Here is a 47,164-nt window from a genome sequence, read left to right as displayed (position 1 = left end):
TTCACCCTTCACGCCTCTAACACCCGCACCCGCAGTTGTGGCAGACCTTGCGGTTCTCGCTGTCGGGCGGGACGGTCTCCGGTGCGAAGGCGATCCGGTTCACCGCACGCTTGATATCCTCCAGCGGATCGAGGCGCGGGCTCTGTCCGATGACATGCCCGACGCAGATGTTGGTGATGCCATCGGACGGCGATGCTATCCTGACCGAATTCAATACATCGACGTAGCTGTTGATCTCGATTACCTGACCGGTATCATCCAGACGCTCCAGGTTGATTCCGAACCTTTCCAGTTCCTGAGCCAGTTCCGCAAAAAACAGGTCGAAAGTAATTCCGGAGAGAGCATCCTTCCAGTCGGGTCTCTTGTGAATCTGGCCGTAGCAGATCAACCGCATATTCTTTCCCATCTCAACTCCTTAACTGCAGGGGCTAGGGGCTAGGGACTAGGGGCTGGTAAAGGCCTCATCATGCCCTGCGACCTGGCGATACTACCTACATTCCTTTTAGTTTTTCCTACACGTACACGTATATCCAATTTTTATCAGTGCATTGCCGGTGAATGCTCCAAGAATCGCAGCCGCAGTTCCCTAGTCCCTAGTCCCTAGTCCCTAGTCCCTAGTCCCTAGTCCCTAGTCCCTAGTCCCTAGTCCCTAGCCCTAGGCCTCCGCCGCCTTCCTCTGCATGGAGCTGAAGATCATGTCCAGCACGGCCTTTTGCTTCGCCTCGTACTTGTTAAGAACGGCAAGGCAGGTTCCCATGGGGAATTGCTCGTGCAGGTAGTCCGAATCCCGCGCGGAGAGGATCACGATCCGGTTCTTGTCCATGCCTATCGAGATGGCAAAGTTGAAGATCTTGGTGCCGTCCATCACCGGCATCTCCAGGTCAACCAGCAGCAGGTCCACCGGCTCCGCCTTGAGGATGGCCAGGGCCTGGAAGGGATCCGGGCAGGTCTTCACCTCGAGCAGCGGATAGAGCGACTGGATCTTCTCCTGCAGCGCCTGGAGGAAAATTGTGTCATCGTCTACGATCAGGATCTTTCTCATCGACACCTCAAGGTATCACTTAACCACCCGGGTCGCAGCAGAGAGCACCGGGAAAGGTACGTGTAGGTCCAGGGTCTTGGCCATCTTCAGATTTATAACCAGGTCGACCCGTTTGGGGCTGGCCACCGGCAGCTGCGAGGCCTTCTTCCCCCCGAGGATGCGGGCGGCGTAGTCGGCAGCGATCTGCCCCTGCTCGACCGGGTCCGCCTCCAGGGAGACCACCGCCCCCTTGTGGGCAGCCCCCGGCATCTGGGAGATTACCGGGATCTTCAACTCGGCCGAGCGATGCACGATCTTTTCAAACGTGCGGCAGCCTGCCGTGCACTCGGTGACGTAGATGCAGTCGACTTTGGCCGCAAAAAGGGAAGCCAGGGCGGCGTCCAGCCCGCCGGTGCCGGCCAGGTTGATCTCGGTGAGGGAGAAACCGCTCAGCGCCGCTACCCTGCGGGCCTCCTTGAGCTGCACCAGCGACCCCTCCTCGCGGGCGGTGTAGATCACACCGAGCGACCTGATCCGCTTCACCTCCATCGCCGTGCGCACCAGGGTCACCAGCGGAACCTTGGAGCTCACCCCCGCCATGTTGTGCCCGGTGGAGGACATGCTCTTGGCAATGCCGGTCTCGACCGGCCCGTACACATCGGCAAAAACGATGGGGATATCGCTGGCCTCACGAAGTGCCGCCAGGGTCGCCGACGCTCCGTAGGAGACGATCAGGTCGGCGCCGATGGCGTTGAACTTGCGGATGCTGTTAGCCCAGGAGATAGGATCCGGGTTGGGGGTCTGGGTTATGACCTCGACATTGCTCTGGTCGTAGCCCTTGAGGACCAGCGCCTTGGTGAAGGCCCGGTGGGCCTCCCGGTAGCGGGGGAGATCGCAGGTGAGGATGGCCGCGATCAGTTTTCCGGCCGCAAGGGTCTCCGACGCAGGGACAACTGCGGCTATCAAGAGCATCAGGAGTATAGTACGGATCGCTCTCAGGATCTACCTCTTACTCACCACTTGGCCGCCACAGTCGCGTAAACGATGTGCACGGTGCCGTTATAAGCGCTGTAGGCGGAATTCTTCTCATCGTAATCACTGACGGTATATTCGAGGGAACTGGAGACCACCGGGGTGAAGCGGTACTCCCCCCTGGCGGATAGATAGCTGATGACACTGTTTTGCCTGGTGATGTCGGTGATCCCGCTGGTGTCGCTGGAGCTGGAGAACACCGTATCCTGCGGCCTGAAGGCCGAATCCGACCTCACCTGCTGCAGCATGAGCGAGAGGTCGAACTTGTCGGTGAAGGCATAAGCGGCATTAACGCCGTAAACATGGGAGCGGTCAGTAAAGCTGGAGGCGGCCTCACTGCCGGAGACGACCGTGGTGAAGAGAACCGCCTGGTCCACCTGGCTCTGCAGGTAGGCATAGTTGGCCCCCAGCGTCAGCCTCTCGACAGGGACCACCCATCCCGACAGGTTTCCGTTGATCACCCGCCTATCCCGCGAGGTCACGGGGTAAGGAAGGTAGATAAGCGGGTCGAGCGGGAATTTGATCAGGAAATGCTGGACGTGATCGTTGTTTTCCCGGCGCACGATCAGGTTCGCGCTCCCCCCCCAGCCGCTGCTGCGGGTGTAGGTCGCCAGCAGCCTCCCCTCGTGCTTCTGCTCGAAGGAGGCACCGTAGGAAGGATGGTCGACCGTGGCGTAGTTGTAGTTGGCGCTAAGCCGGACACCGGTGACGGGACGGTAATTGGCCGTGAGGGCCCCGGTATGGGTAGCGGAATTTTCCGGCAACGCCCACGTCGTCGGAGACGGAGTTGCGGAGACCTCGTTTCGGGTGAGGAACTCCCCCCGGTACTCCCCATTGACGGAGAAATCGCGGCGGGGCTTGTAGGAAAGGGTGGCGGTGATGACATCCTTGGTGTAGTCGATGTGGGCCTTGGCCAGCGAAATATCGACGAAATTATTGCTGGAGATCGAGGTGCGGTTGTCGTAATCGACCTCCTGGCGCCGGTACTTCAAGGCCAGCGAGTACTCCTGGCTCGGCGTATAGATGACGTCTCCGGCCGCGTTCTGGACATTGCCGGTGGTGTGCTTGGCCCCGGTGGTGTCGGAAAGGCGCGACAGGTTCTCACGCTGCTCGAAGCTGTAGGAGCCGCTGGTGACGAGACCGCCCGAAAGCGAGCTGTGAAGCTTGATGGTATTGGAAATGAAGCGGCTGTCGGGATCCTCGTTGTGCTGATGCAGCCCCCCCACCCTTTCAAGCTGGGGATCGAGGCCGTTCCTCGAGATACCGTTTCTCGAGACATAGTCCGCAACCGGCGTCGACAGGCGGTCTTCGAAGACCCTGATCTTGAAGTCGTAGATCACGTCCACCGGTCCCAGGTGGGCGTCCACACCCAGCCGCCCCTCCTGGGTCTGCTGGTCGACGTCGCGGCGCTGTGCAAAAACGGTGTTCAAAGTAACCGGCGTATCAGTGGCAGCCTCGAACGAGACGTCGGCGAAGCGCTGTTGCTTGCTCCCTTCCCTGACCAGTCTCCAGTAACCGAGGTTCACGTGCAGGGGATAGTTGTGCAGCCGGTAGCGGAAATCGGCGGTGTCCTGCACCACGCTCATCCCGTAATCCTGGGGAGCGTCCTGGCTGGAGCCGTAGTTGGCCGCGGTGCCGGCCGTGGTCGCGGACGGAAAGCTGGTGGGAAAGAGGAGCTCCCGGTCGAGGTTGTGAAAGAGCGATTCCGTCCTCAGGTGCAGACGATAGTCGCCCAGGTAGTCCACCAGCAGGTCGCCGTGGTAGTCGTGCTCGTTTAGGAAGGCCCCCTCGATCTCCAGGTTGGTGTCCTTTTGCAGGTTGCGGTAGAAGAGCCCGCCGCTTCGGCTGGAGCGCAGGAAGCCGTAAGGCTGGGCCCGGCCGCCGTAACCGTCGGTGGCGACGAAGTTGTACCCGATGAATCCCCCCTTCTGCTCCAGGGTCTCCACCTGCCGCTCTCCGTCCAGGCGGGAAGCCGCCCCCTCCGAGGTCAGCCCTTCGTCCGGCTCCAGGGCCACCTCCACCATCTCGTCCGCGGCGGCACCGACAGGGCCGCCAGGGGCCGCGCTGCCGTCAGCCGTGGCCGCGGATGCCTCACCCGCAGCTAAGGTTGGGTCAGCAGCAGCCACCGTTGCGGCTGTCAGCAGCACGAGCAGCAGGGAATAGCATATCGTTGAGACACGATCCAGCTCTCTGGTCACCTTCCGGCTCCTTTGGCGGTTCATTGACGCAACGTGCCCCGACCGGTCACTGCCTGGGAAGGGGTATCGGTGCCGTGAATCTGCGAGTGGCAGTCCGTGCAGCGGTTGGTAAAGAGTTGCTTCAGGCCCGGGGTATTGCCGGCCAGGTGCCCGGCGTGGCATTGCAGACAGAGAAAGGGCATGGCCGCGCTTAGCAGATGGTTGTTGACCGAGCCGTGCGGCGAATGGCAGTTCAGGCAGTTCTCGGTCACATCACCATGTTCGAAGGCGAAGGGCCCCTGCTTCTCCATGTGGCAGCGGGTGCAGGTATCCTTGAGCGAGTTGCCCTTGAGGAGATGGTCCTGGGTCGAGCCGTGCACCTCGTGGCAATCCACGCAGACCATCTTCTTTTCCCGCAACGGATGATGTGAGTAGAGGGCGTTTTCCGCCCGCACCTGCGGATGGCAGCCGAAGCACATCTCAGCCATCTGCTCGCGGCTCACCTTCTGCTGCGGTCCCTTGTGGAGTTTATGGCAGTCGAAGCAGCTCACGTCGTTCATGGCATGGACGCTGGCGTTCCAGAAGGCGAGAGCGGGGATCGAGGCTGCGGAGTGGCATTTGAGGCAGATCAGGGACTGGGCCTGGGGGGGGAGGTGCATCAGGTCCAGGAACTTGGTGGTGTCGCACTTCTTGTGGAGCTCGGTGTTTCGCTCGCGGTCGTCGTCCAGGTGGACGATGGCCAGGCTTCCGGGGCCGTGGCACGATTCGCAGTTCACCAGGGGCAGCCCCGTCTCCGGCTTGATCTGCTCGCCGTGGACGCTGTGGCTGAAGTCGTCGGCGATCTTGTCGTGGCTGTGGCACTTGGAGACGCAGTTGTTGGTGCCTACGTACTCGGCGTCCAGCCTCCCCACGATCATCTTCTCGTACTCGCGCACCGGCAAAAGCGGCTTGCTCTGCTTGAGCTCGGCGCAGGACCAAAAGACCAGCGGGAAAAATCCCAGCAGGCCCCACGAAGCGATGCGGCAGACCACTTTCCCCAATGCCATCAGTCTCCCCTTATCCCCTTGGTGGTGGTGTAGATGAAGCCTCTCACGATCGGATTATCGCTGCGTTTGATCTCACGCGGCGTCCCTACCTCCACGATGCTCCCGCCATGCATCATGGCGATGCGGTCGGAGATGTAGAGCGCGAAGTTGAGGTCGTGGGTGACGATCACCGTGGTGTTCTTGGTGGTTTCCTTGAGCTTGAGGATGGTGTTGGCAAGCTCGTCGGTGGTGACCGGGTCGAGTTCCGCGGTCGGCTCGTCGTAAAGGATCAGGTCCGGGTTCATGGCCAGGGAGCGGGCGATGGCGACGCGCTTCTTCATGCCGCCGGAAAGCTCCGAGGTCCTTAGCCCCTCCTTCCCGGAAAGACCGACCATCTCCAGCTTTTCCAGTATGATCTCCCTGATCAGCTGCTCCTTGCAGACCCTCTTCTCCCGCAGCCAAAGCCCGACGTTCTCGCCGACCGTCAGCGAGTTGAAGAGTGCCGAGGACTGGAAGACCATGCTGTAGCGGTAGTCGCGGGCCGAGGGGTCGCGCTTCCCGGAGAAGATGGGGATGTCGTCGATGAAGATCTCCCCGCTGTCCGGGGTTTCCAGCTTCACGATATGCTTCAGGAGCACGCTCTTCCCCGTTCCGGAGGGGCCGATGATGCAGAAGGTCTCTCCGGCAAAGATCTCGAGGTTTATATCCTTCAGCACGTGGTTTCCGCCGAAGTATTTATTGAGACCCTCAACCCGTATCCCTACCCCTCTGGTTTCGTGAAGATCGACCGGACGGTTGTTGTCGGAATGGAAGAAAGAGCCAGCGAGACCATGCTTCAGTTTTGCGAACAAGGTGATTCCTTTAGGACTGAAATTGAATGCCGCCCCCCTACTGTCAGGCAGCGCGTTATCCCTGTGGGATAATTTACTTTTTCTTAAAATAAAATGACGTCATAGTAACAACATCGCAGCTGTCTTGCAAGAGGAGAATGTTTGTGATTGTTAACATTTATTGATTCAGTAGCTGATCAGTGGAGGCTGGGCTGGAAACAGCCATGATTGTCAGGAGCGAAGTATGGACCGTAAGGGCGCTTGATCATTCGCCCGGAAAGTTCCACTTGATCCTCGTGAAGAGACCGGCCTTTGACTGTAGGGGACAGGGGATGCCGACGTCCGTGGCAGCAGCGGGGCGAACTACCTCTTCACCGCGACGGTTTATTGCTGCCTGACAGAGTCAGAAGAGATACGGCGAGGTGTTATTGAAGTGCCGCCTGTTGCCGAAGACATAGGCGGCCATGACGATGAGAAATACCGCGGCTGCGATCGTGCTGGAGCGGATCTCGTCGACCGGGATCGCCCCCCCGGCCAGCCGCGCGTACTCCTCGGCGGGAATCAGCGCGAGATTGACGAGGGCGTTGCAGGTATCGAACAGGTTGTAGATGATCAACACCCAGACCGTCAGGCGCTGTCTCTTCAGGACGCCGATCACCAGGTAGAGCGAGATCATGGTGTCGGCGAAGACCAGCCACTCCCCCGCCTTGCCGGGATAGAACCTCCCCATCAAGGGAAAGGGGTTGCCGTAGCTGGAGAGGGCGAGCATCAGGGAGAAGAGGTAGACTGCGGCGATCATCAGGAGCGCGAAGGGGCGCCTTTCTTCCTCCATCACCGATTCCTCCGCGGCGCCCGGCGAGTTGACCTGCGGACGACCGTCACCGGGACCTCTGCTTGGCATGCTCCTTCAGCAGGCAGCGATCCATCACCACGGCAAGCCCCGCTGCCTCGGCCTTGGCGGCGGCAGCCTCGTTGACGATCCCTTCCTGCATCCACACCACCTTGGCACCCTTGGCAATCGCCTGGTCCACGATCTCGGGAGCGAACTCGGGGCGGCGGAAGATATCGACGATCTCCACCTGGTCCGGGACCTCGGCAAGGGTCGGGTAGCAGCGCTCACCTAATATTTCCTGGCAGGCGGGGTTCACCGGGATGATGCGGTATCCCACCCTCTTGAGGTAGGCCGCCACCTCGTGGCTCGGCTTCCCCCGGTCCGGTGAGAGGCCGACCACCGCAATAGTCTTGTAGCTCGAGAGTATTTGCTTGATGTCAGGCTTTTCCATAACTCCTCCGCGTGATCCCGCTATCGTGTCTTGCCCCTCTGACCAACCAACCCAGAGAGCCCTCTCTCGGGCCAAGCGACTTGAAGGGTCCCCAATGGCAAAGCGTCTCAAAGCGTCTCAAAGCGTCTCAAAAGCGTCTCAAAGCGTCTCAAAACGTCCCCCCCTTGTCAAAGGGGGGACAGGGGGGATTCCCCCCGCAGCTCACCTGTTTCTCATGCCGCTGATGGCGACGCAAAAGAAGATGACCACCATCACCCCCGCTATGAAAATCCAGTCCGCCGGGCTGTATCCCGCCATCACATCCTCCTATTTTTCCAGTTCTTCCAACAGGGTTTTGGCCTCGGTGAAATCCGGGTTCATCCTGAGCGCTTGGCGCAGATAGTTCCGGGCGTCCGCCACTCCACCCATATCCTTGCAGCAGAGGGCAAGAAGGTACGGGATCTCCGGCATGGGGAATTCACAGGCAAAGAAGGCATCGGACATGACCTCGTTCAGGATGGTGACGGCTTCCGGATAGTCCCCTTCATCCTTGAGGGACATGGCGCCGGCGATAGCCTCCAGGTAGTCGACTGCCGGGACCCGCGGGAGTTCCCGCTTCTCGACCCTCTCCAGCCGGCCCTTGACTTCCGCGGCAGCCGCCTCGGACAACGTGGGCAGCAGCTGCCGCCAGAGCGAGGTTGCCTTCTCGTATTTCCCCAGCAGGAAGCAGACCTCGGCCTGGGTGGAGAGGGCCTTAGGCTCCCCCGGTGCCAGCTTCAGGGCGTGATCCAGGAAGGCTTCGGCCTTGTAGAGGGTCACGGTGGAGAGATGCAGGGCCGAGAAGCGGCAGGCCTTGTCCAGAAGCGTCACCCCGATCTCCAGCGGGAAGTGCGCATCGTCCGGCTCCATCAGGGAGAAGACCTTCAGCAGGTTCACGCGACGGTCCAGATACGGGATCTCGACGTCCTTTTCCCCCAGCATCAGGATGTGACTCGCCAGCTCCGAGACGTAGTGAGGGTACCCTTCCTTCAGAAGGGCGGCGTAGCGCTCGCAGTACCGGCATCCCGGATCGGTGCGCAGCGCCTGGTAGATCCCGCGCCCGACGACGTCGTAGCTGGGAAGTTCCCCTTCCAGCACCGCGAAATCCGCCTCCAGCAGGGGTAAAGGCTCTGGCCCCAGGGCCAGCTGGACTTTGTCGTCGAGTCCGCTGACCACCGTTCCTGCAGGAGGGTTATAGTAGACGACCCCCGCTATGGGAGTCGTTTCAGTAGTTTTCTCTGCCATGCTGCCTCCTTATCCTTCCCGCTGCGGGAAGGTATTGACGCCCGCGTGGACGCCGACTGTCTTGTAGATCCGGACCCCATCCCAGGGGTCGTCCATGATGCCGTCATGGATCGCCCAGCTGCGCCCCAGTACGCTCTTCTCCATCCCCGGCCGCCTGAAAGGGGTCGAGCCGTCGAGCCGCCGGAAGAGTTCGCCGCCGGGGGCAAACCCGGCATCGATCTCCCGCATCAGCCTTTTACCCACGATGTAGTCGAAGCCGTACTTCTCGTAGCGGATGGCGTTGTCGTAGCTCAGCGGCTCGGCCACGATCAGCTCCATCCCCAGGGCATCGGTGAAGCGCTCCAGCAGCGGCAGGAATTCACCAAACATCTTCAATCCACGGCGGGTCTGGTTGGGAAAGAGCCCCGCCTCCATGGCCCTTTGCTCCTCCGGAAGATTTCGTCCCAGGGTGGTGAAGACGTTGTTGCGCCCCTGATGGTCGAGATCCACGTCGAAGCGCGGCGCGCGCGGGTCGGAGATGTGGCAGAAGGCCAGCTCCATCTGCCGGTGATGGGTGTCGCAGAGTTCCAGGAAGAATACGGCATCCCGGTCTCCCTGCGGCAGGCGCGCCTCCAGCCTGACCAGTCCCAGCCCCTGCGGCGCGATGGTCTCGACCTCTCCACCTTCGCTCTTCAGCAGCTCGCGCAGACGCTCGGGGAGGAGCGAGCTGTAGAGCTCCTCCTTCTCCACGGGTTCCAGCCGGTTGATATCGTGCAGCGAGAAGAGCTCCCGCCCCCGGTCGTCCCTTAAAGCCTCATTTCCGGCGAGTCTTGTCATGGCCACCGATCAGTACCGGGAAGATGTGGGCGCGCACGTAGGCGATGCTCTTTTCCACCGCGTCCAGTGCCGCGTTTCGGTCGTCCTCCTGGGCCCAGTGCATGGCGTCCAGGAGCATGCGGTGCGGAAAGCCCAACTGCGAGATCAGCTTTACGAAAGGGGCGGGGAGTCTCGGTGAGAGTTCCCGGTCGTTCATTATCGCCCAGGCGATGGTCCAGGCCCGGGCCACGTTCATCATGTCATAGCCGCCGCCCCCCACGGCCACCCACGGTATCTGCAGTGCCCGCACTTTCCTCATTATATAGGAGTAGGCGTGGGTGGTCACCTCCAGGCGGGTGAGCGGGTCGGTCCTGAAGGTGTCCGCCCCCAGCTGGGTGAAGAGGACGTCCGGGTCGAAGGCCGCGATCAGCGGGAAGGCGATCTCGTCGAAAGCCTTCATGAAGAGGGCGTCGTCTGTGTGGGCTATCAGCGGCAGGTTTACCGAATAGCCCCGCCCCCTCCCCTCGCCGGTTTCGGACTCGAAGCCGGTCCCCGGAAAAAAGTAGACGCCGCTTTCGTGGAGCGAGATGGTGAGGACCCGGTCGGTGTCGTAGAAGGCGTTCTGGACGCCGTCACCGTGGTGGGCGTCGATGTCCAGGTAGACCACCCGCTTCCCCTTGGCCAGCAGGTGATTGATGGCCACCGCCGCGTCATTGAGATACGAGAAGCCGGAGGCGCGGCTTTTCTGGGCATGGTGCCAGCCGCCAAGGGGGTTGAAGGCTGCGGCGAAACCTTCCTCGGTCACCAGCCGCGCCGCTTCCAGGGTTCCGGAGACTCCCAGGCAGGCCCAGTCGTAGACGCCGGGGAAAATCGGGTTTTCCAGGTCACCCAGCCCGTAGCGAAAATCCGCCCGGGGCTCGCTGTCGGCGCTGAACTCGCACAGCCGGTCCAGGTATTCCGGCGTGTGGGCGCTCAGGAGCTCCTCCCGGGAAACCGGCCTCGGGGCCCGCTGTTCGATCCCCGGGAGCCGCAGCAGCCCGTAGGCCTCCATCAGGTCTCGGGCCAACCGGTAACGCTGCACCTTGAAGGGGTGGTTTTCCCCGTAGCAGTAGCCCCCGAGATCGGTGCAGGCGATGAGTGCTGTTTTGCGAAACAAGAAACGATCCCCCAGCAGCCGCCTGGGCGGCGGTGCTTCTATTTTGGCGAGTGAAATTTAACCTGTGAGGACCGGCAGGTCAACCACTATTCCTGCCAATTCATTAGGCAGTGAAGCACACTTTTTAGGCAGTCGCAAGGGTAATTTCCCGTCAACCGAAGGGTCCGTTGTTGTGATTACAACTTGATACCGGCCTTGGCAGAAAGATTGCTTGTACATGACGCCCCGTCACAAAGAGGTGACGGCTGCATCATTCATGAGCAAAGAGACCTTTTCAAAGACGAAAGGTCATTTACCAACGGAGGTAATTAAATGAACGGGATGTCAACGACGACTCCACTGGGCAACAGCAGCGACGTGCTCTTCCTCATGCTCGGCGCGGTCATGGTCTTCGCCATGCACGCCGGCTTCGCCTTTCTCGAGGTGGGCACGGTAAGGAAGAAAAATCAGGTCAACGCCTTCGTCAAGATCCTGACCGACTGGTCGGTGTCAACCATGATGTACTTCCTGATCGGCTTCCCCATCGCCTACGGGATCAACTTCATCAAGCCGGTGAAGGAGCTTTTGGGGAACAACCAGGGCTATGACATCACCCACTTCTTCTTCCTCCTCTGCTTCGCGGCCTGCATCCCGGCCATCATCTCCGGCGGCATCGCCGAGCGCGCCAAGTTTTGGCCACAGGTAGTCGCGGGCGCCGTCTTCGCCGGCCTCACCTACCCGATCTTCGAGTCCCTCATCTGGGGCAAAAACATGTCGCTGCTGCAGGACGTGTTCAAGTCGATCGGCGGGGCGGAATTTCATGACTACGCCGGATCGGTGGTAGTCCACTCCATCGGCGGCTGGCTGGCGCTTCCCGCCGTGCTGATCCTCGGCCCCCGCGCCGGGCGCTACATCAAGGGCAAGTCCCACCCCATCCCGATCAGCAACATCCCCTTCCTGGCGCTCGGCTCCTGGATCCTCGCCGTAGGCTGGTTCGGCTTCAACGTGATGAGCGCGGGTCACCTGGAGAAGATCTCCGGCATCGTGGCGGTCAACTCCCTGATGGCCATGGTAGGCGGGGTGCTGGCGGCACTGGTGGCCAGCAAGAACGACCCCGGTTTCGTCCACAACGGTGCGCTGGCAGGGCTGATCGCGGTCTGTGCCGGCTCCGACATCATGCACCCGCTGGCAGCCTTCGTGACCGGGGCCATCGCCTCCGTCATCTTCGTCTACGGCTTCCACATCGAGCAGGAGAAGCTCAAGATCGACGACGTGCTGGGCGTCTGGCCGCTGCACGGCGTAATCGGCTCCTGGGGCGGCATCGCCGCCGGCCTCTTCGGCCAGGAGTGGCTCGGCGGCCTGGGCGGCATCACCCTGGCTTCGCAGCTCCTCGGTACGGGCTCGGCCATCGTCTTCGCCCTGGCCAACGGCTTCCTGATCTACGGCATTCTCTCCAAGACCGTGGGGATCAGGCTCGATGCCGAGGCCGAATTCCAGGGTGCCGACCTCTCCATTCACCAGATCGGAGCCTACCCTGAGGATCACATCAGGTAGCCCGAACCACATTTTTCTCATTATTTTTAAAAAAAGGCCCTGAAACGGGCCTTTTTTTATTTTGCTATTTGACTTGGAGTGGGTATTATTTTTAAAATAGTTAAAATATACTAATTACAATCAAAGGTCGGTTCGATCATGAAAACACCGCTAGGAGAGTTGCTGGTCGAGTCAGGCATCATCACCATGAAGACCCTTGAGCGCGCCCTCGGCAGGCAGCAGGGAAGCGGCAAGCGGTTGGGCATCATCCTCGACGAGATGGGGGTGATCACCCAGGAGGAACTGATCGAGGCCCTTGCACAGCAGTACGGCTTCGAGACGGTGAAGGATATCGCCTCCCAGGAAGTTTCGGAGGGTCTCCTGGAGCTGATACCGGAGGAGATCGCCCTCCATAAACTGGTCTTCCCGCTCAAGCGGCAGGAAGCGGGTTTGTCACTGGCGGTCACCGATCCCTTCGACACCGACACCTTCGACTTTCTCGAGAAGAAGAACTCGACCAAGATTGTGCCGGTGCTGGCGACCAGGGACGACATCCTCGAAGCGGTCAAGCAGCACTACCTCAGGGGGCAGGCGCTCAGCGACGCTCCGCTGAAGATCCTGGTGGTGGACGACTCCACCGAGATCACCTCGGATATAGCCGAAGCGCTCAGCAAGGAAGGGTACCAGGTGCTGACGGCGAACGATGGGGTGGAGGGGCTCGGCATCGCCTTCTCGCAGAGGCCGGACCTGATCCTGTGCGACTCCGTCATGCCCAGGATGGATGGGTACGCGCTGATGCGGGCCATCAAGGCCAACCCTTCCACCGCGAGGATCCCGATGATCCTCCTGACCTCGAAGGCCTCTCCCGAGGAGGAGCACCGGGCGCTCAAGTCAGGCTTCCACGACTTCATCGCCAAGCCTATGATGACCATCAGGGTGGTCTCAAGGGTAAAGCGGGCCTTCGACATCATGCACCAGGGAAAGGAGCAGCCTGCTCCCGCCGCCTGACCCGCGGGCCTCCAGACACGCCATCCCCACCTTACCTGCCGGGAAGGGCTCTACCCTTCCCGGCCTCTTATTTCCCCTTTCCGAACCTCAGGTGACCTCTGCCAGGGCACTGGCGAAGATCTCCAGCGCCTCCGCCATCTCTTCCCGGGTGATGTTGAGCGGCGGTATGAAGCGGATCACGTTGCGCTTCAAGGCGCAGCCGATCAGGATCAGCCCCTTGGCCAGGCACTGCTCGATCAGTGCCGCGCAGAGCCGGCCGTCGGCCGCGCCGGAGGTATCGACCATCTCGATGCCGATCATGCACCCCTTCCCCCTCACCTCCCCTATGCACGGGTTCCGGGAGGCGAGATCCTGGAGAAACGACAGGGCCCGGGCCCCGGTCGAGAGTGCGTCATCGAGCAGCCCCTCCTCCTTGATCACCTGCAGGGTGGCGCGGGCCGCCGCACAGGAAACCGGGTTCCCGCCAAAGGTGGTGCCGTGGGCCCCCACCTCCCACTTCCGCATCACCTCACGGGAAGAGACCACTGCCGAGAGGGGAAAGCCCGAGGCCAGGGCCTTGGCCACGGTCATGATGTCGGGGACCACACCGGCGTGGTCGCAGCAGAACCACTTCCCGGTCCTGCCGATCCCCGACTGCACCTCGTCGAAGATCAACATGATCCCATACTCGTCGCAGATGGTGCGCAGCCCCTGCAGGTAGCTCCTAGGGGCCGGATAGTACCCCCCTTCGCCCAGGAAGGGCTCGACGATAATGGCGCAGACCTCCTGGGGGGGGATCTGCCGCTCGAAGAGCCGGCTGATCTCGTCCAGGCAGCGGGTGCCGCAGGAGTCGGGTGTCAGACCTACGGGGCAGATGAAGCAGGCGGGATAACAGACCTGGTAGACGGAGGGAAGGAGCGGGTGGTATCTCCTGCGGTAGGCGGAGGAGCTGGTGGTGACCGAGAGGGCGCCTAGGGTGCGGCCGTGGAAGGCCCCGGTACAGGAGATGATCCCCTGGCGGCCGCTGCTGTAGCGGGCCAGTTTCAGGGCTCCCTCGACCGCCTCGGCACCGGAGTTGCCGAAGAAGAGCATGTCGAGACCGGGCGGGGTGACCGAGAGGAGCTCCTCGGCCGCGGCCACCGTGGTCTCGCTGTAGTAGATGGCCCCGGTGTGCACGTAGCTCTCCAGCTGTTTCCGGACGGCGGCGATCACGCGGGGATGATTGTGGCCGATGTTGAGCACGGCAAGGGCCGAGGAGAAGTCCAGGAAACGCAGACCTTCCTGCGAGTAGACCACGCTTCCCTCACCTCGGGAGATGGAAAAGGGGTAGTAATAGTGGCAGGCGGGTGCAAAGACCGACATCCCCCTCCTCACTACCATTTCATCGTCGCTCATGTCACACCTCAGGCGGGGATGTACATTAAACGATCATAGCATAGGGAGGTGCCGCCGCAACTTTATCGGGACCGGCTTTCGCTGCAGGTTTTTTCTCGGCAGGCTTGCATTCGGGAAAGATTAGACTAGACTAGCATTTGAAATTTGGAACCCGGAAATCCCATTAAAACGCGGCAAGGGAGGGGCGGATGTATAAGGAAAAAAGGAACTTCGCCAGGCTGGCCTTACACGCAAAAGCCAACATACACTTGAACGACCAGTTGGTCGAGGGCGAGGTTGAGAACCTCAGCATGAAAGGGGTCTTTGTGACGGCGGAACGCAGGATGGAAATCAACGACACCGTGGCCATCACCATCTACCACACCCTCACCCCCCAGGTCCTGTGCGACCTGAAGGCCAAGGTGGTAAGGGTGACCGACAAGGGGATGGGGCTGCAATTCGAGAAGACCCTTCTGGATTAACAACTCTTCGCAGGAAGCACTTCAGCAAGGCATCACATCTTTACCCCTCCGGTTTCAGAAAGATAAAGCGGGGTGACAACTGAGTCACCCCGCAGCCCCGCCGCCGGACCTTCATCGAGACCGTCAGATAATGCACGATTTCAGGGTGAAGTAGAAGGTCGCCCCCTTGTCAATCTCCCCTTCGGCCCAGATGCGCCCTCCGTGGCGATTGATGATCCTCTGCACCGTGGTGAGCCCGATGCCGTGGCCGGGATATTCGGCGCTGTTGTGCAGGCGCTGGAAGGCCTGGAACATGCGCTCGGCGTTGCACATGTCGAAGCCGATGCCGTTGTCCCGCACGAAGCAGGCCGTGTCGGCAGCGACCTCGCGTGCGCCGAACTCTATGCAGGTGGTCTCCCTCATGCGGGTGAACTTCCAGGCGTTTCTAAGCAGGTTCTTCATCGCTATCTCGAGGAGTCTGGCATCGCCGAAGGTGCGGATATGGGGCTGGATGAGGAACTCCGCCCGGCGATCAGGCATCCCCTGCCGGAGCTCACCGGCCGTGTCGCTGGCAATCTCGGAGAGATCGACTATCTCACGCTTGAGGTTCTGGTAGGAGAGCTGGGACAGCTCGAGCAGGGCCTCGATCAGCTCGTTCATGTGCCGGGACGACTTGAAGATCCGCTCCAGGTAATCCATGGTCTCCAGGTCAAGTCTCCCCGCGTAACGCTCCTGCAGCGTCCTGGTATGGCCGCAGATCCTGGATAGGGGGGCGCAAAGATCATGGGCTACCGAGTTGTTGAAGGCCTCGAGGTCCCTGTTGATCGCTTCCAGCCGCCCGGCCTGCTCGGCCAGCAGCCGCTCCACCTGCTGGGTCAGCAGGGTGATCTCCTCGTTGTCGGGCCTGTCCAGCAGCATGTTCCTGATGCTTTGCAGGGAATCCTGAACCGCGCTCTTCAGATCGAGCGGTTGGGTCTCCTCGAGCGTGTCGGATGCTATTTCCTTGTCTGCGTTCAAGTACCTGGCCTCCAATTGCCCTTCGCTGCCGAGGCGTAGCCCCGGGCAACGATCCGGCGCCCCCAAGCTAGACGGTGAAATAGAGGGTCCCCCCCTTGCCGGCCTCGTCAGCCGCCCAGATCCTGCCACGATGCAAGGTGATGATCCTTTGGACGGTGGCGAGTCCGATGCCGCAGCAGATATGCTCCGGTTTGTCCAGCGGGCGATGGAGGGGCTGTCCGCTGAGCGCCGCCTGGGCCCTGGGGCCGTTGTCGCTGACGTAGAAACTGCGCGCCCCCTCCACCTCGGCAGTGCCGAAGCGGATCACCGGGTGCTGGACCCCGACCGTGTAGTTCCAGGCGTTTTCAAGGAGCTGCTCCATGGCCAGGCGCAGCAGCTTGCGGTCTCCCTTGGCAGTGACGCCGTCCTCGATGCGGAAGGTCACCGTGCGCTCACCTGTCTCCTTGAGCTGGGCCGCGATCTCCGAGGCCATGGCGCTCAAATCGACCTCTTCAGGTTCGAGCCTCCCAGAGGATAGGGCGGCGAAACGCTGCAGGGCGTTGATGCGTCCCACCATTTCCACGGTGGTCTCGTGGATACTCCGCAGCAGCTCCCGGCACTGGGGGGAAAGGGCCACCCCGTAAAGCTCCTGCATGATCGAGCAGTGGTTGCTGATCTTGGAGAGCTGGCCGCTTAAATCATGGGAGACTGCATAGCCGAAAGCCTCCAGTTCGCCAGTCCGGGCATCGAGTTGATCGCTCAGGGACCTCAGGCCGATCTCCGCGTGCACCCTCGAAGTGACGTCGAGCCCCATGATCCAGTTGGCCCACCCGGGGATAGGGACGTAGCGCGAGATGTTGGACCAGGAGACGCTTTTCGCCGAGCCATCCTTGCAGTGCAGCTCCCACTCCATTGCGCGGTAGCTACCACCCTCCTCCGGATGGGCCGCGACCACCACATCCCGCAGGTCGTCGGAAAGCTGGAAGAGGTCAAGCATCTTTCTCCCCATGACATCCTCGGCCTTGTAGCCGGTCATCCGCTCGAACTCGTGGTTGCAGGCGGTGAGGGCGCCGCCCCCGTCGAAGGCGAGGAGCACGGCGGGGAGATGCTGCAGGATGGTCTGCAGGCGCCTTCGGTGCTGAAGGAGCGCCTCATCCTTCTCGTGGAGCTCCTTTTCACTGGCCTTGAGCGAGTCCTCCTCCTGCCAGTTCTCGTAGATCTTCCGCGCCAGGGCGGCATAGGCCTGTTCCAGCTCCTGCTTGACCTTGGTCCGCTCGGCCGCAGCCGTGGTGGCGGTCTGAGCCGCCGCGAGAAAGAGGTCAAGCTCGTGGCCCGCGCGAGTGGTGCGGACATCACGATCAAGCGGGATGTATAGGGGATTGCTGCAGACCTTGGCGTCGATCACGAGGTGAGGATGAATCTTGGCCAGCTCCAGCATCCGCTCCGGCAAGAAGGCCTCCCGGTCGTAGAGACAGAGGATGGTGGTTTCGTTTTCCTCGGCGAAGTTGTTCAGCCCCACCTCGAACTGGAGGAGCCGCTCGACCAGGTTGACGTCCTGCCCGGCCCACCCCATGTCGCAGATGATGCGGGTGCCCTTGAAGCCGTCACCGAGGGCGCCGGCGGTAAGGGTGCGCAGCAGCTCCATGACCCCTGCCGGGTTGAAGGTCCCCCCTTTCAGCCAGCATTCCTGCACCGGCAGGAGCTTGAGGGCGCCTATATCGTGCTTTTGCCCCAGGACGGCGTTCTTCAGCACCCGCTCCAGGGTCTCCTCGCCGGCATTGAGGTAGATGCAGCGCTCTCCCAGGGACAGTCCCTTCTGGATGAAGGGGACCACGGGAGTCAGGATCTCTCCCTCGCCCTGGTAAAGCAGGCAGAGGTGGTCGTGGCGGCTTACCTCTTCCAGCCCGGGGATCTGAATGGACTCTTTGCTTTCTTGCATCGCCCCTCGCCTTAAGCACATTAATTTTTATTTAATATACTGGAATTCAAGAGCTATGCAATGCAGGAGGATCTTTTGGGCGGGTAGAGCGGTCGATCGGATGGTAAAGGCGGCTATGACGGGTATTGGCAACGGCTCCATCTATGGTACAGCAGGGGTTCCGGAACTGCGCGGAGGGAATTTTAGAAAGATGCGACAGAACAGTGGTGTAAAATTTGTTTATTCAAATTAGAATTGCGTCCACTTCGCCCTCTCGCTATAGCGGATGGCAAACAACGCAACTACGGCTACTTTACCAAACTACGCGAGGCATCGCGGGGGCGCAAAAACGTGGGAAGGGTCGCGCCCGTCAGCGGTTTCCTCTAATGATTCTTCGCTGGACGGCCGCTCTCATTAGTGGTATACAAACACCGTTTGACAAAGACGGAGGGAACATGTCGAAACACATTGTTGTCATCGACGATTGCAAAGTGGTACTGGCCATGGCCAGCGATTTCCTGGGGGCCGCGGGCTTCAAGGTTTCAACTGCCGACAGCAGCATCTATTCCAACCACCTGATCTATTCCAAGACACCACCCGACCTGATTCTTCTGGACGTAGTCATGCCCTACATGTCCGGGGACAAGAAGCTGCAACTCCTCAAATCCCGCGACAAGAGCCGTAACATCCCGGTGCTGCTGATCTCCTCCAAGGATGAAGAGGAGCTCAGCGCCCTGGTGGCCAGCCATGGCGCCGACGGCTACCTGCCGAAACCATTCACCGCCCACCAGCTGGTCCAATCGGTGCAGAGCCTGACCGCAGCTTCCCGTTAGCGCCGCTTTCTCCTCCCGTCACGTGCGGATTCCTGGCGCTGCTGCATCCGGGCCAGATAGACCACGTGCCGCAGCCCCCCCCTCCCCGGGCGGTCGATGAAGACAGAAAAGCCGGCCGAGGAGAGACGCTTCTCGAAGCCGGCATCATAGTTCTCACCCCAAACGGCGAAGACGCCGCCCGGCTTGAGGGCGCAGCGCGTCAGCTCAATGGCGACGCTACCATAAAGGGGATCACCGATCTTGTCGGACTTGGCATGCGGGCCGGTATAGAGGTCGAGCACGATGGCGTCGAACTTTGCCGCACCACCGGCGCTGCCCCTGATGACATCGGCGACATCGGCAATCTCCACCTTTACCCGCGGGTCACTGGCGGCCGCGCCGGTCAGAAAGGCCAGTGGTCCCCGGCACCACTGCAGGACCACCGGGTTCAACTCCGCCACCACCACCGACCCCGACGGAGGCAGGCTGTCGAGGACCGCCTTCAGAGTGAAGGCCATTCCCAGCCCCCCCACCAGCACCCGGGGAGCCGGCTGCTCTTTCAGGTGGCCGCAAGCCATCTCACCCAGCGCGATTTCGGAGCGGTGCAGCGAGCTGTTCATCAGAACCAGCGAGTTGACGGTGATCAGGAAATCACGCTCGCCACGCTGCCGCAACTCCAGCATCCCCTCGTTCGTTTGTATGCTGTCCAGGACTTTCCACGGTTGTGCCATATCTACATAACCTCACAGGTATTTTGTAATCTATCCACTAAAGCAACGGGAGCACCACAGCTTTCCCCCTATAGCGGACTTCTTCTTGGAAAGTCCATTCGGGAAAGAAAGGGACCAAAGAAAAGGGGGGAATCGTGACGGCGGAGACCACCCCGCCGCCGGGGGAAGAAAGGGCTACTTCTTCTTAGGGCGGCGAAGGTCTGCCTCCTCGGCCGCCTCGGCCTCGGCCAGCATCGCCAGGTAGGTCTGATAACGCTCCGGCGAAAGGGCTCCACCCTCGACCAGCTCGGCTACCGCACACCCCGGCTCGCGCCTGTGGCGGCAGTTGTGGAACCGGCAGCCATGCGACTCAAGGGTCTCGAAGCCGGGGAAGTACTCGGCCACCTCCGAAGAGGAGATGTCCACCACCCCGAAATCGCGGAACCCCGGGGTATCGACGAGTTCCCCTCCTTCGGGGAGGGCATGAAGCGACGATACCGTGGTGGTATGCCTCCCCTGCCAGGTGTGCTCGCTCACCTCGCCCACCTTGAGATTCAGCTCCGGACAGAGCGCGTTCAGCAGGGAACTCTTCCCCACCCCGGTGGTCCCGACGAAGGCTCCGCGATGCCCCTCATGAAAAAAACCCCGCAGCCCTTCCAGACCCTCGCCGGTGACGGCGCTGAGGATGAAGAAGGGAACGATCGGAGCGTATACCTCCTGAAGCTCATCGGCCAAGGCCCTGGCCTCCGGGATATCGCACTTGTTGAAGAGCACGAAGGGGCTGAGGCCGGCGGCACGCGCGGCGACTATGGCGCGGTCCACGAAGCCGGCGGGGGGTATGGGTGCCGTGACGACCCCCAGGACGTCGAGGTTGGCCGCCACCAGGTGAATCCCGCCGCGAGCGTCCCTGCGCCGCAGTTCCGTCTTTCTCGGCAGACGCTCCAGCACTTCGCCCCTCACCAGGACATGGTCCCCCACCACGTGCCCCGAGTTCCTCTTCACCCGCACCATTCGGCGCTCACCGCTTGGAAAAAGGACCTCGACAGCGATACCGAAATGGGATACTATGAGCCCGTCCTCAGGTTCGACAGGGCCATGCTGATGGCTGATGTTTTCGTGGTCTGATTTTCCCAACCGTTGTCACCTTTCCCAAAGCCGTCCCCGAGGCACCCAGAGTACGGCACCAGCCGGAACCATTTCCCGCAATGTTCCGGCTCCCGATATAAGCCCGATGAGCCGCGGGGCCTTCCTGTCCCGCTGTTGACATAGAAAGCTTTCTCACCGATAGTTTAAGCACATACAGCTATTTTCACAGTCCCGACAACCGTACCTCGCCACTTCCCATGGTGAAGCCCGGTTCAGCAAGCTGTAGAGACTTCTCTCCATCGAATCCAAGCGAGCCGCAGCCGAGCGGCCCGGAAGGTGGGCAGCCATGAGCAAAGAGACGGCGGATGAGGCTATAGACATTTACGTATCGGAACGGATGTCGAAGGGGAAAGAAACCGCCAGCACCCATTTCCTCGCCAAGATCTACCTGAGGCACCAGGGCTGGGAGATAGCGGACTCGATGCGCAGGGTCCGCGGCCTGACCCGCTACTACATCGACCTGACCAAGGTCATGCTGAACCCCTTCAAGGGACCCGAGATTGCCTGGCTCGCTTCGATGATCAACATCGCCATCTATGCGGCCATCCTCATCTCCCTGGAAGACCAGCGGCTTTTGGGGATCGCCCTGCTGTCGGGCACCCTGGTCAACGCCGGGTACCTGGTGCGAAGCGGCATCAAGAAGTGGTGTGAGCTGAACGTGATGCTGGCTATCTACGACGAGATCGTGCAGATTGCCGACCACGAGTTGGAGCACCTAGCCAGCTACTGACCCAGCGCCAGTTCCAGCTCCGCGAGACTACCCACCGCGAGGTCGGTAAGCTCGGGCCAGCGAAAGGTGCGGCTGGGATCGACGTGGATGGTGGCGGTTCCGGCGGCGCGGCCCGTTTCCAGGTCGAAGCGGAAATCGCCCACCATGACCATCGCCGAGGGATGAGCCCCCCAGCGGTGGGCCAGCTTGAAGATTCCCTCCGGATCCGGCTTTGCCGGGGCCTCATCACGCCCCAGCACATCATCGGGAGCGATGTAGTCGGCAAGACCGATGCGCCCCAGCGACCTGAGGGCGTTTTTTCTTGTATTGCGGGTCAGAATCCCAACCATCACCCCGCGGCTGTTCAGGAGTTGCACCAGTTCCAAAGCCCCCACTGCAGGTTCCGTCCTCTCCGCCAGCTCATCCTCTATATCGGAAAGCTTCCCTTTAGCCACCAGCGCCTCCGCTAGCGGCAGCGAATCGAGGTGTCCCAGGATGTCGCCACCCTCCGGGACTCCCAGGATGGTCCTGATGTGGGCGAAATCGTGGATGCCTACGGTGAGGGTGCCGTCAAGGTCGAAAACCCAGTGCTTCCTGCACAGTATGTCCGATGCCGCCAGAGATTTGTCCATGCCCCCTTTTAGCAGATCAGAGATAAAAGATAAATATTAAAGGAACCGGCTGTCCGAAATAGGAACCGCCTCCTGCGCAGCGAATGCACACATCCCGGTGTCCACAGCACCAATGCCACGAAAAATCGGCGACTTCCTCTTGGCACGCTCCCCGCAGCAGAAACAGAACCAGCCCACGGTTCGGGCGAGACGGGATCTTTCCCGCCCGCTCTTCAGTTTGGCTGGGAGCGTAACCACAAGCTGGTTCTCTGCAGCCGGCAGCCACAAGGGGGTGAAACATGCTCGCTACCATTATCGCCGCGTTCACACTGATGTCGCTGGTCGCTGTCTCCTCGCAGGCTGTAGCCTACGCGCGCAGGAAAGACAAGTGATCTAACAGCCCTTCCGCCATGCCCCTAACCGGGCTCCCGGGTGTCGCTGATCCGGGAGCCCTAAAAGACCCTCCACGAATGATGTTATCGCGGCATGAACCTCCTCTGATCCAGGCCCGGCAAGTATGCCATGGCGCCCGAGGGGGAACTTCAGATACTCCTTCTCCTTGCTCCCCAGCAGCTCGAACAACCGCTCTGCCCCCCGCGGGTCCACCACCGGATCGCCATCCGCCTGCACCACCAGCACCGGCGCCTCGATGCGTGACAGCTTGGACTCCAGCTCCCTCATGAACCGCCCCAGCTCGCGCACTCCGCTCACCGGGAGGCGCGAATAGTTGATCTGCGGACGCTCCGGCACCGTCACCACGAACTCCATCTTGGCCCACTGGTAGCGAAGCACGTCCATGAGCCGGTTCCAGACGTGCACCGCCGGTGCGAAGCGGGAGGAGATATCGACCAGGCGCAGCGGCGGGCAGACGGCGAACACCCCAGCCACCCTGGGAATCCTGCTGGCGCAGTCCAGCGCCACCCCCGCTCCGAAGGAAAATCCGCCCACTACCACCCGCTGGCAGGCCGCGCTCATCAGGGCGTACCCCAGATCGACCGATTCCACCCAGTCGGCACCTACTCTCGAAGCCAGGTCGGGGGGCGCCGTGCCGTGCCCCTTGAGGCGCACCTGGTAGACCCACACCCCCCGCGCGTTGAGATGCTGGGCCAGTTCGGCCATCTCTCTCGGAGCCGAAAGGAAACCGTGCACCAGGACCACGCCCAGCCTGCGGGAAGCCCCCCTCGACAGCACCGGTGATCCGACCCCCCTCTCCTTGCTCTCGTCCTGGCTGTAAAAGTGGCGGTAGTCCCCCTCGAATTCTTCCAGCGCCCGGCGCTCCAGGAGACGGGCCACGCGGCTCCTCACCAGCCGCGCCGGAAGCCAGGCCATCAGGAAAACCTCTCGCCGCAGGGGAGGGAACCCCGCAGCCTCTCTGGCACGGGTGGCGAGGGGATTCTCCCCCGAGGCCGTGGATAAGCTTCCCCTCTCTTTCACCAGCCGTCCCTCCCGCCGCGTCACCACCCCCGTTTCCAGGGCCAGCTGCAGGAAATCCCGATAACGACGATCCCTGTCATCAGTGAGGAGGGTGACGCCGGTCTGCAGGCTTTCGTGACCATTGACGGCAGGGAGTTCACGGCACCGGGAAGCGAGCAGGAAGACCCTGCGCCGGAAGTCGTCTTCGGTACAGGAACCAAAGGGGAGAGCCTTCAACTGAGAGGCGAAGATGTGGTCGAGGTTGACGGTGGCGAGACGGGAGAGGGAGGCCAGGTAGCGGCGGCTCAGGCGTCGTTCTTCCCGCCTGAGGTTCGGCTGCGCGGGGATGGAGGCGATCGTCGAGTCCGCCGCCGGCAGTAGTATCGCGGCAGCCGGGTCGAGCGCTTCGCCGAAACGGATACCGACTTCGACAGCAGCCGCCGCCTTGTGCAACCGGACCCACAGCGATTTCCGCACCTGCAGCAGGTCCGTTTCCGGCGTGATTTCCGACAGCAGCCGCAGCACCTGGTGGATTGCGCCCAGGGGGTAGCAGGTAATATTGACCGGCACCACCCAACTGGTCCCCTTCAGCACGGCATCGAGGTCCGATAACGGGAAAGGGGCCTGAAGCCGCTCCGTCCCCGGCGCCTCGGAAGGGAGACTCGACAGGTGCTGCCGGCACCATTCCGTCCGGAGCGCCACCGATGCAGCGCTGGAAAGGGGATCGTGACGCGCCTCCTCGAAGAGGACCAGGTCCGCCTCCCCCGTAAGGAGCGTCTTCACCAGGCGGTGATCGGGGTCAGTGTCGCGGCTGATCCCGGCGCCCACAAGGTGAAGGAGGGCGCCTGAGGCGGCATCGAAGAAGGAGGCATCGACTACGGACTTGACCGCTTTACCGGTGAGAGCACAGAGGTTAAGGGGCAGCAGCAGCCTCTCAATGGCGGTGGACCCGCGGGCCACGAAGACCAGCCCTCCCTCCTTGGGTAGGTTGTCGCTGCCGTACAGGCGCACGGCGAGCCTGGAAAAGCGCTGGAGGGTGACGGCCATCGCCGGGGTGGCGAGAAAGGCTACACGCCCCATTTTCCACCTCGCTCCCCGGCAGCGTCCACCGTCCGTCCCCGTGCGGGCTCCACCAGCCGCTGCCGCAACCACCCGGGCCGGTTGGTCATGATCGAGTCCACGCCCAGGGCGAGAAGCCTCCTCGCGGCGGGAAGGGCATCGACTGTCCAGACATGGAGTTCAAGGGATTCCTCCCGCAAGGCGTCGACCAGTGCCGCGTCCAGAACGGAACGGTCGCGGCTGGCCAGGCCATCGGCGCCGGTCTCCTTCAAGGTGGCCAGGACCTCAGCGCGGGACGGGCGCCAGAGACCGCGGAAACGGTAGTCGGTAAGCCAGCAGGCCAGGTAGCCGGGAAGGCGGTTCTTCAAGATCCTGACCATCTCCGCGCTGAAGCACAATAGACGCAGATCGCCCGGCTCCACGGTCGAAGCGGCCAGCGCCGCCGCCAGGGGGGGGACGATTTCCGGACCGCACTTGATCTCGATGAAGAGGCGCTTGCCCGGGGGGAGGACGCCGAGGACTTCCCTCAGGGTCGGCAGCCGGGACCCCGCCCATCTCTCCCCCTTCCAGGCCCCCACGTCGAGCCGGCGCAGCTCGGGGAGGGTCGCCTCGGCCACCGCGATTTCGGTGCCGGCCGTGCGGGCCGTGGTGTCATCATGGAGGCAGACGATCTCCCCGTCGCGGGTCAGGCGGAAGTCGGCCTCGATGCCGTCGGCTCCCTGCTCGAAGGCCAGCCTGAAAGAGGCCAGGGTATTCTCGGGCGCATCGCGGGAAGCGCCGCGGTGGCCTATGATGACCGTTTTGCCCAGCTGTGGTGTACCGTCCATTGGAGTACCTGATTGCCAGGGGTCGACACCCCCCACGCCTTCGATGCTCAACCTCGTTCCTGTGCGAAGGCGCTCTCCCCGCTGCGCCGCCCGGGGTCAGCGTCTTCCCCCGGCGCCGGTGGCCGCTCCCGCTGCAGGAAGTGGCTGTAGAGGGCGCTGGCACAGATGGTCAGGAACTTGGTGAGATCGCTGTCGCTGCGGGAGGTGAGGATGATGGGAACTCTGGCCCCGAGGACCACGTTGGCGACCTCCGCCCCCATGGTGAAGGCCCAGCTCTTGTAGAGAAAATTGCCCGCGCAGATGTAGGGGACCACCAGGATGTCGGCCTTGCCCGCGACCGGATTTCCAGTCAACCCCTTCTTGGCCACGGCCTCCGGATAGAGGGCGAGATCATAGGAGAGCGGGCCGGAGACCTCCGCCAGCGGCCACTCCCGCTCCGAGAGGGTCTTTTCCAGGAGGGTGGTGGGGATGTTGCAGGATGGCACCTCGTTCGCCTCCAGAAGCGCCACCTTGGGGCGCTCCACCCCGAGACCGCGGGCGACGTCTATGGCGTTCTCGATGATATCGATCCCCGAGGTCGGATCCTCATGCTGGAAGAGTTCGGGGTTGATGGCCGGGTCGGTGAGAAAGATCAGCCGGTCGACACCGGGAAGCTCGCAGACGCTGACGATGGAGAGCCTCCTCCCGATTCCGATCCCGAGCTCCTTGTTCAGCACAGCTTTCATGAAGGTGGCGGTATTGAGGCACCCCTTCATGAGCATGTCCCCCTTCCCCGCCCGGACCAGCTGGACCCCCGAGCGGGCCGCCTCCGCCTCGTAATCCTCGGTTGAAGCCGGAACGTCGACCAGGGAGTAGTGCCTGTCGTAGACGAACTCCCCGGCGCAACCGGCGTTCAGCCGCGAAAGGCCCCCGACCAGGTAGGCCTTGTCGATGATCCCCTCCTCGATACCGTTGTTCACCGCAGAGAGCGAAGTGGCGTCCGGGCAGACCAGCACCACATTTCGCCGCTCGAGGAGCTTCGCCGCCTCGATGAGGCTCTTCATCCCGTGCCCCTTGGTAAGGCGGAACATCGACTCGCCCTTGTAGATGACAGCCACCACCCGCGAATGCTCGGTCACCGAGAGCAGCGAATGGGGAAGGCCGGAGTCGAAGTAGAAGGAGTCACCGGCCTCCAGCAGATAGACCTCACCGGCCACCGTCACCCGCAGCTCTCCGCTGAGCACGAAGATAAACTCCTCGCCCGGGTGCCGGCTCACCTCTACCTCGTTTTCCCGGCCGTGGTAGAGGTCGATCACGAAAGGCTCCAGGTGTCTGCCGGCGAAGGCCGGGGCGAGGCTCTCGTAATGGAGGAAGTCTTTCCTGGTGACCCCTACCCTCTCGTTCTTGCTGGTCTTGATGGCCCTTTTTTCGGACTGTTCCTTCCCGTACAGGAGGGTGGAGATGCCGACACCCAGAAAGGTGGCAAGTCTCAGAAGTTCCGAGATGCGGGGGGAGAGCTGGTCCGAGAGGACCAATCCCAGCGTCGCCTCATCCCAGCCCAGCGCCTCGCGGAGAGTTTCCGGCGACGACTCCCTGGCCTGGAGCACCGCCTGCAGATTAGCTCCGATCTTCATACGCCGCTCCCGGATAGATTTTGGCCTCTTCGCTGCCGGAGAGGACCCGCAGGGCCCCTTCGATCAGCGCCTCGATCTCGTATTCCCCTGCCCTCACCAGAACCGGCGCCACAAATCCCACCTTCCTGGTCAATGCCGCCACCAGCTTCTCGCTGTGGGCCAGCCCCCCGGTCAGGACGATACCGTCCACCTCGCCATCAAGGGCAGCGGCCAACCCGCCGATTTCCTTGGCGACCTGGTAAACCAGCGCGTCCAGCACCAGGGCAGCCTCAGGGTCCCCGTGCTCGCGGCGCAGCTCAACCTCGCGCAGGTCGACGGTACCGAGGTAGGAGTAGACACCCCCCTTGCGGGCGATGATCACCTTCAGCTCGCCGATGGAACAGGTACCCTCCTCGATCAGCTGCAGCACCCCGATCAGCGGCAGCCCTCCGGTGCGCTCCGGGGAGAAGGGGCCGTCGCCATTCAGGCCGTTGTTGACGTCCACCACCCGCCCCTTGCGGTGGGCTCCGGCGGTGATGCCGCTGCCTAAGTGGACCACGATCAGGTTGAGCGTCCCGTACGCTCTGCCGAGCTCCTTTGCCGCATCGCGGGCGGAAGCCCTCTGGTTCAGGGCATGGAACATGCTCCTGCGCTCCACCCCGGCCAGCCCCGAAAGACGTGCCACCGGCCAGAGCTCGTCGATCACCGGGGGGTCGACCACGTAGGCGGGAACATCATGCCGCTTGGCGAGTGCCGAGGCCAGCACCCCTCCCAGGTTGGCCGCATGCTCCCCGCTCACCCCCAGCCTGAGGTCGCGCTCGAGAAGGTCGTTCACCAGATAGACCCCTCCGGCCACCGGTCTGACCAGACCTCCCCGCCCGACGACCGCATTGAAGGCGATTCCCGCGACCCCGGACTCCCGCAGGTAGCGGTCTATGCACTCCATGCGGTAGCCGAACTGGTCCATGACGCAGGCGAAGCTTTCAATCTCCGCCCGCGGGTGCTCGACGCACCCCTTCTGCAAGGCGCCCGCCCGATAAAATCCCAACTTGGTCGAGGTGGAGCCGGGGTCGATGGCCAGGATGTTCATGTCTCACCTGTGTTTCGATCTTGGAGTGCCGGAGATGAGCGAAATTATAACCTTATAACCTGAAAGAAAAAGCCTCAATCTTCGAGGACAAGGGCCGATATCAATACCCACGTTGCCACCAATCGACACAACGGGGACCAAAAGGAGCGCAGAGGTCCTGTTGTGACGAGGTCGTGGCCGTAGCAGCTGTAAAGGACGGGTGCGCACCCGGCAGTCATAACGAGCAAAAAGGAGAGCAAAATGGCGGTCGCAACTATCACGGAAATCACGCAGTATCTGACTTTCAGGCTGGAAGACGAGTTGTTCGCACTGGACATCGGCAAGGTGCGTGAGGTGCTCGACTTCACCTCCATCACGAAGGTCCCCCAGACGCCGGATTACATGCGCGGGGTGATCAACCTGCGGGGGAGCGTGGTCCCGGTGGTAGACCTGCGACTGAAGTTCGGGATGGCCATCGCCGAGCAGACGGTGAACACCTGCGTAATCATCGTCGAGGTGGAGATGGAAGGCGAGAAGGTGGTGATGGGAGCCATGGCGGACGCGGTTCAGGAGGTGCTGGACCTCGAGCCCGACCAGATCGAGCCGCCGCCCCGCATCGGCACCAAGCTCGACACCGACTTCATCAAGGGGATGGGGAAACACGCCGACCAGTTCATCATCATCCTTGACATCGACAGGGTCTTTTCCAGTGATGACAAGGCAACGGCACGAGATATGGAAGGGGCCGTCGCGGTCAACGGCTAAGGACCACGGGGACGAGGATGCCCACGGAGGCCGAGGCCATCAAGGCTCTGGCTGACGATGCAGGCATGCTGTCGGAGGGGGCTGTCCCGCAGCTCTCCCCGGCAGCGCCAGCCCCATTACCTCATAAACAGATAGGTGCTCTGCTCGTTGTAATCGTAGGCGCGCTTCACCCTGGTCAGGATGGTCGCCTCCTTGACCGGTTTCGGTATGAAGTCGAAGAATCCTTTTTCGAAAGCCCTGGCCTCGGCCTCGGCGGTGGCGATCCCAGAGATCAGGATGACCGGTATCGCCTTGGTCTCGGGAGTGCTCTGCAGCGCGCCATAGAGCCCGAAACCGTCGAGCTTCGGCATTTCGTTGTCGGTGAGAATGACCTTCGGCTTCCGGACCACCGCTTCCTTGAAGGCCTCAATCCCGTCCCCGGCGGTGACGACGTCATACGAGGAGGAAAGGACATTACGGAGCAGGGATAAGACCAGTTTGTCGTCTTCGGCCACCAGGACCGTTTTCTTGCCCGGCTCGTTGAGGCTCATCCCCAGGTAATGCCTGCAGATGGCAGCCTTGAGCTCGGTACGGGTGCCGACATAGGTGACGACGGTGACGCCGTTATTGGCCGCGATGTTGTTCAGGATCTTGGTGCAGCCGGGATCGGAAACCGCGATGTGCAGCCTGCCTCCTTCCAGCTTGAGGGGAAAGATCAGATGTTCCAGGGCGGTATTCGCCGTTATGATCCCGAGGAGCTGGGGGGGGAACGAAGCCCTGGCGAAGTTTGAAACGGTTTTGCAGCCGAACTGGAAGGCGAGGGCAGCGGAGAGTTCCTGCCCCGTCACGAGCCCCATCTCTTCCAGGACCGTACCGAACCGCCTGTTGAGCTTCTTGGAGATGGCGACGACCCTTTCCACCGTCCTGGGCGCCAGTATCCTCTGCTCTACAAAGATCTCCCCTATTTTCTTTCTCTCAGCCAAGGGCGCCCTCTAATGATTTTTTCAGCTCATTATAAATAAAAATGACAGCGTATCCATTAAAAAATTTCTAACGAAATAAATTAATACACCCTTCGACAAGCTCAAGGTGAACGACCATAGCGACCTGAAGATGAGCGGCTGCAGTTGCTCGTGCCGGTGATGTCGAAGGCCAGTGGCAACAGCCGTCCGCGCCGAACCCGTCGACGCCCGGGTTACGGCTTCGTGTTGAGCCCCCCGAAGGACCTCTATCCGTGAGTTCCCAGTAACGCCCCGATCGCCTCGAAGCGAGCGGCGGCTCCGGAACGCCTCTCTGCCAACTCCAGCGCCACGCGGCCCAAGGCCCGGTATAGCTGCGCCATCTCGTCATCCCACCCCTGCAAGGCATCGAGCTGCCTGGAAACGGCGGCGGCATCGCCACGAGCGATAGGACCGGTCAACGACTGCTCAGTTCCAGCTCTGAAGACATTGTCGACCGTTCCCCGCACCAGCGGCTCCATGACCTGCATGGCCGTCTCCCGCGGCAGCCCCCCCTTTTCGAAGCAGCGGATGCCGGCTTCCAGTACCGCCGTGAGGTAGTTGCATACGAAGACCGATCCGGCGTGGTAGATGGTCTTGAAGGCCGTATCGACCGCGAAGGTTCTGCCCCCTATGCCCTGGAAAGCCTCAACGAGGGCGGAGACTGCCGCGGCATCACCTTCCATGCCGCACCAGGTGCCGGCGAAGGTGGCGACCGAGATACCGGGATCCGCGAAGCTCTTAACCGGGTGGACGCTGGCCACCTCCCCTCCCCGCTCCCGGGCCGCGGCCAGCACCGTGCTGGCGAGGGCTCCGCTGAGGTGCCAGACCACGGAGCCGGGGCCAACCAGCCCCGAGGCGGCCAGTTCGTCAGCGCAAAGGGCAACGGCGTCATCGGAGGCGGCTATCAGGTACAGGTCGGCCGGACGCATCTCCGTGTAACTGGCCACAGCCCTGCCTGCTCCGATAAAGCCTGCTGCTTCCCTTCCGCTATCCAATGACCGGTTCAAGATGTCGCCGATCTGAAAGAGGGATGCCTCGTGAAAAAGGCGGCCCACGACCTTTCCTACCTTGCCGCAACCGATGATGTTAAGCGATCTCATGTGGCCGGCGCACCTCCCATTAAAGAGTTCCGCCAGACTACCCGTTATGGAGGGCGCTGTCAACGGGGCCGGCGAGCCCACACGAACAACTGGTTCATGAGTCGCTATTCAGGTCAGAGGAGACGGCGACGGGGGTGAGAGAAGGAGTCAATGAGGTTGAGGCGGTAAAGAAAAGTCAGCGGTGGCGGGCGCCGGGCGTGAACAGGGAGGAGTGATGGCGGGTTCGGCCGAGGCTATTCGCCGTCTTCGGCGAGAGGGTAGTCATCGCTTTCCACGCACTCGCTTTGTGCCTGGAGAAACGAGTCGACCTGGGGGTCGTTGACGATTTCGACCACGCCATGATTAACGGACCACGAGGTGCCGCAGATGGTGCACTCGATGATACCTTCCTTGAAGCCGTCACTGTGCAGTACAGTCCCGACCTGGTCGGTGTTCCTGCATACCGGACATCTCATGAGCATCCTCCCGGAGTATAGCCTGATTCTTCCACAGGAAGATTATGCTCGGGGATTGCACCATTGGCAAGGGGAGGCTCAATCGACACAGGCTAGAACCGATAGCTCAGCTTGACCCTGAAGGTCCGGCCGTCCTGGCCGATGACGTCCTGCTTGTTTTCGCCCCCCCCGGGAATCCCGTATTGCTTGTCGAAGAGGTTGTACAGGGTCCCGGACAGTTCCACTCCCGGCACCAGGTCGTGGCTGAAAAGAGTCAGGTTCGTGACAAGATACCCGTCCACCCGGTTCCCGGCCAGCGTCTTTCTGCTGCCAAGATACTGGAGCTCGATGCCGGAAAAGAGCGACTTACGGTAGAGAGGAGCGATAAAGTTGAGCTTGGCCATGTGCTGCGGGGAATCGACCAGCACCAGCCCGGTGCGGTCGTCCCTCGCGTCCTGGAGGGTGTAGCTGACCCGTCCTTCAACCCCGCTCTTCCACTTCGACTCGAGCTCTGCTTCGACGCCCTTCGCCGTGACCACGTCGACATTCTGGAACACCAGCATCCCGTCGCCTGGGTCGGTCTGCTGCTTGATCATGTTGCTGATCTTGTTGTAGAAGCCGGCCAGCGTGCTGCGGACGTGCTCGCCCCACCCCTGCTCCCAGACCAGCTCGTAGCTCCTTATCTTCTCCGGCTTGAGCTCCGGATTGCCCTTCTGCTGGAACTCCGCCACATCGTAGTAAAGCTCGTAGCTGTTGGGTGCCCGGAAGGCCTCGCCGTAGAGGGCCTTGATGCTGCTCCCCGGCACCGGAGTATAGATCAGGCCTGCACGAGGGTTCACCGTCCCGCCGAAGGTATTGTAGAAGTCGTAGCGGACCCCGGCGTTCAGAATGAAATTGGGCACTATGGTGAACTCGTCCTGGAAGTAGGAAGCCCAGCGCCAGGTCGGTCGGTCGACCTTGAGGTAATCATAGCGAGGTTCGATGTCGTGGTTGTAGAAGAGCTGGGTGGTGTTTGATTGATACTCGGACCCCGCCACCACATGGTGTTTTTCCCAAAAGGTCCTCGACACCTTCAGCTCGGTACCCCACCACTTGTTCAGCGCCGTGTCGCGGTTCAAAATCGAGCCACCGCTGTCGGAATCGAAGGGGATGTTTTCGTGATAGTTGTAGTAATCGTAATAGGCGCGGGCCGTGGTGTCCCAGTCCTCTCCGAAGGTGTGCTGGTACTTGAGGTCCAGGTATCCCCTGCTGTCCACCGTCTTGAAACGTGAATCGTCGAAGGTGGCTCCGAAAGAGGCGGTCGGTACGCCTTTCTCCCGGGAGGAATAGGCGCCCTGCAGGGTGAAGTCGCGGAAGGAGGCCGTGCTGAAGAGTCTGTAGTTGTTCTCGTAGTCCGCATTTCTGGCCACGCCGTAGTTGTGCGCGGCATCGTCGTATTCCGGGTAGTAGAGCTTGCGTCGGCCCTGGCTGTCGAGGAGACTGGCGGAGAAGGAAAGGTCGAGGCCGTTATCCAGACGGGTGCCGTAGCTCGCCCGCCCACTGTAGGTGGAGAGGCTCCCGGCCTCCCCCGACAGTTCCGCTCCCTGCAGCTTCTTGCCATGCCGGGTGAAGATGTTGACCACGGCGAAGAAGGCGTTGTCGCCGTAGAGGGAGGAGCCGGGGCCGCGAATGATCTCTACCCGATCGATCAGGTCCACGTCGAGGATGAAGTCATTGCCGACGAAGGCGGCGTCGTACATGTTCTCATTGGTCCGGTGGCCATCGACCAGCACCAGGATGCGGCTGTCGTACCCTCCCGAGCGGTCCACTCCGCGGGAGCCGATGTACTCGTAGTTGCGGTCATAGGTGACGTAGAAACCGCGCTGGCTGCGGAGAATGTCGGCCAGGGTCCGGTAGCCGTACTTCTTTATCTCGTCGGCGGTCACGATGCTGACGGCCGACGGGGCCTCGGTGACCTTCTGCTCGAACTTGGAGGCGCCGTAGACCATGGCGACGTCGACCTTGGTCAGCTGATCGAGGCTGAGCTCGGTCAGGTCCTCGTCCTGCCGGGGGGGCGTCTCCTCAGCCAGGACCTGGCCCGGTACGGCGAAGAGGGGGGAGAAGGCTATGCAGGTCACGAAGGCGCAGTTGACAACCCACGTCCGGAAGGGGCGAAACATCTATACCTCAAATCATCGAGTTGAAAAACGGGGGTCAGGGTCGGTAAAAGGCGCATCCGACTTTTCGGGCCGGCTACACCTCGTGCCTTATCGGTATTAGAAGAGGATTCTTGAGGAACTAATTAGAGGCAGAGGCAGGGAGTGACTTGGGGTAGTTAGCGGGGGGGGGGAAACGGTTGGGTTTCTGCGCGCCAGCAGAAAGAAGGGAGCGTAGTGGCCGCTTACGGCCGCTGCCCGGGCCGGCCGGAGGCGGGGACGACATTGATGCCCGCTTCCATGCCATTCTCCGGGTCCGGGACGGGAGGCTCGCCCACGATCAGGACCTTGGGACCGTTTATGAGACTCTGAAATTCACCGGTGTGATCGGGGGTGTCGCGGACCACCCACTCATAGAGCTTCCTCGCGTCCATGAGGATGGGGCGCTCCGGTTCGTTGTAGTAGGCCCTCTGCATCTCCTCGTCGTAGAGGCCGATGCAGCCGTGCGAGGCCGGGTAGCCCGGGATATCGCGGCCATGGAGCCAGTAGGTCGTCCAGCCATCCTGCTTTTTTTCGGTGTAAAAGCGCAGGCCGTAGTGCATGGGATAGGGACGGTCGGTTCCTTCCATCCGGTAGAGGCTCGATTCGTGACGGGCGTGGACCGCGTCGACCCGGTAGGAGCCGTTTTTCAGCCGGTACCCGTCGATCCCGACCGCAACCGGGGTGGAAAAGACCAGGTCGCCGTATTCATAGGCGCCGAGGAACATCTCGTTCTGGTCGATCAGGATGAACTGCGGCTCCAGCTCGGCTTCCTCGTAGAAGGGAGGCATGGGATTGAAATCCTTGACCTGCTTCATCGGTCGGGGGACCTTCACCGAGATGCCGCCTATGAAGTGGCGCCGGTCCATGCGGTTGAAGCGCAGCCCGTCCTTCCAGTACTTGCCGAAAACTCTCCGCGGGGTGTCGTTCCAGGTGAGCCGCACGCATTTCCACTGGTACAGGTAGTCGCTGGGGTAGTGGTACTGGCAGAGGGACTGGATCTTCTGGACCGCGCCAACCACAGAGGAGCTTCCGATTATCAGCATCAGGCTCAGCACGATCCCGGCTACGGTTCTCATGACTATCCTCCGGTCCTGATCTCATTTTATCAGGGAGAGTTCCGCTAGTCGAATTGCAGCTTGTAGTAGAGATCGGCGCCGCTCTCGCTGCCGCTTTGGGTCTCGATCTGCCAGTGCCGGAAAAGATCGTAGCGCATTATGAAGAGGTTCCCCCCGGTGACCAGCGAGCGGCCGTAGCTCAGATAGAGCTTCGGGGTCAGGTACTTCCCTACCGTCAGCAGCGATTCCGTGGCGGCGGCCTTGGAAGGCGCACCGGTCGGGGTGACCGACACCTCCTTGTACCCCATGCGCCCGGAGGTCGAAGGGGTAATAGTCTCCACGCCGAGCACGCTCAGCCCCAGCCTGTCCTTGATCTGCTCCTGTACGGACTCCGACTGGCCGAAAGACAGGAGGCCGCTGGCAGCCAGCGCCAGCGAACTGGCCTGATCGGTGCCGGTGCCGGTCCCCAGCGGATGCCCGAGGACCATGTAGGCCAGGATATCGACATCGGCCATCGACGGCTCGGAGTAGAGCTTCACCACCGGCGCCCGCAGGTACCCCGCCACCAGGACGCCGGCCTTTATGTCGCTTACCGTCCTCAACGCCAGGATGTCCAGCGTCGGCTGGGTGACGGGGTCGTTGGCGTAGTAGAGCCGGCCCCGGACGATTTCGAGGTCGAGACCGTAGGCGCGGTAGCTCCCCTTGACCACCCTGATCTCGCCGCTGCTGGTGATGTTGTCCAGTCCCTTCAGCACCAGGTCCATCCCGCCTCCCAGCTTCGCGTCTATGCCGGAGGCCTTGACCTGTACCTTGTCCCCCAGCACGACGCGGACCAGCCCGTCGACCACCAGAGGATACCTGGGCCCGGCAGCGCGAGGCGGGGCGCCTTCAAGGATGACATCGGAACTGGGGGTAACCGCCCCCTTGGTCGGAGGGCCGGAAACCAGCAGCTCGGGGACCCGCACCTCCCCTCGCACCGTGGCGGTCCTGCCGGTCCCCTGGAAAGTCAACCGCGGCGAAGTCACCATCTGCAGTTCCGGGAGGAAGACGGTCTGGAAGCGCTCGCCGTTCACGCTGCCGCTGTATCCCGCGACCTCCCAGCCCTTGAGGCGCACCACCATGTTCCCCTGCAGGCGCCCACCTCCCGAGGTCGCGCTCACGGGATTGATCACGATCTGGTCCCCCTGCAGCCTGGCCACCAGCTGGACATCTGAAACGGTTATCCCGGCGCTCGGCAGGTAAGCCCCGCCCTTGGCGAGTTCCAAGGTCCCTTCCAGCCTCGGGTCGCTCCATATCCCCCCCACCCTCAGGTCGAGGCTCAGCTCGCCGTGGCTCTCCTGCACCACCCCCGGGAGGAGCGCGGTCAGGAAACCGCGCTCCTGGACCTTGCCGACCAGCGAGCCCTGCAGGGCTCCGTTCTGGTTCTCGGCCACCGGGATGCGGGCCGGGATGGGGAGCACCAGGCTGCCGCGGGCCTCCCCGTTTTCGGCCAGTGACAGGTTGAGGGTGGAGGATAAGGTCTCGCCGCGCCAGACAAAGGCCAGGGTCGCGGAGCGCAGGTTGGCGTTCATCTCTCCCGACTGCCCCTGCCACTTGGCCCTCCCCTGCGAGAAGACCGCCTCGCCCGTCATCTCCACCCGTTTGCCGGGGAGTATCAGCCCCTTTCCCTGCCCGGCAAAATTCCCCTCCAGGTTCAGCCCGGCCGGAAGGAGCGGCTTGAGGAGGGCGGGATTGATCCCTCCCCACTCGAAGGCGAACTCCGCGGTCTCGGGGACGCCGGCTGTGGCAGGCGAAGTCGACGAGAAGGCGGCTCTCAGGGCGCCTCCCCGGTCGAGGGCCGCATCGAGGCTGGCGCGGGTCCCCTGCTGGTCGGCATCGACCCGGAGGTTGAAGCGGCTGAGGGCAATCTGCTGGCCGTTGGCGCTATAGGTTCCGCTGGCCGCGGCGCGGGCCTGAAGCTGCAGCACCCCTTCGGCAGCCTTGCCGGCGGCCGCGCGCCCCCGCCAGTTGAGGGAGACCTCAGCGGTGTCGACAGTGGCGTCGGCGCGCTCGCTGTCACCCGTCCAGGTGACGTGCCCGTTGGCGAGAGCCAGGTTCCCCCTGAGATCGACCTTCTTCCCGGGGGCAAGACTCCCCCTCACCAGACCGGCCACTCTCCCGTCCACGACCAGGTCCGCGGGGATCGCCGGACGGAGCAGAGCCAGGTCGAAGTTGGCCAGTTGCAGGGTCAGGTCCCCGCTTTGCGGCAGCGAAAGCGAAGCGGGCTCTCTGGAAGCGAAGACCAGATGCCCCTCCCCGCTCCCCCCTTCGAGGACCAGGTCAGCCGTCACCCGCATTCCTCGCCGGTCCCCCCGGATATGCGCGGCCACGTGCTGGAGGTTGATGATGCTGTCCTTGGTGACCACGGTTCCCCGGGCGTCGAACCCTCCAGCCAGATCAACCCTCTTACCCGGCAGCAGCCTCGCGGTCAGGTTACCCGAACTCGCCCCCGTCAGCAGGACCCCCTCCAGCCAGCCGTTGGCCCGGGCCAGGTTCAGGGCGCTCCAGCTTCCCCGGAAGGAGCCTGATGTCGGATGACGCCTCATTTCTCCAGCCACCTCGACCCGCTCGCCCGGCATGCCATTGATTACCAGGGGAGCGATACTCACCCCGGAGGCACTCACCATGAGGGGAGCGGGGGCTGCCAGGGCGAAGGGGCCTACCTGGTCGTGGCCGTAAAGCCTGGTGAGCTCTCCGCGCCAGGCTCCGCTGCGGTAGCCGCCGGAAAGCCCGGCATGGGCCTCGCCCTCGGTGGTAAAGAGATCGGCACCGAGGGAATGCTGCGCGGCCGTCCCCTCCAGCGACAGGAGCGCCCTTTGCGCCTGGAAGTGACCGACGCGGATGGTATCGACGGTGGCATCGAGACGGAGCGGGTACTCCTTCCCTTCCCCCAGGTTGGCATTGAGCTGCAGCGCGGCCGCGCGCACCCCGGCCGCGGCAAGGTTGGCCCCGCGCCCCCGCGCGCTCCCGGACAGGAGCCCGTCCCGCCAGCGCACCCACCCCTCGGCATCGAGCTGCCCGGCTGTCCCCGGGGCGAGGCGGGAAAGGTCGCTGACGTGCGCCACCAGGTTGAGTCGCCGGTCAAGCTCCCCGCCCCCCCGCAGATCGAAGCCCCCGCCGACCAGCAGCAGCCGGTCTATGCGCAGGCGCTTCCCGGCGAAGGCTGCGTCGACCTCCCCCTTGAGGTTCTGGCCGCGCAGCCTGCTCTCCAGTAATTTCGCCCGTACGGCCCCGCGAGACCCGCCTCCTTTCGCGACTTCGAGGTTCCCCGCCAGGTCGAGGTTGACCACCCCCGGCCACCGGGCCGTCAGTCGGGCCGGATTCAGCCCTCGTCCGGAAAGGGTCCCGCTGATGCGGGTCCCCGCGCTCCAGGCGATGTCGAGGGCGCCGGTGACCCCTCCCTGCAGGAGCTTCCCGGAAAGGGGTGCGAGCCTCACCCCGCTCTTTCCTCCCCGAAAAGTGGCCGAGAGGGCGGCGGTCTCCCAGCCGGGGCCGCTGTTGGCCAGGGCGAAGCTCCCGTGGAAATCCGAGACAGTCCCCGAGAAGGTGGCGGTGCCGGAAAGCCGCGTTTTGCGCTTCAGCTCCGCCGCCAGGTCGAGGTCCCTTATGGTCAGTGCCAGGGCGAGGATCGGACTGGTGATCGTGGGCGTGATGCTCCCGTTGGCGGTCACGGTCCCGCGCCGGCCGGGCCTTAAGACGGTAAGCCCTCTGATGTTGAAGGCCTTGGCGGTGATGCCGAGCTCCCCGGTCACCTCCAGTCGCTGCGCGCCCCCGCTTTTCCCCGCCGCCGCGATCGGCCCCGCCATCAGCTCCTCCTCTTTCCCGGGGAGAAGCCTGGCCTGCAGCGAGAAGCGGTCCATCCCCTGGAGCGGGCGGGCCGGGATGGCGGCCAGGTCGATCCTCAGGGAGGGATACCAGAACCCTGCGGCAAGGTCGCCGCAAACCCGCCCCAGCGGAGAGGCGATGCGCAGGTCGGAGACCGAGAGGAGGCCGTTTTCCAGTGCCAGCGCGGTGGTCAGATCGGTCACCACCACCGGAGCATCCTGCATGTGCCGGTAGCTGAGGGCCGTCACCTCGACCCGGGCGACATGGACACTGAAGCGCCGCAGCAGCGGGCTCAGCCGCGGCCAGACAAGCCTGGGAGTTTTTTTCGGGGTATCGTCCTGGACCCGCACCCCCGAGATCGCCACCTCCCGCACCACCAGGTTCCCGCCGAGAAGCTGTCGGGGGTCCCAGGAGAGGTCGAGCGCGTCGATCTGCGCCTGCATCTTCCCTTTGCTGGCCTTTACCCCCGCCAGATGGAGGCCGTCCAGAAGCCAGCCGCGCACCTCGCGCACCGAGAGCTGGAGCCCCGCCGCCGAGCCGAGGGTGGAGAGGGCGAAGCGCGCCCCGCTGTTGGTTTCGAGGAGCCAGTAGAGCGCCCCCAGGCAGAGCAGGACGATGGCCAATACCGCTGCGCCGATGTAGATCCAGAGCCTTCTCACAGCTGGAACCCCACGGTGAAATGGATGTAGTAGATCTGCTTGCTGGTACCGAGCCGTTTTGCCAGCGAGAGGTTGAGCCCCCCGACCTGAGTGTAATAATGAAGGCCGATGCCGGCACTCTGGTAGAGGTGGAGCTTGTTGAAGTCGTTGAAGGCGTTGCCGGCGTCATGGAAGATCGAGAGCCCCCACTTCTCGAAAAGGGCCCGCTCCAGCTCCACCGTTCCGGTCAGCAGGTTTTTGCCGCCGGTCACCTCGCCCTGGGCGTTCTTGGGACCAAGGCTCTGATAGGAAAAGGCGCGGACACTCTGGTCGCCGCCGGCGAAGAAGCGGATGGAGGGGGGAATGTCGGACAGCGGGTCGGTCAGCATGGTGACGCCCAGCTTGTTGCGCAGGTGGAGGGAGAGGCGCGCGGGGAACGGCAGCACCGCGTTCCCATCGGCGATGAACTGGACCAGCCCGGTGTCCGAACCGAAATAGGGGTGAGCCCCCCTCAGGTCGAGGGCGTAACGGTACCCCCGCATGGGTCGGACCAGGTTGTCGAAGCGCTCCCGCGAGAAACGGAAGCCGGGCAGCACCAGTCTCGAGCTCGATTTCTGGCTGGCGATGGTGAAGTCCTCCTGCTGGAGCTTGACGTAGGCAGTGGCGAGCTCCCCGCGGCCCAGGCTCCGGTTGTAGTCGAATTCCAAGGCGGCAAGCTGGCTTGTATAGGTGGTGACGTCCTCCTGCTGCAGGTTCAGCTGCCAAGCCGTGGAACCCTTCAGGTCATGGACGTTCGGGATGGTGTAGCGGGCTGCGAAGCCCTGAAGGCGCTGGGCGGCATAGAGAGTCATGTCGAGGTCCTGCCCCTTGTGAAAGAGGTTCAGCTCGCGGTAGTGGACCGAGAACCTTCCGCCGGTGTCGGTCCCGTAGCCGACCCCGGGGCGGATGGTGCGCCGGGGTGCGGCGGTAAGCTTGATCAGCACCGGGACCTGGTGGTCCTTGGCCAGTTCCTTTTCAGGGTTGATGATGACGGTCTTGAAGCGCTCGGAGTTGGAGTAGTTGATCTGGGTCTCGCCGATTTTGGCGAAGGAGAAGACCTCTCCCTTCTTGAACGCCAGGTAACGCCTGAGGAAGTCCTGCGGGTAACCGGTCGCCCCCTCGATGCGGACGTCGTCGAAATAGTATCTCTCACCAGTCTCCAGTGTCAGCGCGATGGCGGCACTTTGCTCTCCGGCGGCAATGCGGATCACGTGCCTGGTGAAGTCGGCGTCCAGGTAGCCTAGGCTGACCGCCCGGGACTTTAGAGCGCTTTTGGCCCGCTCGTACTCGGGCTGCAGCAGCACGTTTCCCTTGCGCAGCGGGAAGGCTCTCGCCAGCTGGCGCAACTCCGCCTCGCCTGCCCCGGCACCTTTGAGCTGGAGATCGACCGAAGCCACCCGCACCGGCGCCCCCGGCACCACCCTCACCAGCAGCACATACCGCCCCGTGCCCACCTCCTTTACCGCCGAAGTCACCTCGGCGTGGTAGTAGCCGTACGGCTCCAGCGCCAGCCTGGCCTTTTCCACCGCCTGTTTCGCGAAACGGTTGAGCCAGAGCTGGTCCACCTTGCCGTCGCGGACCAGGCCGTAAGGCAGGATCAGAGCCTGATGGACGTTTTTCAGTGCCGCCCCCTCGACCCCGGTCACCTCGACCTCAAGCGGGTCGGCGGCCACGAGCGGGGCGGGATTAAAAAGAAGGATGAGGAGCGAGGCAATCGCGGCGTATAGCGGGAGAAACCTTGACATGAAGGCCCCTTTACCGGGGAGTGGCTGCCAAGCTGGAACCTAAGAATTTTACCATCTCTGCGGCATTAATATATCTCGCTCGCCCATAATCCCGCCCCCTGACGAGGTTGGGACTTAAGCGGCAACAGGTTGATCTAATTGGCCCCCTCATCGCCCGCGTTAACTCTGCTATAATGGAGCAGATCCGGATCACGTAGCGAGGATGATCATGGCGGACCAGACCACAAGCGGCGAAGACGTTCCCCGGATAAGGGAGATGATGATTGACGACCTCCCCGAGGTGTTCCACATAGGGGAAGAACTCTTCACGGCCGAGTATTCCCAGAGTCTCTACCGCACCTGGGACGAATACGAGATCACCACCCTCTTCAACTCCGACAACGAGCTCTGCATCGTGGCGGAGCATGAGGACCGCCTGGTCGGATTCGCCCTCGGGACCACGGTCAAGAAGCACCACTCCCCCTGGAAGTACGGCTACCTGGTCTGGCTCGGGGTGCGTCCCGACCTGCAGAAGATGCAGGTGGGGGCCAGGCTCTTCAAAGAGCTCAAGAGGCGCTTCAAGGACCAGGGGGTACGGATGATCATCATCGATACCTCCGCCAGCAACACCCCCGCCATCCGCTTCTTCCAGAAGCACGGCTTCGCCAACATCCAGGAGCACGTCTACATGACCCTGAACCTCTCCCGCAAACACAAGAAAAAAACGGTGAAGAAGACATGAGCGACCGGATCGAAAGAGCCATCGCCGCGGTCGACCAGCAGCGTCTCAGGAAGACCCTCCTGGAGCTGATCGACATCTATTCGCCTTCCGGCAAGGAGGAGGACATCCAGCTCTACCTGGAGGACCTTCTGCGGCGTGAAGGCTTCGAGGTGCGGCGGCAGGAGGTGGAGGAGGAGCGGTACAACCTGCTGGCGACGATGGGCCAGGGGGAGCCGCTGCTCTACCTGGTCGGCCATGTCGACACGGTGCACGCCTGGGACCTGGAGGAGGTTGGAGCGAAGGAGGAGGGAAACGTCATCCACGGGCTGGGAAGTTCGGACATGAAGGGCGGCTGCGCAGCCATGGTGGAGGCTTTTCTGGCGCTGGGGCGAGCACTGCCCGAGGCCGAGCGACCGCCGGTGGGACTGCTGCTGGTGGTGGGCGAGGAGGAAAACGGCGACGGCAGCGCCACGTTCCTTCAGCATTGCCCGGCACCGTGGGCGGTGATCGGGGAGCCGACCGGGCTTTCGGCCTGCTTCGCCCATTACGGCTACATGGAGGCGGGCTTCGTAACCCACGGCCTGAAGAGTCACTCATCCCTCCCCGAGTTGGGGCACAATGCCGTGGAGTCGATGCTCCGGGTCCTTTTGCACCTGGGGAGGAACTCGCTGTTCCAGAGGAAGCAGTCAGAGATCGTCTACTCGATCCGGGAAATGCGTTCATCCCGGAAGGGCTTCGTGGTCCCGGACCGCTGCGAGACCTGGATCGATCTGCACCTGCCGCCGGACCGGGATCCTGCCTCGCTTGAGCAGGCGATCCGCGGCATCGTGGCCGAGGCGAAGCATTCAATTCCGAGGCTGGACCTCACCGTAGATTTCGACTTCGCCTCGGCGGGATACCACCTCGGGACCGACAACTGGCTGGCCCGCACGCTTAAGAAGGTCTATCCCCGGCTGGGGCTGCCCCTGAAATTCGATGCCTTCCGATCCCACTCGGACGGCAACCTCTTCTTCGCGGCAGGATCCAAGCCGCTGATTCTCGGCCCCGGCGCCCTCGAGGTTTCCCACACCCCCGAAGAGCAGGTCGATTTCACCGAAGTACTCGCCGCCGCCAAGATCTATGCCGCGCTCTGCATCGATGCCGCGGACCACGCCTCTTCCTGAGCCATTTCAAGGGACCCTCTCGGCACCATGCTCCATTTCTGAAACAATCCCCGACAAGGCCTACTATCCCCGCGACTGGAACCATCAAGTCCGCGCGACTGGAATCAAGTCCGCGTGACTGGAACCATCAAGGTGCGTGCTTCGACAGGCTCAGCACGAACGGCATCCAGCGAGCATGGTTGTGCCGGTCCCCCTGAGCTTGTCGAAGGGTGTGAAACTGGTCCCCCTGGGCTTGTCGAAGGGTGGTGGAAACCGTTCGCCCTGAGCCTGTCGAAGGGTGGTGGAAACCGTTCACCCTGAGCTTGTCGAAGGGTGCATTGCTGTTATTTCAGTAATCCGACTTGCTCATGGACAGGTGGCAGCGCCGGCAGTCGTTCATGGGGAAGGAGACCTGCATATGACAGGCGCCGCAAAAACTGCCATAGATGTTGCTGTCCATCGTGAAAGCCGCGTTACTCTTCTGCTTGATGTTGAAGATGTCGGGGTGGCAGCTGGAGCAGTCAAGCTCGGCGAAGTGGTCTTGATGGGAGAAAGCGACGTCGCTTCGTGGGGATGAGGTGCCAAGCTTCAAGGGCTGCTTCAGCTTGGTCGGCAGGTGCATTCCGGATTCGGAGGCTTCAAGTGAGTTGACAGGCTTGATGTACTCATCCTTGAGGGCCGCGGCCCAGTCGATCCCGTTTCCGAACGGTGCGATGGGCATTGATTCGGAGAAGGCGGCAAAGGCTCTTTCCAGGTCCTTCGTGTTTTTCATGTGACAGCGTTCGCACTGTGCGTCAGGCCCGTCTTTGACCGTGAAGGCGGTGACGCCGTCGTGGCAGGCGCCGCAGAACTTCCCGGAGAGATACTGGCTTCTGGTGATGCCGGTGTCGCCCTGGCGCATGCTGAATCCGAGGTCGAGATGGCAAACGCGGCAGGTGTAACGGGATCGATGGCTCCAGTGGGCGAAGACCACCGCATCCATTCCGGCTTTTCTCGACTTGCCGCGCATGGTTACGTTACCGTATCTCCAGAAGGGCCCGTTAGGCGGTATCGTTTTTAGCACCTTGTCGAGTTCGGCCCGATCAAGTGCGCTACTCCCGGAGCTGAGCAACAGGACAACGCAAAGCGCAGCCACGCCCTGCCTCAAACATTTTGCGCCGGATTTTCCCACCTTGTCTTTGTTGCTCATGTACCCCGACCTTCCATTTCGCCGCTGCATTTTGTCTCTGATCACGGCGTAGCCGACGCCAGCGGGAAAGCAAATCCCCCCTGTCCCCCCTTCGACAAGGGGGGGACGTGACCGCCGCGGACTTCGCTTTAACTCAACGCCGCCTCGTCCGACCAGCCTCTCAGTTCCCTCACCAGACACCGTCTCCGAGAGTCCCCCTCCCCTTGCGGGAGGGGGCAGGGGGGGGAGGCTTCCACTTCTTATGGAAGAACCTACTTCAATGTGACGGCGATGCGGATGAAGAGGTCGACGGCTCATTCTTCTTATGTTCAAGCACATACGCGTAGAGGTTCCTGCAGAGGCTAAGCCTCTTCAGGTAGACCTTGCGCACGGACTCATCCTCTTTTTGGATCGCCTTCTCCAGGGCATCGCACTTTTCGAGCAGCGTGGTCAACTCTTTCACCGAGAGCGCCATCGCCTCGTTACTCTTACCGCACGCCTCTTCGAGACCCGCCCGCCAGGACTGATCCTCCTGCGCCATTGCCGAGATTTGGAAGCACGATAGCGACACGACCGCCGCCACGACGACGGCCACCACTTTTATGTATGGAATGTTCATGGCCTACCTCTAAACCGGAGTGGCGTGGCAGCGCTTGCAGTCGGTCTGCGGGAAGGCGACCTTGTCATGGCAGACTCCGCAATACTTTCCATCGAAGAGCTCGATCATCGAGTACTTGGTGGTTCCCCTCTTGATGCCGACGAAGATATCTGGATGGCAGAGCTCGCAGCCGTTCCAGACGGTGTGTTTGGCGTGGGAGAAGATGATGTCCGGCATACCCTCCACCTTGGTCTTAAGGGCGAAGTCCCCCTGGACCTTCATGGACGACTTCTTCAGCGATACGCCTTCCAGATGGTCCAGCGGCTTCAGCAGCCCGTTCTGCTCAGCCTTCTCCCAATTTATGCCATTGCCCAGCGTCTCCCGCGGCATCCTCTCCTCGAAGTCGTGGAAAGCTTCCTCCCTGGCCGGATCCTTCTCCACGGCGTGGCATCTCACGCACCGCTTGTAGTCGTCCCTGGTATAACTGGAGGCACAGGAGGCGAAAATCTTGTTCTTGTTGTAGGTGGAGGAACCATTGTGGCAGGTCCCGCAGAAATAGCCCTTGCTGTTGTCGACGGCCCTGATCTTCGTGGAGTTGGCGGTCATCCCGAAGCCTATGTCGACGTGGCAAAGCCTGCAGGTGTAGTTCTTCCGGTGGATCCAGTGATCGAAAACGACAGGCGCCATGCCGGCCTGCTGGGAGTAGTTGTTGATGGTGACGCTCCCGAACTCATAAGGGAGCGGCTTTTTCTTCTTCATTCCCGCGCCCCAGAGAACACCGGCGCCGGCAAAGAACACGATTAGGACCAGCAGAGTTCTTTTCATGGAACCTCCTAGTATAATTTATAGCAGCAGCATTGTTATCAAAAACAAATGTGACCACCTTATTTTAAATCATCCAATCCGACAACCTTTTTTTGTACCATGGACAAAAAAATCAGATGAAAAGACGACATCGTCCGATATCTATAAAAGACTGCCGTACCGAAGCCTTGCGCCACCATAATTTTGAGAGTAAGGTGCTGCGGTTAGATCCACTTATAAGGAAGGTCCACGTGTTGCGCTGCATAATATTCATTTCCCTCCTGTTGGCCCTGATCACTCCCCACATCGCACAAGCGGAAACCGTAAAGACCGGTGCGGAGGTTCTCAACGAGGAGGGCTTCCAGTCCCTCAAGGGGAAGAGGTTCGCCCTGGTAACGAACCAGTCCGCCACACTGGGTGGCGTGCATATCCTTGAGCAGATGGAGAAAAAAGGCGTGCGGCCGGCGGTGATCTTCACGCCGGAGCATGGGCTCAAGGGGAAGGCCGAGGACGGGGCAAAATTGGCAGATAGCACTGTCGACGGCATACCGGTGAAGAGCCTCTACGGCGCCACCAGGAAGCCGCGCCAGGAGGACCTGAAGGGACTGGACATGGTGGTCTTCGACATCCAGGACGTCGGTGTCCGTTATTACACCTTCATCTCCACCATGGGCTATGTCATGCAGGCTTCGGCCGAGGCGGGAATTCCCTTCATGGTGCTGGACCGCCCCAACCCGCTGGGAGGGAACTACGTCGCGGGCTTCGTGCGCGAGGGGCAGCCGACCACCTTCACCTCGCTCTATCCTATTCCTCTTGCTCATGGGATGACGGTCGGGGAACTGGCCGGGATGATCAAGGGGGAGAAAATGCTCCCAGGGCTGTCGAGGCTTGATCTGTCAGTGGTGCGGATGCAGGGTTGGCAGCGTTCCATGCGCTGGCCGGACACCGGTCTCCCCTGGGTTGCCACCAGTCCCAATCTCGCCTCATTTGAATCGACCCTCCTTTATCCCGGGACGGGATTGCTGGAAGGGACCGCCGCCTCCGAGGGACGAGGAAGCAACTATCCCTTCGGGCTGGCCGGCTGGCCGGGAGTGGATGCGCAGGCCCTGGCGGACAAGCTGAACGCAGAGGAACTCCCCGGATTGCATTTCGAGCCGATTCATTTCACGCCGGAAAGCCTTCCCGGAATCTCCAGCGCCCCGAAGTACCGCAACCGCGACGTCAGCGGGGTGCGCATCGAAATAACCGACTACCACAGCGTCCTCCCCGTGGAGACCGGCATCGCCGTCATCAGCGCCCTCTACTCCGCCGTCCAGGAACCGGCCCGGAAGATCTTCTTCAGGGGCGGCTTCGATGACATGGCAGGGTCCGAACAGGTGAGAAAGGCGGTGCAGTCACGGCAGTCGGCGGTGGAGATAACGCGACGCTGGAGCGACGGCGTCCGCCGCTTCCTCCACCAGCGCCAGGGATATCTCCTCTATAACGATTGATGTAAGCTCCCGCTGGTTCTCTGAGCGTGCCCGCCTACTCTCCCCTGCCCCCCCTTTGTCAAAGGGGGGAACAGGCCACCTCTCCGCCATGTGCCCCTCGCTTCCTGGCAGTTCCCCTCGCTTCCTGGCAGTTCCCCTCGCCATCCGGACCATAGTCCCCTCGCCCTCCGGGAGAGGGGAAGGGGTGAGGGCTGCTGCAAGCTCCGCTGATCCCCTGCCCCAGACATCGCTCCCCAACCGAGTCAAACGGATAACCTCTGTAGTCTCCCCATCTACGCCATCCACTAGAGGGCGTCCGCCACTCCGATCACGGCAACCTCCCGCCATAGCTACCTTCCACCCCTGGCTCTCCCGCTTGCGCGCCGAAGCGCTTCAGCGCGCAGGCCCGGAGGTCGAGGGGATAACGTAATCAAACATATGTAGGAAGAAGATCGATGAAAGAAGTGCATGTCTATTCAGGTAGCGGCCTCGTACGTGGAGAGGCCGATGTAGTCCAGGAGTTCCCTCTGGTGCTGAGGGTGAATGACCGGGAGATGGTGACCCTGATCGCCTCCCCGCATGACCTCAGGTTTCTGGTCGCCGGTTTCCTCCGGGTGCAGGGCTTCGTCAGTAGCGTCAATGATTTCCTGATGCTGAGCGTCTGCAACGACTTCGGCATCGCCAATGTCCGCATCAGGGGGGAGGTCA

41 protein-coding genes are annotated in these 47,164 nt (G+C 62.1%); 10 read left to right on the top strand and 31 right to left on the bottom strand.

The features are described from left to right. Window positions 1-16 precede the first annotated feature (16 nt). The 11 genes from AC11W3_RS18060 to AC11W3_RS18010 form a co-directional block, all read right to left on the bottom strand. The gene (locus tag AC11W3_RS18060; RefSeq protein ID WP_484090675.1) at window positions 17-406 is read right to left on the bottom strand and encodes a hypothetical protein; all 390 of its coding nucleotides are present in this window, start codon (window positions 404-406) and stop codon (window positions 17-19) included. A 249-nt stretch (window positions 407-655) separates the two neighbouring features. Next, window positions 656-1,042, bottom strand: coding sequence for a response regulator transcription factor (locus AC11W3_RS18055; protein ID WP_484090676.1), 387 nt, complete (start codon window positions 1,040-1,042; stop codon window positions 656-658). 15 nt (window positions 1,043-1,057) lie between these two features. Next, window positions 1,058-1,993, bottom strand: a complete 936-nt coding sequence (locus tag AC11W3_RS18050) for an ABC transporter substrate-binding protein (protein ID WP_484090677.1) — start codon at window positions 1,991-1,993, stop codon at window positions 1,058-1,060. Between the two features lie 41 nt (window positions 1,994-2,034). Continuing rightward, window positions 2,035-4,251: a hypothetical protein gene (locus AC11W3_RS18045; RefSeq protein WP_484090678.1), complete on the bottom strand. Its 2,217-nt coding sequence runs from the start codon at window positions 4,249-4,251 to the stop codon at window positions 2,035-2,037. Window positions 4,252-4,271: 20 nt separating this feature from the next. Continuing rightward, window positions 4,272-5,276: a DmsE family decaheme c-type cytochrome gene (locus AC11W3_RS18040; protein ID WP_484090679.1), complete on the bottom strand. Its 1,005-nt coding sequence runs from the start codon at window positions 5,274-5,276 to the stop codon at window positions 4,272-4,274. Continuing rightward, window positions 5,276-6,106 (bottom strand): ABC transporter ATP-binding protein, encoded by an 831-nt coding sequence (locus tag AC11W3_RS18035; protein ID WP_484090680.1) that lies wholly within the window; start codon window positions 6,104-6,106, stop codon window positions 5,276-5,278. Before AC11W3_RS18035 ends, AC11W3_RS18040 begins: the two co-directional genes overlap by 1 nt. 382 nt (window positions 6,107-6,488) lie before the next feature. Then, window positions 6,489-6,986 carry a hypothetical protein gene (locus AC11W3_RS18030; protein ID WP_484090681.1) on the bottom strand — a complete coding sequence of 166 codons (498 nt, stop codon included), beginning with the start codon at window positions 6,984-6,986 and terminating at the stop codon, window positions 6,489-6,491. After that, window positions 6,964-7,368, bottom strand: a complete 405-nt coding sequence (locus tag AC11W3_RS18025) for a CoA-binding protein (RefSeq protein ID WP_484090682.1) — start codon at window positions 7,366-7,368, stop codon at window positions 6,964-6,966. Before AC11W3_RS18025 ends, AC11W3_RS18030 begins: the two co-directional genes overlap by 23 nt. Window positions 7,369-7,674: 306 nt before the next feature. Beyond that, window positions 7,675-8,631 (bottom strand): hypothetical protein, encoded by a 957-nt coding sequence (locus AC11W3_RS18020; RefSeq protein ID WP_484090683.1) that lies wholly within the window; start codon window positions 8,629-8,631, stop codon window positions 7,675-7,677. Between the two features lie 9 nt (window positions 8,632-8,640). Further along, on the bottom strand, window positions 8,641-9,447 hold the full coding sequence (locus AC11W3_RS18015) for a hypothetical protein (RefSeq protein ID WP_484090684.1): 807 nt from the start codon (window positions 9,445-9,447) through the stop codon (window positions 8,641-8,643). Further along, window positions 9,425-10,582: an acetoin utilization protein AcuC gene (locus AC11W3_RS18010; protein WP_484090685.1), complete on the bottom strand. Its 1,158-nt coding sequence runs from the start codon at window positions 10,580-10,582 to the stop codon at window positions 9,425-9,427. Before AC11W3_RS18010 ends, AC11W3_RS18015 begins: the two co-directional genes overlap by 23 nt. Before the next feature lie 312 nt (window positions 10,583-10,894). Between AC11W3_RS18010 and AC11W3_RS18005 the strand changes: the two genes are divergently transcribed. Further along, the gene (locus AC11W3_RS18005) at window positions 10,895-12,115 is read left to right on the top strand and encodes an ammonium transporter (protein ID WP_484090686.1); all 1,221 of its coding nucleotides are present in this window, start codon (window positions 10,895-10,897) and stop codon (window positions 12,113-12,115) included. 138 nt (window positions 12,116-12,253) lie between these two features. After that, window positions 12,254-13,102, top strand: coding sequence for a response regulator (locus tag AC11W3_RS18000; RefSeq protein ID WP_484090687.1), 849 nt, complete (start codon window positions 12,254-12,256; stop codon window positions 13,100-13,102). 87 nt (window positions 13,103-13,189) lie between these two features. On the opposite strand, the gene AC11W3_RS17995 is transcribed toward AC11W3_RS18000, so the two are convergent. Further along, window positions 13,190-14,476: an aspartate aminotransferase family protein gene (locus tag AC11W3_RS17995; RefSeq protein WP_484090688.1), complete on the bottom strand. Its 1,287-nt coding sequence runs from the start codon at window positions 14,474-14,476 to the stop codon at window positions 13,190-13,192. Window positions 14,477-14,664: 188 nt separating this feature from the next. Between AC11W3_RS17995 and AC11W3_RS17990 the strand changes: the two genes are divergently transcribed. After that, window positions 14,665-14,937: a PilZ domain-containing protein gene (locus AC11W3_RS17990; RefSeq protein ID WP_484090689.1), complete on the top strand. Its 273-nt coding sequence runs from the start codon at window positions 14,665-14,667 to the stop codon at window positions 14,935-14,937. A gap of 123 nt (window positions 14,938-15,060) precedes the next feature. Here the strand turns inward: AC11W3_RS17990 and AC11W3_RS17985 are convergent, their stop codons facing one another. Beyond that, on the bottom strand, window positions 15,061-15,933 hold the full coding sequence (locus AC11W3_RS17985) for a sensor histidine kinase (protein WP_484090690.1): 873 nt from the start codon (window positions 15,931-15,933) through the stop codon (window positions 15,061-15,063). Window positions 15,934-16,000: 67 nt separating this feature from the next. Further along, a complete protein-coding gene (locus tag AC11W3_RS17980) occupies window positions 16,001-17,851 on the bottom strand; it encodes an MEDS domain-containing protein (RefSeq protein WP_484090691.1) in 1,851 nt (616 codons plus the stop codon). A gap of 434 nt (window positions 17,852-18,285) precedes the next feature. On the opposite strand from AC11W3_RS17980, the gene AC11W3_RS17975 reads away from it, so the two are divergent. Continuing rightward, window positions 18,286-18,663, top strand: a complete 378-nt coding sequence (locus AC11W3_RS17975; RefSeq protein WP_484090692.1) for a response regulator — start codon at window positions 18,286-18,288, stop codon at window positions 18,661-18,663. On the opposite strand, the gene AC11W3_RS17970 is transcribed toward AC11W3_RS17975, so the two are convergent. Beyond that, window positions 18,660-19,373 carry a spermidine synthase gene (locus tag AC11W3_RS17970; protein WP_484090693.1) on the bottom strand — a complete coding sequence of 238 codons (714 nt, stop codon included), beginning with the start codon at window positions 19,371-19,373 and terminating at the stop codon, window positions 18,660-18,662. The genes AC11W3_RS17975 and AC11W3_RS17970 overlap by 4 nt on opposite strands. Window positions 19,374-19,547: 174 nt before the next feature. Next, window positions 19,548-20,486, bottom strand: a complete 939-nt coding sequence (gene rsgA / locus AC11W3_RS17965; protein ID WP_484090694.1) for a ribosome small subunit-dependent GTPase A — start codon at window positions 20,484-20,486, stop codon at window positions 19,548-19,550. A 298-nt stretch (window positions 20,487-20,784) separates the two neighbouring features. Here rsgA and AC11W3_RS17960 point away from each other — a divergent pair, with 298 nt between their 5' ends. Then, the gene (locus tag AC11W3_RS17960; protein WP_484090695.1) at window positions 20,785-21,228 is read left to right on the top strand and encodes a GSU0071 family protein; all 444 of its coding nucleotides are present in this window, start codon (window positions 20,785-20,787) and stop codon (window positions 21,226-21,228) included. On the opposite strand, the gene AC11W3_RS17955 is transcribed toward AC11W3_RS17960, so the two are convergent. From AC11W3_RS17955 to buk, 5 genes are all read right to left on the bottom strand, one after another. Beyond that, window positions 21,222-21,839, bottom strand: a complete 618-nt coding sequence (locus tag AC11W3_RS17955; RefSeq protein WP_484090696.1) for an HAD family hydrolase — start codon at window positions 21,837-21,839, stop codon at window positions 21,222-21,224. The two genes, AC11W3_RS17960 and AC11W3_RS17955, sit on opposite strands and share 7 nt — an antisense overlap. A gap of 372 nt (window positions 21,840-22,211) precedes the next feature. Further along, window positions 22,212-24,311, bottom strand: coding sequence for an alpha/beta hydrolase (locus AC11W3_RS17950; RefSeq protein WP_484090697.1), 2,100 nt, complete (start codon window positions 24,309-24,311; stop codon window positions 22,212-22,214). Continuing rightward, window positions 24,299-25,117 carry a glycerophosphodiester phosphodiesterase gene (locus AC11W3_RS17945; protein WP_484090698.1) on the bottom strand — a complete coding sequence of 273 codons (819 nt, stop codon included), beginning with the start codon at window positions 25,115-25,117 and terminating at the stop codon, window positions 24,299-24,301. Before AC11W3_RS17945 ends, AC11W3_RS17950 begins: the two co-directional genes overlap by 13 nt. A 47-nt stretch (window positions 25,118-25,164) precedes the next feature. After that, entirely contained in the window at window positions 25,165-26,730 is a 1,566-nt protein-coding gene (locus tag AC11W3_RS17940) for a phosphate acyltransferase (RefSeq protein WP_484090699.1), read from the bottom strand. Beyond that, window positions 26,714-27,799 carry a butyrate kinase gene (buk, locus tag AC11W3_RS17935; RefSeq protein ID WP_484093488.1) on the bottom strand — a complete coding sequence of 362 codons (1,086 nt, stop codon included), beginning with the start codon at window positions 27,797-27,799 and terminating at the stop codon, window positions 26,714-26,716. The genes AC11W3_RS17940 and buk overlap by 17 nt, the downstream gene beginning before the upstream one ends. A 240-nt stretch (window positions 27,800-28,039) precedes the next feature. Here buk and AC11W3_RS17930 point away from each other — a divergent pair, with 240 nt between their 5' ends. Continuing rightward, window positions 28,040-28,543: a chemotaxis protein CheW gene (locus tag AC11W3_RS17930; RefSeq protein WP_484090701.1), complete on the top strand. Its 504-nt coding sequence runs from the start codon at window positions 28,040-28,042 to the stop codon at window positions 28,541-28,543. A gap of 116 nt (window positions 28,544-28,659) precedes the next feature. Here AC11W3_RS17930 and AC11W3_RS17925 read toward each other — a convergent pair whose 3' ends face one another. The 7 genes from AC11W3_RS17925 to AC11W3_RS17895 all read right to left on the bottom strand — a co-directional run bounded on the left by AC11W3_RS17925 (window position 28,660) and on the right by AC11W3_RS17895 (window position 40,575). Then, window positions 28,660-29,505 carry a response regulator gene (locus AC11W3_RS17925; protein ID WP_484093487.1) on the bottom strand — a complete coding sequence of 282 codons (846 nt, stop codon included), beginning with the start codon at window positions 29,503-29,505 and terminating at the stop codon, window positions 28,660-28,662. 245 nt (window positions 29,506-29,750) lie between these two features. Continuing rightward, window positions 29,751-30,623 carry a Rossmann-like and DUF2520 domain-containing protein gene (locus tag AC11W3_RS17920; protein WP_484093486.1) on the bottom strand — a complete coding sequence of 291 codons (873 nt, stop codon included), beginning with the start codon at window positions 30,621-30,623 and terminating at the stop codon, window positions 29,751-29,753. Window positions 30,624-30,856: 233 nt separating this feature from the next. Continuing rightward, window positions 30,857-31,078, bottom strand: coding sequence for a hypothetical protein (locus AC11W3_RS17915; protein ID WP_484090704.1), 222 nt, complete (start codon window positions 31,076-31,078; stop codon window positions 30,857-30,859). Between the two features lie 92 nt (window positions 31,079-31,170). Continuing rightward, on the bottom strand, window positions 31,171-33,216 hold the full coding sequence (locus AC11W3_RS17910) for a TonB-dependent receptor plug domain-containing protein (RefSeq protein ID WP_484093485.1): 2,046 nt from the start codon (window positions 33,214-33,216) through the stop codon (window positions 31,171-31,173). A 221-nt stretch (window positions 33,217-33,437) separates the two neighbouring features. Continuing rightward, window positions 33,438-34,310 carry a L,D-transpeptidase gene (locus tag AC11W3_RS17905; RefSeq protein WP_484090706.1) on the bottom strand — a complete coding sequence of 291 codons (873 nt, stop codon included), beginning with the start codon at window positions 34,308-34,310 and terminating at the stop codon, window positions 33,438-33,440. Between the two features lie 44 nt (window positions 34,311-34,354). Next, window positions 34,355-38,812 (bottom strand): translocation/assembly module TamB domain-containing protein, encoded by a 4,458-nt coding sequence (locus AC11W3_RS17900; RefSeq protein ID WP_484093484.1) that lies wholly within the window; start codon window positions 38,810-38,812, stop codon window positions 34,355-34,357. After that, the gene (locus AC11W3_RS17895; protein ID WP_484090708.1) at window positions 38,809-40,575 is read right to left on the bottom strand and encodes an autotransporter assembly complex protein TamA; all 1,767 of its coding nucleotides are present in this window, start codon (window positions 40,573-40,575) and stop codon (window positions 38,809-38,811) included. The genes AC11W3_RS17900 and AC11W3_RS17895 overlap by 4 nt, the downstream gene beginning before the upstream one ends. A gap of 208 nt (window positions 40,576-40,783) precedes the next feature. Here AC11W3_RS17895 and AC11W3_RS17890 point away from each other — a divergent pair, with 208 nt between their 5' ends. Together AC11W3_RS17890 and AC11W3_RS17885 are read left to right on the top strand one after the other, a co-directional pair. Next, entirely contained in the window at window positions 40,784-41,296 is a 513-nt protein-coding gene (locus tag AC11W3_RS17890; RefSeq protein ID WP_484090709.1) for a GNAT family N-acetyltransferase, read from the top strand. Continuing rightward, a complete protein-coding gene (locus AC11W3_RS17885; protein ID WP_484090710.1) occupies window positions 41,293-42,438 on the top strand; it encodes a M20 family metallopeptidase in 1,146 nt (381 codons plus the stop codon). Before AC11W3_RS17890 ends, AC11W3_RS17885 begins: the two co-directional genes overlap by 4 nt. A 328-nt stretch (window positions 42,439-42,766) precedes the next feature. Here AC11W3_RS17885 and AC11W3_RS17880 read toward each other — a convergent pair whose 3' ends face one another. The 3 genes from AC11W3_RS17880 to AC11W3_RS17870 form a co-directional block, all read right to left on the bottom strand. Then, window positions 42,767-43,606 carry a c(7)-type cytochrome triheme domain-containing protein gene (locus tag AC11W3_RS17880; protein WP_484090711.1) on the bottom strand — a complete coding sequence of 280 codons (840 nt, stop codon included), beginning with the start codon at window positions 43,604-43,606 and terminating at the stop codon, window positions 42,767-42,769. Between the two features lie 256 nt (window positions 43,607-43,862). Next, window positions 43,863-44,204, bottom strand: coding sequence for a hypothetical protein (locus tag AC11W3_RS17875; RefSeq protein ID WP_484093483.1), 342 nt, complete (start codon window positions 44,202-44,204; stop codon window positions 43,863-43,865). A 9-nt stretch (window positions 44,205-44,213) separates the two neighbouring features. Beyond that, window positions 44,214-45,008, bottom strand: coding sequence for a c(7)-type cytochrome triheme domain-containing protein (locus AC11W3_RS17870; protein ID WP_484090713.1), 795 nt, complete (start codon window positions 45,006-45,008; stop codon window positions 44,214-44,216). A 230-nt stretch (window positions 45,009-45,238) separates the two neighbouring features. On the opposite strand from AC11W3_RS17870, the gene AC11W3_RS17865 reads away from it, so the two are divergent. After that, window positions 45,239-46,477: an exo-beta-N-acetylmuramidase NamZ family protein gene (locus AC11W3_RS17865; protein WP_484090714.1), complete on the top strand. Its 1,239-nt coding sequence runs from the start codon at window positions 45,239-45,241 to the stop codon at window positions 46,475-46,477. Window positions 46,478-46,911: 434 nt separating this feature from the next. Next, window positions 46,912-47,164: formate dehydrogenase accessory sulfurtransferase FdhD (locus AC11W3_RS17860; RefSeq protein WP_484093482.1), on the top strand; the 253-nt coding region annotated here is incomplete at its 3' end.

It is taken from the genome of Geomonas sp. (assembly GCF_056994735.1).
This window is presented reverse-complemented; position numbering and strand designations above follow the sequence as displayed.

What these genes read in the sequence shown, in the direction of transcription:
- AC11W3_RS17960 (WP_484090695.1), top strand. Translation starts at nt 20,785, where the DNA reads ATGAGCAAAGAGACGGCGGATGAGGCTATAGACATTTACGTATCGGAA.
- AC11W3_RS18025 (WP_484090682.1), bottom strand. Translation starts at nt 7,368, where the DNA reads ATGGAAAAGCCTGACATCAAGCAAATACTCTCGAGCTACAAGACTATT.
- AC11W3_RS17875 (WP_484093483.1), bottom strand. Translation starts at nt 44,204, where the DNA reads ATGAACATTCCATACATAAAAGTGGTGGCCGTCGTCGTGGCGGCGGTC.
- AC11W3_RS18055 (WP_484090676.1), bottom strand. Translation starts at nt 1,042, where the DNA reads ATGAGAAAGATCCTGATCGTAGACGATGACACAATTTTCCTCCAGGCG.
- AC11W3_RS18030 (WP_484090681.1), bottom strand. Translation starts at nt 6,986, where the DNA reads ATGCCAAGCAGAGGTCCCGGTGACGGTCGTCCGCAGGTCAACTCGCCG.
- AC11W3_RS17870 (WP_484090713.1), bottom strand. Translation starts at nt 45,008, where the DNA reads ATGAAAAGAACTCTGCTGGTCCTAATCGTGTTCTTTGCCGGCGCCGGT.
- AC11W3_RS17920 (WP_484093486.1), bottom strand. Translation starts at nt 30,623, where the DNA reads ATGAGATCGCTTAACATCATCGGTTGCGGCAAGGTAGGAAAGGTCGTG.
- AC11W3_RS18000 (WP_484090687.1), top strand. Translation starts at nt 12,254, where the DNA reads ATGAAAACACCGCTAGGAGAGTTGCTGGTCGAGTCAGGCATCATCACC.
- AC11W3_RS18020 (WP_484090683.1), bottom strand. Translation starts at nt 8,631, where the DNA reads ATGGCAGAGAAAACTACTGAAACGACTCCCATAGCGGGGGTCGTCTAC.
- AC11W3_RS17880 (WP_484090711.1), bottom strand. Translation starts at nt 43,606, where the DNA reads ATGAGCAACAAAGACAAGGTGGGAAAATCCGGCGCAAAATGTTTGAGG.
- AC11W3_RS17890 (WP_484090709.1), top strand. Translation starts at nt 40,784, where the DNA reads ATGGCGGACCAGACCACAAGCGGCGAAGACGTTCCCCGGATAAGGGAG.
- AC11W3_RS17950 (WP_484090697.1), bottom strand. Translation starts at nt 24,311, where the DNA reads ATGGGGCGTGTAGCCTTTCTCGCCACCCCGGCGATGGCCGTCACCCTC.
- AC11W3_RS18050 (WP_484090677.1), bottom strand. Translation starts at nt 1,993, where the DNA reads ATGCTCTTGATAGCCGCAGTTGTCCCTGCGTCGGAGACCCTTGCGGCC.
- AC11W3_RS17945 (WP_484090698.1), bottom strand. Translation starts at nt 25,117, where the DNA reads ATGGACGGTACACCACAGCTGGGCAAAACGGTCATCATAGGCCACCGC.
- AC11W3_RS17940 (WP_484090699.1), bottom strand. Translation starts at nt 26,730, where the DNA reads ATGAAGATCGGAGCTAATCTGCAGGCGGTGCTCCAGGCCAGGGAGTCG.
- AC11W3_RS17910 (WP_484093485.1), bottom strand. Translation starts at nt 33,216, where the DNA reads ATGTTTCGCCCCTTCCGGACGTGGGTTGTCAACTGCGCCTTCGTGACC.
- AC11W3_RS17995 (WP_484090688.1), bottom strand. Translation starts at nt 14,476, where the DNA reads ATGAGCGACGATGAAATGGTAGTGAGGAGGGGGATGTCGGTCTTTGCA.
- AC11W3_RS17955 (WP_484090696.1), bottom strand. Translation starts at nt 21,839, where the DNA reads ATGGACAAATCTCTGGCGGCATCGGACATACTGTGCAGGAAGCACTGG.
- AC11W3_RS17980 (WP_484090691.1), bottom strand. Translation starts at nt 17,851, where the DNA reads ATGCAAGAAAGCAAAGAGTCCATTCAGATCCCCGGGCTGGAAGAGGTA.
- AC11W3_RS17930 (WP_484090701.1), top strand. Translation starts at nt 28,040, where the DNA reads ATGGCGGTCGCAACTATCACGGAAATCACGCAGTATCTGACTTTCAGG.
- AC11W3_RS18060 (WP_484090675.1), bottom strand. Translation starts at nt 406, where the DNA reads ATGGGAAAGAATATGCGGTTGATCTGCTACGGCCAGATTCACAAGAGA.
- buk (WP_484093488.1), bottom strand. Translation starts at nt 27,799, where the DNA reads ATGAACATCCTGGCCATCGACCCCGGCTCCACCTCGACCAAGTTGGGA.
- AC11W3_RS17990 (WP_484090689.1), top strand. Translation starts at nt 14,665, where the DNA reads ATGTATAAGGAAAAAAGGAACTTCGCCAGGCTGGCCTTACACGCAAAA.
- AC11W3_RS18040 (WP_484090679.1), bottom strand. Translation starts at nt 5,276, where the DNA reads ATGGCATTGGGGAAAGTGGTCTGCCGCATCGCTTCGTGGGGCCTGCTG.
- AC11W3_RS17975 (WP_484090692.1), top strand. Translation starts at nt 18,286, where the DNA reads ATGTCGAAACACATTGTTGTCATCGACGATTGCAAAGTGGTACTGGCC.
- AC11W3_RS17905 (WP_484090706.1), bottom strand. Translation starts at nt 34,310, where the DNA reads ATGAGAACCGTAGCCGGGATCGTGCTGAGCCTGATGCTGATAATCGGA.
- AC11W3_RS18005 (WP_484090686.1), top strand. Translation starts at nt 10,895, where the DNA reads ATGAACGGGATGTCAACGACGACTCCACTGGGCAACAGCAGCGACGTG.
- AC11W3_RS17915 (WP_484090704.1), bottom strand. Translation starts at nt 31,078, where the DNA reads ATGAGATGTCCGGTATGCAGGAACACCGACCAGGTCGGGACTGTACTG.
- AC11W3_RS17970 (WP_484090693.1), bottom strand. Translation starts at nt 19,373, where the DNA reads ATGGCACAACCGTGGAAAGTCCTGGACAGCATACAAACGAACGAGGGG.
- AC11W3_RS18015 (WP_484090684.1), bottom strand. Translation starts at nt 9,447, where the DNA reads ATGACAAGACTCGCCGGAAATGAGGCTTTAAGGGACGACCGGGGGCGG.
- AC11W3_RS17885 (WP_484090710.1), top strand. Translation starts at nt 41,293, where the DNA reads ATGAGCGACCGGATCGAAAGAGCCATCGCCGCGGTCGACCAGCAGCGT.
- AC11W3_RS17895 (WP_484090708.1), bottom strand. Translation starts at nt 40,575, where the DNA reads ATGTCAAGGTTTCTCCCGCTATACGCCGCGATTGCCTCGCTCCTCATC.